Here is a 57,441-nt window from a genome sequence, read left to right on the forward strand (position 1 = left end):
GTGATTTGCAAATACATAATCGACTTCGCTTGCTTGTTGCTGAACCCAGCGCAATGACTGTTTTGCTTGCAGATCATCAACCGTAATCCCCGGTACGATCAATTCTTCCCACGACTGAGGACAATAGCCTGTATCATTCACGAGCAGCATCGATGCACGACTCGTTTTCAGTAAAACGCTGAACATGCCTCGGCTATGACCCGGCGTATGGATGAGTGTAACGCTGCCGTCACCAAACAGATCATAACTTCTACCGACAGGTCCTAGACCACTCTCTTCAAAATCAAACGTAATGAGCGATGCGCCTTTCCACATCGTTTTATTATAACGCATTCCTCGATTTGCAACCGTCCATTCCTCTGTGCTAACGAGAATAGATGATGCGTCTTGCACGTGACCTAGACCGCTGACATGGTCTGCATCAAGATGACTAAGTAGTACGTAGTCGAGGTCTTCCGCACGGTATCCTCGAGTTTGCAATAACTCTCGAATCGACTCACCTTCTGGCAAGACACCTTTAAACATAGAATGTGCTAACGTGCCTAAATGCTTTCGCTGATTCGTTCGGATCGCTTCATGCCACCCCGTATCAAGTAGTAGAAGGCCTTTTTGATGTTCAATTAAGTATGTAGAAACAGGTACCCATATTTTCTTAGAACTTCTCAACCAACCTGTATACGGTGCTGGATGCCATCCCTTTTCTTTGAGTGCTAACGCTCGATCAATCTGCACTTTCCCTGTATGCATGATATGTACGTTCAAATGATCTCACTCCCTTTTACATGACACGTCACTTAATCATACATGACGTGTCATGTATACACAAAGAAAAACAGCCTCTCGTACCAAAGAGGCTGTCTTCCTTTCACCCAAAGGCATGTGGGATTTTTATATAGATCTAAAGGGGTCTTCTTCACAGTACAAAAATTCCCCCATAGATACAATAGAATTAACGAACACTAAACAAAAAATTGAAACAATTTACATTCGCGCGGGGACTGTCCCCCTGCGCGGTGATGCTTTACTACACCGGGGGTCTGTCCCCCTGCGCGGCAACGCTTTACTCTACCAGGGGTCTGTCCCCCAGTGCGGTAACGCTTTACTCTACCGGGGGTCTGTCCCCCTGGTATGTTCTGGTTTCTTCGTAGTTTTCGTCTTCGCTCAATGCTTCGACTTCTTCTTCGATCTCTTCTTCAGTCGTCTCTACCGGTGGAGCGAAGAAAGTTCCGCCTGATACGTCTTTCACGTTGTGAACGACAACAAATGAATTCGGATCCACTTCTCGGATGAGGCGCTTTAACATGAGCAATCGGTAGCTCGGTACAACGACATACAAAATGTAATGTTCTTTTTCTGTAAACGTCCCTGAACCGTTGAAATACGTCGCACTAGAAGTCATATTGACGGTGACACGCTTTGCAATTTCTCGATACTCTGGTGAAACAATCGTGACGGCTTTCTTCGCGTCAAAACCACCAATCACATAGTCACTTGCGACTTTACCGATAAACAAAGCAATGATCGTATAGAGCGTATACAATGGGCCGATAATGAACACACCGGCAAACACTATGACTGCATCCATAATAAACGTCGTTAAAATTACATTCCACTCGTAACGTTGGGCGAGTAACCTGGCAATCGTTGACGTACCACCAATTGAGCTCCCAGCTTGAATGATAAATCCGAATCCGATCCCCATCGTAAGCCCGGCAAATATCGCAGCAACCAGAGGATCACCGAGTGGGGTTGTTACCATTCCCTCTGTTATAAAAATAAACAATGATAGCAGCGGAACATTAATCATCGTCTTCATGAACATGTTACGCGGTAAAAACTTAAAACTCACAAGCTGTAGCAAAATAAATGAAATAAACGTTATGACACCTGGAGACCATCCAAATGCGTAAAACAAAAGTAAAGCAATACCCAAAATCCCGCCATCTGCGATTTGGTTTGGCATGGCAAACACCGTGACAGAGAGCGCACAAAGCGCCGTCCCAAATAATACGAATATGGCTTGTTTCATATTGCACCTCCACCTAAAACAAGTGAAACTCTAGCGCCCTTTAAAGACGTTCGTTCGACCCGCTTGTTTTTCATAATATCGTTGTTCTTTTTGCTCCGTTCGAAACGTTTTCTGTGAAGGGTCATGCGCTTCATTAAAACTCCCCCCACTCACATCTTTAACCGTATGCACGACTGTAAACGCGTTCTCATCTACTTGTCGAACGATTTTCTTTAAGTAAAACAGACGTTGCTTAGGAATGGCAACATAGATTAAGTTTTCTTCTGAATTATCATGGTCGTTCGTCCCTTTCAAAATTGTCGTATGCGATCCGAGGCTTGTTCGAATCGCTTCCGCAACTTCCACCGTTTTCGGCGTGAAAATGTGAACAACCTTCTTTGACTCAAAGCCTTCAAGCACGTAATCTGTCACTTTTTTTCCGACGAACAATGCAAGTACCGTATACATCGTCATTAACGGTCCGATGATAAATACCCCTGAAAGTACAATGAGCGCATCTAATACGAAATTTGTCCCCGTTAGTTCCCAGCCGAACTTGTAATTGAGCATACGAGCAATCGTGGAGGTGCCTCCAGTCGTACTTCCAGATCGAAAGATAAATCCAAAACCGATTCCAGAAAAGAGACCTGTGAACAACGCCGCAAGCATAGGATCCGGAATGCTCTGACCTGTACCTTCAAATATGTAAATGAATAAAGAGAAAAGCGGGATTGTGACGAGCGATTTAATAATCATATCCCTTGGTAAATAGCGATAGCCAATTAATAGCGTGACTCCATTTGCAACGAGCGTTACGAGCGCTGGTGAGAGACCGAAACCATGGTAAAGCAAAAGCGCCAACCCTGGAACTCCCCCCTCAGCAAGGTTGTTCGGCATCGCAAACAAAGTGACAGATAAAGAGAAAAATAAAATTCCGGTAACGAGAAACACATAGTTTTTCAGCATAAAACAACCTACTTTCACAAAATCAACACAAGCACAGTTTATGATTCCCGTTTTTCCAGAGAAAAACACGTAAAAAACCGACAGGAACCTGATCCTGTCGGCTAAATTGGGGATGAATCGCTACGTACATAAGAAAGTATCATTTCTTTGAGCATTTCTTGTTGCTTGTGTGGGGCAATGTCTTCTTCTAAAAACGTAATCGGTGACTTTAATGTAATGTTGCTTCCGAACGTTCCATAACTGTTAACCGCGGTAATAATCGCCTCTTTTATCGGAATGTCACGGCGAAAAGAACCGTCTTCTGTCCCGTCGTCAACAAGATGCATAACGAGGTTGGCGATGCGTTTTTGCGTCTCTATATACTCCTCAATCGTGTCGAGAGGCTCGTCTGAGAACGAGGCATAGCTTTCAAATGCTTCACGAAACGTGGCACTCTGAGTGAGTGTATCATCTTCTCGAATCGTTAATAAATCAAAAATCTTTACGAGTCGCTCGAAAGCTGTCGTCTGTTGGTTCACCACGAACTCAAACGAGTGAATGTGCTTTTCAAGGTTGTAACTTGCAACAGTAACAATTAAGCGATCTTTCTTCGGAAAATAACGAAATAGCGTTGCAACCCCTATTTCTGCTTTATCGGCAACTTCTTGCATTTGCACCCGATCAAATCCTCGCTCAAGAAAAAGCTGCTCAGCCGCTTGAACGATGCTTTCATAACGTCTCGTTTTATTTTGCATGCGTTTTCCGTTAGTGGTCATAATAATCTCCTTTACTACAAACGATACCTTATTGTAGAGTACAAAATTATTGCCTGCAGGGAAAGCGAAGGGTATAATTAAAAATGATAGTTCATCTATCATAATTGTGAATAGGGAGGCTTTTTCAAATGAGACTTCAAAATAAAATTGCTTTGATTACAGGTGCCGGTAGCGGAATGGGTCAAGCAGAAGCCCTTCGTTTTGCTAAAGAAGGTGCAACAGTCATTGCCACAGACATTAATGAAGAAGCTGTACAACAAGTTGTAAAAACAATCACTTCAGCAGGTGGACAAGCTACTGCTTATAAACATAACGTCGCTTCAAATGAAGATTGGAAGCAGATCATGGCTGATGTTAAAGATCAATTTGGTCGCCTTGATATTCTCGTTAATAACGCTGGAATTTCATTACCTACACCTTTTGAGCAACAAACGGAAGAAGATTGGTCAAGAACGTACGGAATTAACATCAACGGCGTCATGTTTGGGATGCAACAAGCTATCCCACTCATGGAGGGAAATGGGGGTTCGATCGTGAACATCTCCTCCATCTCTGCATTAACAGGAATGGCTGGCGCCGGAGCGTACACAGCATCCAAAGGGGCTGTTCGCTCAATTACAAAGGCTGCAGCTGTTGATTATGGAAAGAAGAACATCCGCGTCAATTCCGTTCATCCAGGGTACATCATTACACCGATGAGCGCTCCTTCTATGGAACAATATAAAGATTATTTCTTAACGCAAGTCGCATTACCGCAACTTGGAAATGCTGAAGAAGTCGCAAATGCTGTCCTCTTCCTCGCTTCTGATGAAGCGAATCACATCACCGGTATTGAACTGCCCGTAGATGGCGGCGTAACGGCAAAGTAAGAACTCAAAAAGAACGTTGTCTCCTTTGACAACGTTCTTTTACTGTTAATCGAGCTCAAACAAGTAAGATCCCATCATAAAACATAACAATCACCACATAGCTGGTCTTATGGTAGAATTTCTCGCTTATGTTGACCAAAATTTATTGAAATCCCCTACATAAACCCCCTGGACTACTCTGTTTCTCAGACCAAGGAATTCCTCGCTCATCTAAGAACGTTCTCTTTTCAACGTGTACATGGTACGATACGCTTGACTGAACGATTGGATTAGGTGATTTTATGTCTAGACGAATTGTCGTTGCACTTTTAGCTGGAGTGAGTACACTACTCACATTTATAATTCTGCGTTATTTCTCAGTTGAGCTTACGACCCTTGAACATTGGCTACTTCTTGCCATCATTGTAGGGCTTGCTGTCTTGTTTGGCGCAAAACCTGCAAAGTAATTTTACATAGTAGAAAAGGATGACCACCGATGAATAACATCACAGCGTATTGGGACGAGCGGGCACTTGGCTACTCTAAATCGAGTGTTGAAGAACTATCCGATGAAACGAAACACAAATGGCAACAGTATTTACTACACTACATCCCTGCCGGCCAGCAATTGAAATGTCTCGATCTCGGTTGTGGACCTGGTTTTCTTGCCCTCTTGCTTCAAGAGATGGGCCATACGGTTTATGGTGTTGACACGTCTGAATCGATGATCGAACATGCCAACGCAAATGCGGCGACAAAAGGATTAACAATTGATTTCTCTGTTATGGACGCACAGTTGTTGCAATTTGTCTCGGACACGTTTGACTTCATTGTCACTAGAAACGTGACGTGGAACCTTTCTTCACCGGAACAAGCATACGATGAATGGTTACGTGTATTGAAACCTGGCGGTCGCTTGCTTAACTTTGATGGTAACCATTATTTGCACCTTTTCGATAATCGCTATGCGAATTTTCGTAAATCAAAGGCGTACGACGATCCTCATCAAACGGTACACCTTGAAGGAATTAATACGAATATCATTGAGGAAATTGCACGGCATCAGCCTCTAAGTTCAGTCGAGCGACCTGAATGGGATCTCGCTTTCTTTCAAGATCAATCGGTGAAAATAATCGATATACAAACAACACCAATAACATTCACGAATGATAGCTTAGAAACTGAGATGATCATTGAACGCTTCCACCTTTGTATAGAAAAGTCTTAGACCGGCATGTTCACTTTCGCATGATCCACAAAAGCACGGAATAACGCTTGGCTGGAAGGACTTTGCACATGGAATTCAGGATGCCATTGCACCGCTAGCACAAATTCGTAATCTCGATGACCAATCGCTTCAACAAGTCCATCGTCTGCGACCGCATAAGGCTCAAAGCCTTCTGCTAAGTTCTTAATGCCTTGATGATGATAACTATTAACCTTTAATGTGGTCGTTTGAACGATATCATATAGGGAAGAATTAGGATGAATAGACACTTGATGGATTGGACGGTCATACGGTGGCTCTTGCTTATGTAAAATGGGTTCATCTTGCGCAATTTCGGTTGGGAGGTCTTGATAAAGGCTCCCACCTAAAGCAACATTCATCAGCTGTAGACCACGACAAATACCGAAGGCAGGCTTATTCATGTTTAACACTTCATGGAATAGCGCATACTCTAATTCATCTTTCTCTTTACATACTTCACCACACAGATTGCTTTTCACTTCTCCATATAACGCCGGGTTCACATCGTGACCGCCGGTAAATAGAAAACCGTCATACATACTCGTTAATTGCTGGATCGAAGCCTGATCATTCATAAAAGGTAAGACGACAGGGATTCCACCTGCAAGTTCAATGGCTTCCATGTACCCTGGAAGCATCCAATAGCTATTCTTTTCATAATCATAAAGTGGCGTAACTCCAATTACTGGTTTCGTCATCACTAGTACTCCTTTTTAGCTACAAGCATTTCACATTATTAGATAATTCACAAGAGTTGATCTAAAGATCATGAAACGAGGTGCTTTTGTTTTGAGATCCTTAAAACAGCGACCCCTTAAACGATATACCGTTGGCAAATTTCTATTGCTTTTGCTTCCGTTTTACATTGTGTTTATGATTTATGGCATTTACAAACCTTTGCCAGACGAGTCATTAAGCTATGATAGTGGGTGGCACGATGTATCCTCTGCACAACTTTTGCTGGATGAAACGTATACGGATCACGGGGCGGCCGTTCATGACCATGTGATTTTTGAGAAAGTCGAAGATATGATTCATGAGGCAGAATCATTTATTCTCGTTGATATGTTTTTGTTTAATGACGAATACCCAGCTGACATGGACTTTCCTGAACTTTCGAGTTGGCTTAGTAGTCATTTAGCTTTAAAGAAAGAACAAAACCCCGATATGACCATTGTTGTTACGACAGATCGCATCAATAGCTTTTACGGCAGTCGTGTTCCAGAGCATATAGAGTTTATGAGAAGTGTCGGTATTCATGTTGTCTGGACGGACATGTCAAAAGCTCCTGACTCTAACCCGATTTACTCCGGAGCTTGGCGTGCGTTTATGCAATGGTTTGGGACACCGGCGGGTGGGTATTTGCCGAGTCCATTTAGCTCGGAAGCCGAACCCGTTACGTTACGAGGGTACCTTGATCTGTTTAATTCAAAAGCAAATCATCGTAAAGTCGTGCTCACTGAACAAAGTGGACTCGTCACATCCGCAAACGCACACGATGCAAGTGCTTATCATTCAAACGTCGCCTTTTATGTAGAAGGGGAGCTTGTTCACCATTTATTAGAAACAGAAAAAGCAGTCGCTCGTTTCTCTAGAGCAGAACACGTGTTAGAAACGTTAGAGGCCAACCCAACAAATCAGAGTTCAGACGAAACTATTCAAGGCAAAGTCGTCACAGAGTATGCCATTAAAACGGAAATTTTGCACACCCTTCAAGAAAGTGGAGAAGGAAGCGAAGTCTGGCTTGGCTTGTTCTATCTCTCCGATCGAGATGTGATTAATGAATTGAAGGATGCTGCAGAGCGAGGCGCCATCGTTCGATTAATTTTAGATGGGAATAGCGAAGCGTTTGGGCATGAGAAAAACGGGGTACCCAACCGTCCTGTTGCAGATGAGCTTGAGCGGGCCCATTCGAACATTCAAGTTCGCTGGTACAATACGGACGGTGAACAATACCATACAAAAATGATGTACATTAAAAATGGGAATCAAGCCGTCGTTACTGGTGGTTCAGCTAACTTTACGAGGCGAAACTTAGATGACTACAACTTAGAAACAAACGTGATGTTTGCAGGATCTACTGACCATGAGATGATGCAACAACTAGATGAGTACTTCGTTCGTTTATGGAATAACGAAGAAGACCGAGAATACACCTTGCCTTACGCGCATTACGGTGAACAACCCCAATGGAAATATTGGCTATATCGTGTTCAAGAAAGCACTGGTTTATCAGCGTTTTAACCAAAATAAACGCGTTGCCTTCAATAGAGGTGCAGACATAAATGAATGTCGTCTGCACCGTTTATTCGTCGACTGGTCTTACCAACCTTGCTCACTAAGGAGAATTTATGTTACTTATTGCTTCTTACCTCATCGTCTTATTGTTACTTAGTGTTGTATCCGGCGTGTTCCTCCTCGCCTTAGGGTTTGCAGGTTCGTTAACGCCATTTCAACTCGTCATCGCCTTAAGCGCTGCACTCATCATGTCCTTTTTGACGTTCAACTCTTATTTCCGTCGGCACATGCCAGAATCCGATGTGCTTGAAGAGCTGAGGACTCGCAACTTCCATGTTACGTTGCTCTTCATAAGCCTTTGGTTAGCAACATGTAGCACCTTGCTCTCATCGTTGTTCGTTACACCCTATCACGTATGGATCTTTTATCTAACCCCTTTTCTCCTAACGTTTGTCTGCCTTCTTCACGTCCGTCATGTTCTTCAGAAAAAGGTTCAGTACACACTTGCTTTTCCCACGATCGTCTTTGTTGTTACCGTTACGTATACGGTCCATCTGTTCATCATTTATTTCAGAGAGCTCATGTGATGATGAAAGAGAGCTAAGAAACGAATCGCAGCTCCGATGCAAAACGGATCACTAAAAATAAAATCGTAAGTCCGAGTACGATAAAAAACAACGTTATTGTGTATGGCGCAAAGATCGCCCCAATCATAAGGAGTCCGCTAATGACAAATGCAAAAGAAAATGGGCGAATACTGTTATTCCACACTTTGGCGGAAAGTGTCTCTTCATGAATTTTAAACCGATGCAATTGATTTCCCATCACGCAGAATACGAGTCCAACACTGAATGGACCGATAACTAGCGGATCAAGCCATAACCCAAGTACATACAAGTTCATTACGTGAAGAAGAACGAATAGTACGAAAACAACGCTCGCAATCACTATAGTTAAGCCTGAACGATAGCGATTGTACTGTTCTTGGTGTGCATTCAATCGATTTGTCAAGACATGCAACCCAACAACTCCGATCATAGTCACCGGATAAACAAATGCATCGACTCCGCCACCGTGCAAACTGTAATAAATCACGCTACTTACAACACCAGCAATCGTTAGCAAAACCATTACGAACATCTTAACTATTCCTCCTTATTAAATTTCATCAACCACCTAACGACTTCTTGGAACACGGACGTATTCAGTGAATACAACACATACTGCCCTTGCTTTTTGGCATACACTAACTCCGCTTGCTTTAAGATATTGAGATGTTGTGAAATGCCCGCTTTACTCATCGTAAATTGATCGGCAATCTCTCCTGCTGTATGATCTTTCTCATGAAGAATATCCAATATTCTCCTTCGATTCTCATCTGAAAGCGCCTTATACACATCGTTGTTTAGCATCGTTCTCTCCTACTAACGTTCATCTATTTAAGTATTTAAGTAATTACTTAAATATAAACATAACAATCCATATTTTTCAAGTCCAATAAAAAACCAGAATCGATGGTTTGTCGATTCTGGCTTTTTCACTTATGCCTCTGTGCTTTCTTCCTTGTTTGCTTCTTTGCTTGCTTTTCTCTTAATCACTTTTTTGGATACGTAAATTCCAACTTCGTACAAGATAATAAATGGAATGACAACAAGGAATGGTGTAAAGAAGTCAGGTGGTGTAATTAACGTTGAAATGACTAAAAGAAAGAAGTACGCATACTTTCTTGATTTTGCAAACGTCTCTGGTTCAACAATTCCAAGTGATGTTAAAGCCATAATAACGAGCGGCAGTTGGAAGACAAATCCAATCGGTATCGTCGTCATCATGAGGAAAGAGAAGTACTCAGACGCTGTAATCATCATGTTAAAATGCATTTCACCTAGCTCAATAAAGAACATAAATGCAATTGGATGGATGACAAAATAACCAAACGAGAGCCCTAAGACGAAACAGAGAAATACAGCAGGTATGTAGTTGAACATCAGTTTAGACTCACGTGCACTTAACGCAGGTTTAACAAATCGCCACGCTTCAAACACGATATACGGCAGTGATAAGCCGACACTAAGTATCCCAGACAAATAAAAATACAATTTAATGGCATCTAGCGGACCGAGCATAACGAGCTCAAAGTCACCGACTAAGATATCCATATAAAACCGTAACAATATAAACATGGTAATAAAAAGTAATGAAAAAATGATCAGTGTTCGAATGACAGCTCCTCGTAACACGGATATATGATCCAATGTTGGCTGTCGATTCATTTCCTCAGTTGTTGTTCCACTCATGGCAACAGACCTGTTACTAACAACACGCAAAACATCTCTTTAGTGATTCTAAAGAGACATTCCTCATTATAAAAAACTGTTACTAGTAACAGTTTCACCTCGCTTTCCTATGTTAATCATTACGAGCACTATTTTGATAGGTTCCACAAAGACGTTTCCCCTTAAGCACGAGCATCCATTTAGGTTCAAACCACGTCCAATTATTCTATCATGCTTCTGACCAATGCTTATCATTCACTCGTATCGTTTCTTATTGGAGAAAGTCAAAATCAAACTCTAGTGACCGACCCCTTAATTTAGTTGTATGTATTCGTTCAAATGAAGAAGTTTTACTAAGTTTACAAGCTATGAAACTATATTAAATCGAACATGAACCACAACTATTAAATATAGCGATACTCCAGCCATCTGTCTATACTTATATTCTTTAATTTCATGCTAAATACGAGAAAAGCTGAGAACAAGGTTCTCAGCAATTAATCTTTCTTTTGATCAACATTCGCAATCGTCGTAACTTGAGCTGCTTTCGGTACGTCCTGATCAGCCTTAGTGTCTTCATCATCCATTAACTTGTTGGTCGTCTTCTTAAATTCTGAGATCGTTTGTCCAAACGCTCCACCAATCTCTGGTAACTTCTTCGGTCCAAAGATTAACAATGCTAATAGTAGAATAAGAATCAAACTCGGGATTCCGATGTTTAATGGACTCATACTCGTTCCCTCCTTAGTTACCGTCTACTACTAATTGTCTAGGGTCATCGATATAATCAAGAATGCCTTCAGCTGCTCTGTAGGCAAGCGCTGCAACGGTTGGGGTCGGGTTGTTTCCTCCGTTATGTGAAAACGTAGACGCTCCTGCCACGAACAAATTCTCACAATCCCATACTTGAGAATAGTTGTTCACAACAGATGTTTCACTAGACGCTCCCATAATCGTACCCCCGGTATTATGAGTCGTCTGATACGGGACAATATCATAATCTCCTGTCGCATGGTTTACTTCTTCAACGATGTCCGCACCCATCTGCTCCATAATTTCCATCGCTCGTTCAGCTTGATATTTTGCTAGATTACGATCTTGATCTGTGAAATTGTACGTAACTCGAAGCAACGGATCACCGTTCTCATCCGTATATGTCGGATCTAAATCTAAATAATTGTATCGATATGGTAAGCTCGCACCTTGACTTTGTATGTGCAATTGTCGGTAAAAGTAGTGTGTTGATGCTTCTTTGAACTCTTTGCCCCAAGACTTCGTCCCTTCTGGAACCGGGTTCGTATCAATCGGACGATTCCCCGTTTGGTGCAACCCTAAGACCCCACCGTGGATAAAGTCTAGATCAGAATGATCAAAGTTGTCCGCATTATAGTCCTCTACTCCACCACCGAGAGCACCTGCTCCCGCATAAAGATTAAACTTCTTATCTTCGAAAAAACCATCTGCTCCTGAAATGATCTGATAACAATAATGCTTCCCTACCACGCCTTCTTCTGTTTCAGGGTCATACGGTTGACCAATTCCTGATTGCAACAGCAAGCGCGTATTGTTCATCACGTAAGTCGTAATAATAACGATATCCGCAGGTTGAAAATACTCTTGATCGTCGGTTCCATCAATATAATAAACACCTGTCGCAACACCATCTTCATGGCCGATCTCTCGTACGTTAGCATGGGTCTTAATCTCAAAGTTCCCTGTCTTTAAAGCCGTTGGGATTACCGTAATCAATGGATCAGACTTCGCTTGATAATCACAGCCGAACCGTTCACAAAATGAGCAATATTGACATTGATAAATCGTCTGTCCATCAGGGTTCGTATAATTCTCTGAAAGATTTGCTGATGGTCGTTGATGTGGATGCAAGCCAAGCTCACTAGATGCTTCTTTGAACAATCGAATGGCTGGGGATTCTTTCATTGGTGGCGTTGGGTACTCTTCTGACATTTCAGGAGTCATTTCGTTTTGTTCTCCGGAAATACCCGCCATCTTCTCCCACTTCGTATAGTAAGGTTCGATCTCCTCGTATGTAATGCCCCAATCTTGAATCGTAATGTCTTCGTCTACTTTTCCTTCACCGTATTGCTCTAACGTCATCGTCTGGATTTGGAAATCATATGGGAAGAACCGTGGTGCTTGTCCATTCCAGTGGATTCCAGCGCCTCCAACGTCTGTACCGAGCAAGTATGAACCGAGTTGTCTCATCGGTAATGCAGTCATGTCTGTTGTGTTACGAATCGTTTGCGTTTCTCTTGAGAGATCTTGCATTAATTCATGATCAAGTGCGTATCGCAGTTCGTCTTTTTGCATGATAAAATCATCAGGTGTACGTTCTCCACCGCGCTCAAGGCCAATGACTTCAATCCCAGCTTTCGTAAGCTCTGAAGCAATAATTCCTCCTGCCCAACCGACGCCAACAACAACCGCTTGTTTTTTAGGTAATTCTATCGCCATATGTCTCAGTCCTTTTTACGTATGATGGTCGTGTAAGCTTACTGGTTCAATATCATGGAATTCTTCGTCCTCAATGATGTCCATGTTATTCATCAACCCACCTGGGTACTGTTTCATTCTCCACCCGTCCATGTTTAAGTTTCCGCCATATACTGGGTCAGAATAAACACCACGAAGCGTTGCCTTTCTTAGAAGCTCAAAAAACTGAGAAGAACTCATGCCTCTCATTTCTACATCTCCAGATTCAAAGCTCTCAAGAATCTCATCTTGTTGCTCGTCCGTTAAATCGTAATAAGCTTCGCCTTCAAAGTTCGCTTTCGCTTGATTTTGAATGAGACGAACGCCTTTCAAAAATGCATCGCGACGATTAAGAGCCGACTGGTTTCCTTGCGTCTCTGCACCATCTTCAAACGGACCATCCATATATTCACGTGCATTGAATCCCCATGAGCCAGCTAGTTGCCGATCAATAAAATACGGAACTGCTAAAGATACAGCTCCTGGACCAATCTCATCTTCAGGGAAAATTCGCTCGACTGCTGCACTAAGTACTCGAAAATCTTCTTGTCGCTTAAAAAACATTCGGGCTCTCATATAATCGTCACTTGAACCGTGATCATGATCACCATTACCGTTCTCTGATGCTGTCTGTGTGCTTGACGATGGGTTTATGAGAAAACTTCCGAGCAACGTACCGCCAACTAATCCACCGACTGCGAAACTACCGTTTCGAATAAACTCTCGTCTCGTGAGCCCTTCTGACTTCTTTTCTTCTGACATCGTCATCCCCTCCTTTTATATCTATAGCCTTAATCTAGCCTTCGTTTTAAGGTGAGAGCGTATCCGTTTTCATATAAGAGTAGATCAATTGGTAGAATTAAGATTAAGACAATGACTATTTACCCTATTTATAGTGAAATTAAACTAAAAATGTTTAAAATGTAGCACTACATTTTTATCATGAAAGCTGCACTTTTTTACTAGCCACTCATATCAAAGATGCACATATTGAACAATTCGTGTTGCTACGTTTCTACGTTTAAGTTTCCCCAATTAATGGAATAAGGGTATTACGAACTATGAACAGCTTTGGATAATTCTTATTATTCAATATAAGGCGTCTCATTGGGGAGGTTAGCACATGCAAAGACGTTTTATTCTTTCAATCGTCGTCGTTGCACTACTGGCTGGCTGTTCTCAAATTTTAAAGAAAAGTGATGAAGGAGAGTTTTGGGAAGTGGCGTTTCATGCGGACCAAACGGTTGATGCCGAAGAGACTAGTACCATTACGTTAACGTATTTAGAGGACCCTGAAGACGTTGTGGAATTTAGCTTTGACTCAAGTACGGGTAGTGCGGTTCATGGCGCTTCCTTACATGGAAGCGGGACGTTCACATCCGGAAGCGAGTGCTCAGGGTGTATGCAAACCCCTGATCAACCGATTGAGGTCGATATTCGTTGGTTAACTGCTGAAGGTGATGAATTCGAAGAATCGTTTACCCTTGATTGATGGAATCTTCTCTATACATTTCGGAGGTGTACAGATGAGTAATTTTAAAAAAGGAATGAGGCATTCAAGATATCGTACAGTACTGTTAAGTATTACGGCAATGCCAGTGATTGCTGTACTAGGTTTCCTTGATGTCATACCAGTCTCCAATACGCTAGCTTGGTTTGCACTCGCTGCATTCATCGTTGGTTTAATCGTCTTCTTCGTTTCATTTAATGGTAAGCAATCTGCTGACTCTAAAGGCTGAACGCTATTACATTCACGAGATGGAGGTGGTATACATTAAGAAAAAATACATGCTTTACTTCGGACTCGCATTCATTGGGGCACTCATCGGTATTACCATTTCTCAAATGATTTTTACTTAACGCCAAAACTCAATTTGGCGTTTTTAATTTGTTATGAAAAAATCGTACAAATTATTCTTCTACATAAATTTTATTTTAGCGCTTCATTTTTCATAGTTACATTCTCCTAGAGGCTTATTTCATACGGGATCCAGGATTTCACTAACTCATTTACGAGGTAACAAACCATGACAACCTTTTAACAATAGTGAAAAAATTTAATTGACAATCGTTATCAGTCGCTATACACTGGCTGAGAATGATTATCATTTTCGAATTCATTGCTGTCATTCGCAATTACATACAAAAAGGGGTTTCGATTAATATGAAACGTTCTCATCTTTTATTCTCATCCGCTTTACTCTCACTAGCTTTGGTCGCTTGTTCAGATGAATCTAGCGATACAACTTCTGCAACAACACCTGAAGGTGATGGGGATGGGGAAGAAACCGCTACACCTGACGAAAGCGCAGACGAACAAATTGTGATCGAGCACGCCTTTGGAGAGACGGTTTTAGACGACATACCTGAACGAGTCGCTACCGTTCAATGGGGAAATCAAGACATTGCCCTTGCACTAGGAGTTGAGCCGGTTGGTTTCTCAGCCGCGAATTATGGTGTACAAGATGACAGTGGTCTTCTGCCATGGACGAAAGATCAGCTTGATGAACTCGGTGTTACAGATCCGAATATTTACCAAGATACGGATGGTTTAGACTTTGAGGCGATCTCTGACTCCAACCCTGATGTCATTCTTGCCAGTTATTCTGGAATTACACAAGAAGATTATGATTTACTAACACAAATTGCTCCAGTCGTTGCCTACCCTACGACGCCTTGGACGACACCTTGGCGAGAGCAAGTACTCATGAATGCTGAAGGGATGGGAATGAAAGCTGAAGGTGAACAATTGATTGAAGATACCGAAGCGACCATCGATGAAGCACTTGAAGATTATCCAGAAATTGAAGGGAAAAGCGTTGTCTGGGTAAACTTCTCTGCAGATGATATGTCGAACCTACACTTGTATACACCTGTTGATACGCGCGTTTCGTTCCTAAAAGAAGAATTAGGGTTAAGTACGCCTGAAGACGTTGAAGCAATGATTGAAAATAAAGATGAATTTTTCCTAAGTCTAAGTGCAGAAAATGCCGACGTACTAAATGATGCTGACATTATTATCGGATACGGTGATGAGGAATTGTACGAAGCTGTAAAAGCCGATTCTAGACTCGGTCAAATCCCTGCTATTGAGCGCGGATCTGTCGTAATGGTCGGCAATGCAACGCCACTCGCTGCCGCTGGTACTCCGAATCCACTTTCAATTGAATACACGATTGAAGAGTATGTAGAACTTATTGGAGACGCAGTCGCAAAACTAGATGAGTAATTCCCGCATTTCATCGCAAGAAAATCACGTATTTGTTCCAAAAACAGTAACAAAAACAATCGTGATTTCCGTTGTATTGCTTTTCATTGTCAGTGTTCTCTCCCTTGCTTTTGGTTCTCGATTCGTTACTTGGAATGAACTGATGACAGGGCTCTTTTATCCTGAACAAGATTCGTACGGGGCAAGCGTTGTTCGTGAGCGCATTCCCCGTACGGTTTTTGCTCTTTTTTGTGGTGCTGCACTGGGGGTGTCAGGTGCACTTATGCAAGCGATCACTCGCAATCCGATCGCTGACCCTAGTATTCTAGGCGTCAATACAGGTGCTGCACTATTTGTTGTTAGTGGTTTAGCTTTTTTTAATATTAGTACAGCCAGTGAATACATTTGGTTTGCTATTGCTGGAGCGATGCTAACTGCCATCTTTGTCTATGCAATAGGATCTCTTGGACGGACTGGAGCAACACCGTTAAAGCTCGTTTTGGCTGGTGCAGCCACGAGTGCGGCGCTGTCGTCGCTCGTAAGTGCCGTCTTAATTCCTCGAACCGATGTGATGGATCAATTTCGTTTCTGGCAAGTAGGAAGTTTAGGATCAGCAAGCTGGAATGCAATCTTGACGTTTTTGCCGTTTCTTATTGCTGGGGTGATACTGGCAATCTGTACTGCACCTGCGTTAAATGCACTTGCACTCGGTGATGATTTAGCTAAGAGTCAAGGTGTTCAGCTCACGACGTTGCGCATTTTCTCTGCCTTTGCTGGTGTTGTGTTATGTGCAGTCGCAACGGCCTTGGCCGGTCCAATTGGCTTTATTGGGTTACTTGCTACCCACCTTGTTCGATTATTGCTCGGACCCGATTTACGCATCGTCATCCCGATGGCCGCCATTGCTGGTGCGGTGGTTTTAACGTTTGCTGACGTTGTTGGTCGTGTAATTGGTAGTCCGGGCGAACTTGAAGTTGGCGTTGTTACTGCCTTAATTGGCGCCCCATTACTAATCTACTTAGCAATTAAATTGAAAGTGCGTTCACTATGACTACAAATTCTCTCATTACAATTAAACACGGTCGTCAAAAAAGACAACGTCGCTGGTTACTCGTTAACTTTCTATTAATCATTACCGCTATGGTCCTTTGTGTTGCCATGTTGCTACTTGGTAATACGTTTCATCACCCGGCTGATGTATTTCGAGCCCTCACTGGTGAAACTGTTGAAGGTGTCTCATTTGCTGTAAACAACATTCGCTTCCCACGAATGCTTGCTGGATTGCTTGCCGGAATTGCATTCGGCATTGCTGGTAACACGTTCCAAACGATGTTACGTAATCCGCTAGCAAACCCTGAAATCTTGGGAATTACAGCGGGATCAAGTGTCGCTGCACTGTTTTGCATTTTAATCCTACAAACGAGCCAAGCCGTTACATCGTTCAGTGCTGTTATCGCAGGGTTACTTACCGTTATCGTTATTTATTTTCTTTCACGAAGTGGTGCGTTTTCCATCGGTCGGCTCATTCTAGTCGGAATTGGGATTCAAGCGATGTTAAGTGCTGTTATCTCTTATTTACTTATGGTTGGGGGTCATCAAGATCTTCCCTCTGCTCTTCGCTGGCTAAGCGGAAGTCTTAACGGTGTACAGATGAATAGCCTTGCCCCATTAGTGCTTGTTGTTATGATCTTTTTACCGATCATTGTCTTCTTAGGACGACACCTTCAATTGTTAGAGCTTGGCGAACAAGCAGCCATTTCATTAGGGCTTCGAACGGATTTAACGCGAATACTATTGATTGTTAGTTCCGTATGCATGATTGCGTTTGCTACGTCTGTGACAGGACCGATTGCTTTCGTTGCTTTCTTGGCAGGTCCAATTGCGAAACGGATCGCAGGCGTTGGGTATTCCAATGTTCTACCTGCTGGACTTGTGGGTGCGAATTTAGTTCTTGCCGCTGACTTAATTGGCCAATTTGCGTTTGACGTACGCTTTCCAGTTGGGATTATCACGGGAATTCTTGGCGCGCATTCTTGCTTTATTTATTGATTCGCATGAACCGAAGGGGAAGTTTATGATAAAACCGAAGCATACTTTTCAAGCAGAAGAAGTTGTCGCAGGCTACGATCAGAAGACCATTTTGAACAACGTAAGTATTTCAATTCCAAGTCACAAGATTAACGTAATTATCGGTGCAAATGCGTGCGGAAAGTCGACACTATTAAAAACGATGGCCAGACTATTAAAACCGGACGCCGGAGCGGTTACGTTAGATGGGAAGTCCATTCACCAAATGCCATCTAAAAAACTCGCGAAACTGCTAGGCTTACTGCCGCAATCTCCGATTGTTCCTGAAGGGATTACGGTAACAGACCTTGTAGGCAGAGGCCGTTACCCTCATCAATCGTTTTTTAAAGGCTGGTCAAAAGAAGATTATACCGCAGTCGCTGAAGCGATGGATATGATGCAAATTACAGAACTTGCAAATCGGAATATCGATGAGTTGTCTGGCGGGCAACGCCAACGGGTCTGGATTGCGATGGCACTTACGCAACAAACGGACATCCTCTTTCTCGATGAACCAACAACGTATCTGGACATTACGTATCAATCGAGATTCTTGATCTACTGACTGATCTAAATAAAAAGTACGGAACAACGATCGTGATGGTGTTACATGACATTAACCTAACGGCACGTTATGCGGATTATATTTTCGCATTACGCTCCGGCCAGCTAATTGCAGAAGGAACACCAACTGATGTAATCACGAGTAAACGCGTGGAAGAAATCTTTGATATGAAAAGCGAAGTGATTCTAGATCCAGTATCAAAGACCCCACTCGTTGTTCCGATCGGAAGACATCATCGTCATACGTAATGATATGAACACTGAAGAAGCAGGTACTTTGAGAATACCTGCTTTTTCAATGTTTTTGACGTGGTTACTAAAAAGTGTTTTTCTGTTAAGTCAAACCTAACGCTTCTTAATAAAATTGAGAGTCTATTTTGTTTCAATTTTTTATCACACTTTTATACAAAGTAGTTATTCGTTCAATTTCAAAATGGACTAATAAGAGTATAGACAAACGATAATGCCTTCATCGCGCCCTTTAGTTGAATAGGTGCTTATTTAAATAAGTTGAACAAAACATTATCCCATGATTTCCTACTACAGGCGGATGATTGCACCCTTGGCACAAGAGCAACATCGGCTCCTGTTTCGCAGTCACCGTGTTTTCTATGCCGCGGAGGAACTGCCGAGCTCCTTCTTCCGCAGGCGTCACCGCCTTACGTTCCAATCATTGATATTCGTTTTAAGAACTCAATTATTCATGCAGATCGTAATTGTATATGCTCTGAATCAACAAATTCATTTTTCATTCTATATAGAGAAGTTGAAGATATAATTCAAGTGAAATCATTTTTTGAGTGCTTCTTTGATTGACGAATCAACTATAACAACACTAAAAATGACATCACCCTTAACGAGCAATGCCATTCATCATGAACCTTACTTACTTCATCAAAAATCAAACTCAGCTTCTTTTTGTTCACGAAGCTGCTTTAACGTTTCTGACAAAAGCAACGTATCGTCCACTAAATCTTGAAGTCTAAAGTGGATATCATCATTGATGATTTGTTTATTTAGAAAATCTTTTTCTTCAATGAACACGAAGCTTTGCGTAATATGAGCTTTCATATAATTTAAGATCGGCTTTAACTGTTGGTCGACGATCAGGTAATGTTTCGCGGATCCTGCTGTCATCACAATGCTAACGGTTTTATGCTCAAATGCACGTTCTGGAAGCAAGTCAAAAACGTTTTTTAATGTTCCTGGAATAGATGCTTGAAACACCGGAGTACCAATAACTAGAACGTCCGCATCCATAATCGTTTGAGTCATATACTTTGTATCTCCATCGTAATCGAGGTAATGACGTCCATCACTCCATTGCAGCGTGTAATCCGCTAGATCAAGTAACGTTGCATCGACCGTATGCTTATCAAGCTTGTCCATCACTTGGTTCATCGCCGTACGTGTCTTTGAACCGACGGTTGAACCTGACAGAACAACAACATTCATTTTCTTCACGATCCTTTAGACGTATATTTTCGAATGGCGGGTAAGATCTCTGTCCCGATCAACTCGATGTTATTACGAAGTTGCGCCATCGTAACCCCCCCGAAATCCATCTGACCAATATAGCGCTGGTGTCCGAAGAGCTCATGTTGATAGAGAATCTTCTCAATGATTTGTTGTGGACTTCCTACATTGACGACACTGCGAATATCCGCACTTTGTGCAAACTGTTGTTTCGGAAATCCACGACCGTTGGTTAGCTTCATGCCTTCATTAATGTGCGGATAATACTCTCGCTGAGCTTGTTGAGTCGTTTCTGCAGTATAGAAGAACCCAGCCGTTGCAATCGGTAATGAGTCTGGGTCATGTCCATTCGCTTTAGCTGTTTCGCGATATGCATCAATCGTTCCTTTAAAGTGACTAGCCGCACCGCCAAGGTGAGCAAGGAACATCGGGACGCCAGCGTGGCCTGCTTTCATCGCACTGGCAGGTGTACCGCCAACTGCTCTCCAGATCGGCAATTTGCTTCTACTGGTCTCGGAATGACTCTGGCATCTTTTAGCGACTTGCGGAATTTACCACTCCAATTGACGACTTCTTCTTCGTTTATTTTACGAAGAAGATTGAACTTCTCCTCATACAACTCCTCATAATCATGCAAGTCATACCCTAACAGATCATAAAGACCTACTCTTGATGCTCTTCCTGCAATAATTTCTGTTCGTCCTTCAGAAATTAAATCAATCGTAGAAAAATCCTCATACACGCGTACAGGATCTAACGTACTGATAATGGTCGATGAGCTTCCAATCTTAATTTTTTCTGTCGCTTGAGCAATTGCACCTAAAACGACGGTATGAGCTTGTGTTGCGAAATAGTCTTGATGGCTCTCCCCAACGCTTATAAAATCAATGCCTGCTTGTTCGGCAAGCTTTGCGACTTCTATAATTTCTTGAATTCTTTGCTTTGCTGAGATTCGATCTCCCGTTTCTGGATGTGCAGATGATCCCCTAACGTATACAATCCGAATTCTAATCCTTGTCCTGATTTAAAACGACCTTTGTCCATTTTATTTCAACACCCTTTCGGAATCTTGTCTTTTCTGTGAGTGTAACTAATGATAGTATGAACGAAACAGATTATTTTAGGAAGTACGCACTTTTAGGAACCATAGTATACTAAATGATACTTAGGAGGGATCTCGATGAAGTATGAACCCGACTTTTGTAAAATAGATGACGCATTAACAATTATTGTCGGCAAGTGGAAACCAATTATTCTCCTTCACCTGCTTAATCACGGAACTCAACGCTTCTCTGAGTTACGAAGTCAAATGCCTGGTATTACCCAGAAAATGCTCACGAAGCAGTTGCGTGAACTTGAAGAAGAAGACATCGTTTCACGAAAAGTCTATCCTCAAGTTCCACCGAAAGTCGAGTATTCCATCACAGATTATGGACGTACGCTTCAACCGATCCTTGAAGCAATGCATGAGTGGGGAACGAAACACCACGCACACCGCCTTAAGAAAGAAAATACGACTTCACACGAATCCTAATGGAAATGGACAATATAGCCCTGTCTCATGTAGGATAGTGGAGGGGAACTCTTGATACCATCAGTAAAGGAGACATACTCATGACAGAACATAAACAAACCGCTCACATTAATCCAGAAGGTAAAGAAATCGCGGAAACGGTTCTTCTACCAGGAGATCCATTACGTGCGAAATTTATTGCAGATAACTATTTAGAAGACGTTGTTCAATTTAATAGCGTTCGCAACATGTTTGGCTATACAGGAACGTATAACGGAAAGAAAATCTCAGTAATGGGGACAGGCATGGGTGTACCGAGTATCGGCATTTACTCATGGGAACTCATTAACATTTTCGGAGTGAAAAATTTAATTCGCGTCGGTTCATGTGGAGCGCTTCAAGACGACTTGAACCTTTACGACATTATTTTCGCTATGGGTGCTTCTACGAACTCGAACTATGTTAGCCAGTACAACTTACCAGGCCACTATGCGCCGGTTGCATCGTACGAGCTTCTTGAGAAAGCGAAGAACATCGCTGACGAGCAAGGTCAGACGGTTCACGTAGGAAACGTCCTAACAAGTGACACGTTCTACAATGCCGACGAAACTGCCGCTAAAAAGTGGAGTGACATGGGCATTCTCGGTATTGAAATGGAAGCTGCTGCTCTTTACATGAACGCAGCTGCCGCTGGCGTAAATGCACTGACAATCCTTACTGTAAGTGACCACGTATTCAAGCAAGAAGAAACAACTGCTGATGAACGCCAAAATTCATTTACGAAAATGATGGATATCGCACTTAACCTTGCGTAACCATTGATTAACTCCTTGCAAAGCAAAGGCTTTGCAAGGAGTTTTTTTGTTGTTCGACGTTATGCTCTACTTCAAATCATGTGAGTAGAACTTGACCATCATTGCGATTTTTATCGCTTCTGCCCACAAACAATCACCTTTGTGAGCTGAACCGGTCGAACTCCCCTCAAAACCGAAGCCTGGAACTACAAAGTTTGATACTATAATAGTAGTTCACTTTTATTCTGAAAGTTCTTTCTACTACTTCTTTAAAAGGATGGATCTACGTTGAGAATTGTAAATGAGAAGCAATTAACATCACTTATGGACATGAAAGAAATTATTCAGCGAGTGGAAGTTGCTTTAGAAGAGTATTCTTCGGGGAGGACCAACACTCCAATTCGCACAGCTCTTCCTTACGATGACGAACAAAACACTGCCTTGTTTATGCCATCTGTAGCTGACGGTCTCCAAAAGATCGGCGTGAAAGTCGTCACCGTTGCTCCGAACAACAAAGATCTTGGCAAGAAACTCATTAATGGGTTTGTCGCTCTTTCCGATTACAAAACGGGCGAACCCGTTGCCATATTAGAAGGTTCCTACTTAACGATGATTAGAACGGGGGCTATCTCAGGAGTTGCAACGAAATATTTAGCAAAGCAGAACGCAACGACACTCGCCATCATTGGAACTGGTGAACAAGCCTTCGGCCTCGCCGCTGCCGTGTTTGCTACGAGAGACATTACAGACGTTCACCTTTACAATCGCTCCAAAGAAAAAGCTGAGGCTTTTGCTCATAAACTACAGCATGATTTAAGTCAGCCCGCGAACGTCCACTTCCATGATCAGGCCGATGATGCTGTTACACATGCCGAAATTATCGTAACCGCAACAAATTCATCAACACCCGTGTACAACGCTTCACTACAACCTGGCACTCACGTCAATGCAGTCGGATCGTTTCGACCTACGATGCAAGAACTACCGACACATACCGTGACAGATGCACATAAAGTTGTTGTTGAAGCTGTCGATGCTGCACTTGAAGAGACAGGGGACCTTATTACTCCGATTGAGAATGGCGATTATCAAGTGAATCAAATCCACGGGGAACTCGGAAAAATTGTTTCTGGTGAACTTAGCTGCCGTGAACATGATGAAGAAATTACCGTCTTCAAATCCGTTGGCCTTGCCATCGTTGATATTGTCGTTGCGAATTATTTTTACGAAAAGGCCATAGATACAAACACAGGGACCGATGTTGACTTTTAACAGGTAGATTGATGACTAAACAACAAAGGACGGATTACATGACAACCATTAAACGCGTACGCCTCGAAACAGGATACTTAGAAGAAAATGAATTCATCTATGGAAGTGCGACATCGCTCGTAGATATTCAAATTAAAAATGGGAATGTCTCAAACATTACTCCCGCCTCAGAGGAACCAACCGACACTGATGCGTTTGATGGAAAGGAATTGTTGCTCCTTCCAGCCATTCGCGAAATGCATTGTCACTTAGATAAGAGTAAGTTAGGAGTGCCATGGCGACCGGTTACACCAGCAAGTAACCTTGTCGAACGATTCACGAAAGAAATCGATGAACTTGATGCCCTCGACCTCCCTCTTAAAGAGCGGGCAAGAAACTTAATTGAACTTGAACGCTCACATGGAGTGACCTTCTTTCGATCGCACATTGATGTTCACCCTAAAGTTGGTCAACGTTACTTAGAAGAAACCATTGAATTACTTCACGAATATAAGGGAACCTTTGAATATGAGCTTGTTGCGTTCCCTCAACACGGGTTACTTCGCTCAAACGCATACAACGATGTATTAACCGCACTCCAATCGGGCGCTACCCTCGTTGGTGGTGTTGACCCCTCCTCACTCGATGGTGATTTAGAGCGGTCGTTACATCAAACGTTTGAACTGGCTACACAATTTAATGCACCGATTGACATCCACGTTCATGATCGTGACGATCACGGAAGAAATACCGTACGTGAGTTATTACGCTTAACGAAAGAAGCCAAGTGGCAAAACAAGGTTGCCATTAGTCATGCATTTGGCTTAAACGACTTTATTGGCGAGGAGCGAAAAGAAGTATTTAAAGAACTCGCCGACACTGGCGTTCACATTATTTCTAGCCTACCTTTAAACGGGGTATTCCCACCTCTTGAAGAATTACATAAAGCGGGGGTACACGTATCACTTGGTTGCGATAATGTGTACGATTCCTGGTCACCTCTTGGCACTGGGAATGTAATTGAAAAGCTTAACCGCTATTTAGAAGTCTATCGAATGAGAAGCCAAGAAGACTTAACAGATGCATTGAGTCTCATTACTGACAAACCTTTTTCTTTAGCTAAAGGACAGCCTTGGTTGGTCGAGGGGATGGAGGCAGATTTCATTCTCGTTGATAGTTCATCAGCTGCAGAGTTTGTTGCAAGACAAAACCCTGTGCTGTACAGCTTTCACCGCGGAAAACTTGTTTATCAAAAAGAAGCTTAACGGAGGCACCTTATCGTGAACATATTGATTGTTTATGCTCATCCTGAACCGAAATCATTTAACGGTGCTTTAAAGGATGCGGCTGTCGAAGAATTAGAATCACAAGGTCACACGGTACGTGTGTCGGATTTGTATCAGGCAAACTTCAAAGCGATAGCGGACCGTGGTGATTTTGAACAACAAAGCAATCCAGATTTTTTTAAATACCAAGCTGAACAAGCACTTGCTTCTGAGGAGCATGGATTCCATCCTGAAATTCAGGCTGAACTTGATCGCTTGTTTTGGGCGGACTTTGTGATTTTTCAATTCCCATTGTGGTGGTACAGTGTGCCTGCAATTCTAAAAGGGTGGTTCGATCGGGTGTTTGCTGCTGGAACCATTTATGGTGGAGGGCTAGGCAGGTATAGTGAAGGAGCTTTACGTGGTCGTAAAGCGATGCTATCAGTTACGGTTGGGTCTGCTGAAAAAGGCTTTAGCCCGACTGGAATTGATGGAGACATGACGACCATTCTTTATCACATTAACCACGGGATGCTTTACTTTAGCGGCATGCAGCCTGTTGAACCTTATATTACCTACCAGCCTGCTCGCGCGAGCGTCGATGAACGTAAAGCCATGTTGGCTAGCTTTAGACAACATGTAAAAGCCATCGATGAACGATCATTGATTCATTATCACCCGAATGATCACTTTGATGAGAACCATCAATTAAAGCCAGAACACCGTAAATAAAATGATAAAAGCGACCTTGTTCTTTTGTTAGAGAACAAGGTCGCTTTTATTGATTACAAACCATTTTTAAAGAAAGAGGCAAACATCCTTGGCACGTACAACAAAACGTCTCCAAAGGCTCCAACCCAAGATGAGAGTAGTGGATCTCTGTTACGTGGTTGATTCCGTTCAACTTTCGCCAACATATTGACCTCCCCAAGAGTTTACTAACTTTAATATACCATGACTGAAAATTAATTCTACTCAACGTCTTCATCAAGAACTTGCTTCGTGAACGCTTCCGCATCTTCAACCGTTACTTCATCACCTAAATAATAGATCGAATAGAAATAATCACCGTGAGGAAAATGGTGGGAGACGTTCTCAATGTCCTCTCCAAATTGAGTGGCTTCGACATAATGTCCACCAATGGATACTTCTTCTGAATGGGTCGGAGTCGTTGGCGACACATGAATTTCAAGGTTTATTTCTGGTTCGCCATCATAACCCCCATAGACATATTCAAAATCCGCAAGTTCTGCAATCTCTAAATTCGGTTCAGAAGATTCTCGGTGACCGTAATTTACGATAAGCGAATCTAAGGACATTGACTCGTTTTGCCAAATCGATAAAATCTCATAACTCGTATGTTCAGGAATGTTCACATTATACGACGTCTCATCCACTTGTAGTTGTGCCTCAGAAACAGCACCATTGGAACAAGCGACCATAAAAATCACAAACAAAGAAATAACTATACTACGCATTGACTTCCCCCTTTGTAATTCTTTACCCATTTTCAATATACTGGAAACCAATCTACATTTTTCCGTTTACTTATTAAACCTCCTGTATTAAAGTTATTAAAGATATGTTATATCTGTAATACGAAAAGGATGATACGATGACTAACGAAAAGCACGTAAAGAAAATCCAAGCATTAGAAAATGAGCATCGCCACACTCATTTTCCAGCAAGTACGTTACTTGACTTACTCCCATTATCAACTGAAAGTACCATTCTGGATTTAGGTGCTGGGACGGGCTATGTAACACTGCCTGCTGCAAAACAAACCTCAGGTGATGTGTACGCACTTGACCGGGATTTGAACATATTAAACTATCTAGAGCAATCTGCGAGTGAGCAACAATTAACGAACATCACAACGCTTGAAGCAGACTTTACATCCATTCCACTTCAAGATCAGCATGTTGATCTTGTGGTCGCATCCATTGCGCTTCATGAAATTAAACCACTTTCAAGCGCGTTAGCTGAAGCCTTCCGCGTAGTAAAACCAGGTGGAATGATTCAAGTCGTTGAACTTGAAGCCACAGAAAAGTCACGGGGTCCAAGAGTTTCTTCTAAAGATATGTCGGCAGCACTTGAAGAAGCGGGCTTTGTGATGAGTCAAACTTTATTTCCAGATTTAACGATTGCAAACGAGCCTGTCTATATTCACCTAGCTACACGTCCATAAATTTTACAAGGGAACTTGGTTTTGTTGTTTCAGTTTCTCATGCTTTTCAAACATGAGAAACAAAAATAGACTTAGAACCATCAAGATCGTTGAACCATTTACCATGTAATGAACGGCTGGCAACAATGAAACTCCCATTAATTGAACAAGTGAGACAATGAAGATAAACAAACCTAAAACTAAGACGAATAAACGCATGACTTGTTTGAGTACGACCGTAGCTTTTAAGCTCATCTTCAAGCCTCCCGAAAGTATAAGTTTGTAGAGTCGTTCGTTGGCGCGCCGATTTCTTCACCTAAGGCGCTCCACGATGGTTCGATACAATTGATAACATCCACGAAAAAGGTTGTCATAAAACGTACCTAAGGTTCGATCCACAACAATCCGCACTCCTGCAAAAAACAGTGCAATCACAGCGATTATAAGCATAAGTGCAACGCCCGCTTGAATGCCAGACAACACAACCACCCAATCTAATCAGAGTAAACGTAATGTAACACGAACAAGCGGAATTTTCAAATCAGTCAGATAAAAACTTTAGTCGAGACGAGCTTTACAGTGAAGTGATGTTTCTTAACATTAATAAGACAGCACCCTAGTCAAGGTACTGTCTCCCAAAATTTGCGCTTTATGCATTAACAACTACCGATGGCTTCGGTTTCTCTAGACCGAGGTGGTCACGAAGCGTTGTTCCTTCGTATCCTTCTCTAAAGATCCCTCGTTTTTGGAGCTCTGGCACGACGAGTTCTACAAAGCTTGACAATCCGTCTGGATAATTACCTGGACAAAGGTTGAATCCGTCACAGCCCCTTCCTTGAACCATCGTTCAAGGTCGTCAGCAACTTGTTCAGGATTCCCAATCAAGATTCGGTGTCCTCTTGAACCAGCGACGTGCTTATAAAGCTGGCGAACACTCATATTTTCACGCTTAGCGAGATCAAGAATGAGTTGGCGACGACTCTGGTTGCCGTTGTATTCAGGTAACGATTCAGGCAATGGAGAATCTAAATCATAATCTGTGAAATCAAAGCCACCCATATACTCAGATAACAACTCCAAGCCCACTTCTGGGACGATCAGTTCTTGTAATTCATCATACTTCGCTTGCGCTTCTTCTTCTGTTTCCGCTACGTAGATGGACACACCAGGTAAGACTTTCACTTCATTAGGATTGCGTCCGTTTTCTTTTGCAAGCTTCTTCACTTCATCGTAGAAACGCTTTCCTTCTTCTAACGTCAATTGGGCAGTAAAAATAACTTCAGCATGCTTGGCTGCGAATGCCTTCCCTTGCGGTGAAGACCCTGCTTGAATAATTACGGGTTCACCTTGTGGAGAGCTTGAAGCATTTACGGGACCTTTGACGTTAAAATAATGACCGTCATGGTTTGTTTCATGTAGGCGCTCTGAATCGAAGTAGGTGCCTGCTTCCTTATCACGAACGAGCGAGCCTTCTTCCCAACTTCCCCAAAGCTTCTTCACAACATCAAGAAATTCATCGGCGCGCGTGTAACGCTCATCATGTTCCATATGAATGTTCTGACTGAAGTTCGCTGCTTCACCTGTATAATACGACGTCACAACGTTCCACCCTGTACGTCCACGATTTAGATGATCAAGCGAGAGAAACTTTCTCGCGATATGAAAGGGCTCGTTATACGTCGTTGTTGCGGTAGCTGCCAAACCAATCTTAGTCGTCATGGCGCTTAGCGCACCGAGCAACGTGAACGGTTCAAAGCGCACTAACTCTGACGGATGTGACAAGTGATTGAATGATAATCCGTCTGATACGAAGAGCATATCAAGTTTCCCCTGCTCAGCAATTTGAGCAACATCGCGGTAAAAATCAAGGTTTTCAGGACTGTCTGCTGGTGTGTTCGGTTGCCTCCATGAAGCGATATGATGACCAAATCCCATCAAAAAAACACCGATGTTCATTTTACGATCCATAGTACAAGTTCCTACCTTTCAGAAGTTAAGAGTTTCGTAAATTTTGATAGGTTGGGTGCCAATTAAGAAGTCGTTTTTCCAATAGCTTCGCCAAAGTGTCGGCAATTTTTCCTAATACCGAATAAAGTAAAATCGCAAGAATGATGACATCAATCTGCATGAACTCTCTTGCATTCATTGACATGTAACCGATGCCCGATGTTGCAGCAATCGTTTCTGCCACAATTAAAGTGACCCACATTACGCCTAATGCATAACGAACACCAACGAGAATGGAAGGCATCGCACCTGGTAAAATGACTTTCGTAAATAAGTGCCACTTCGAAATGCCATAAATACGGCTCATTTCAAGTAAGCCACGATCAACAGAGCGAATGCCATGGAACGTATTAATATAGACTGGGAACATAACCCCTGCCGTTACGAGAAAAATCTTCGCCGTCTCTCCGACACCAAACCAAATAATTACAAGTGGGATCATTGCAAGAATCGGGATGTTACGGAACATTTGAATGGTCGTGTCAGTATAGCGCTGCGAAGAGTTGGACATTCCATTTAGCACTCCAAGAATGAAACCAAGTCCCCCGCCAATCAAGAACCCGACAGCTGCCCGGAAGAAACTTACACCGATGTGTTCAAAAATCTCTCCACTTAGGGTATACGTAATTGCTGTTGTCAGAACTTCATATGGACTAGCAATTAACTGCATCGCTCCAGTAGAAACAGAAACTTGCCAAACAACGAGCAAGATTACTGGTAGAACCCAAGGAGCAATGGAGTTTTGATATACATTCTTAAGACCGTGATGACGTATTGCTTTATTCGTCATTTGACAGCTCCTTCCCTTCTACAATGTAAGATTCCATTTCTAAAGGATCATCAATAAATCCTAATTCTACTAAGTCATCCGCTTGTTGTTGCAGATCTTCCTCCACACCCGGTCCATTGTAATCAGCCATGTTAATGCCCCGTTCTAAGATTCGGTGCCACGTCTCTTCAGACAGCCCCGTTTCCTCAAACAATAGCGGCGTTGCAATGGAAGGATCGTTTTCAACTTCTTCACCGATCCGAATAACGGCATCCACATACACTTCTAACGCTTCAGGATGATCCGTCAGAAAGGCTTCATTCGTAAAATAAAACGACCGATAAGCAACGACATCTTCGGATGTTGAAATGACTTCATGCCCCCGCTCTTCACCAGCTGCCAAATAAGGGTCCCAGACGACCCACGCATCAATCTCCCCGCGTTCCATCGCTAAAATAGCATCAGGAGGATCCAGGTACACAGGTCTCACATCATCTAAATCGAGACCTTCTTGTTCAAGCGTCTTCAGTGTTAAATAATGAGCTATCGATGCACGATTAAAGGCAATCCGTTTTCCTTCAAGGTCACTAATCTCATCTATCCCAGTATCCCTTTGCACTAAAATCCCTTGACTATGTGGTGCAGATTCTGTTGACGCGATATATCGGATCGGATGATTGTTCGCAATAGAGTAAAGTGAAGGAATGTCGCCAGCATTTGCAATGTCCACGCTTTCTGTTCCGAGCGCCTCAAGTGTAGAACTCCCTGTATTAAACTCTGCCCAATCTACAGAGTAGCCTAACGCCTCCATGTCTGTGTGGAATTGTTCATCTTCACGAAGCATGAGTGTAATCGCGTTTTTTTGATATCCAATCGTGACTTCGTTCATTTCTTGCGAGTGCGTCGTGGCTTCATGACTACATGCAAAAAGCACACCTACTGACGTAATCATTCCAAGTAAAGCAACTGTTGCTTTTCGCATCTTCTCATCCTCTCCGACCTTCGCTTCGTCTCTATACAGGTTTCTTTAGTTGTTCTCGTACAAGGGGCAGAACTTCGTTTCCGATTTGTTCAATTACTTCTAAATGAGGGAAACCCCGTAGCAACACTTTATCGAAGCCAAGCTCAACATACTCCACAATTCTTGCTGCCACTTGTTCTGGTGTGCCGACAAGAGCAACGGAATTGCCTGATAACACTTGTGTTAACCCCGCCCAAAGGTTTGGAGCGAGTAAGAAGTTGCTTTCTCGACTATTCTCCATTAGATCGTGAAGACGACGTACCCCTTCAGAATCACCTTTCTTGCGATCCGTTTGCTTTTGCTCCAACGCTTCTGGCGATAAATCTTTAATCAATTGCTCGGCATTTTCAAACGCCTGCTCTTCGGTTTCGCCTAGAATCACTTGGAATGAAACACTATACGAAAGCTCTCGGTTTTCCTTTGATGCTCTTGCTTTCACATCTGTGATCGTTTCCCTTGTGTTATCGAGCGTCTCACCCCACGTCATGTACACGTCCGCTTGTTTGGCAGCGACATTTCTTCCTGTTTCAGATGCACCACCAAAGTAAATCTCTGGCGCTTTAGACTGGCCGAGTTCTGGAAAAAGAGTCGCATTGTTCAACTCATAAAATTCTCCGCTATGCGTGACATTTTCTTCTGTGAAAAGGCGTTTTAACACATGAATGTATTCTTCGGTACGACGATAGCGAACGTCGTGCGGTTGGAAATCACCGTAAGCAGCTAGCTCTGTTGGAGAGCCCCCAGTCACAATGTTCACGAGCGCACGACCACCAGACCAGTGATCGACCGTTGCAAATTGCTTCGCAAACGTAAACGGCGACATCACACCTGGCCTTGCTGCGAAAAGAAATTTCAACGACTCCGTTTGAGTACTCAAGCTTGCGGCAACCGCAAGGGAATCTAAGCAACCTGCACCAGTAGGCAAGAGTAGTGAAGAAAAACCACCACGTTCAGCTGCTAATGCAATAGCTCGAATGTATTCAAAGGTCGGTTCACGTTCGGTCTTACCTTTGCCATCCGTCCAGCCGGCATTCCCTGTTGCAATGACTCGCCCATCACCGGAAGTAGGCGCCATTGTTATAAATTCAACCATTCTAGTTCCTCCTTCGTTGCCACTTACGACTACATAGCAAACGTCTGTTGTTTATGGCTTTCTTCTAATAGTTCTGCATAAAGTTCACGTTCAATTTCTTTAAACACTGGATGACTCCGCTCCCGCGGTCTTGATAATGGTACGTCTCGATCATAAGAAATCATACCTTCTGAAATGACGATAATCCGATCAGCAAGCATGATGGCTTCACTCACATCATGTGTCACAAGTAACGCTGTGAATTGATTACGTTTCCAGATCTCTTCAATGAGACCTTGCATCTCAATACGCGTTAACGCATCTAACGCTCCGAGTGGTTCATCAAGCAACAATAATCTCGGGTTGGCTGCAAGTGCTCTCGCCAATGCCACACGTTGCTTTTGACCACCAGATAAAAGAGAAGGCCATTTAGAAGCATGGTTTTCGAGACCCACCTCTTGAAGCAATTGTTTTGCCCCTTTTTGCCAATCATTTTGGAGTTGAAGACCAAACCCAACGTTTGTGAGAACATCTTGCCACGGAAGTAGACGATCTTCTTGGAACATGACACGAGCATCATTATTTTGTTTAGATAAAATTGTGTCATTTTGATAGATGGTGCCTTCTGTTTTCTCATCAAGCCCTGCAATTAGGCGAAGTAATGTGCTTTTTCCACAACCACTTTTCCCAACAATTGCGACAAACTCACCAGCGTCAATTTGCAAGTCAATCCCCTTAATCACTTCTGTTTTACCAAAGTTCTTTTTCATATTTTCAATACGTAATTGCACGCCATTTTGTTGGTTGGTCATCTTCATTCTCCTTTCTTAGCTAGGGACGATCTCTTTTTGCGGAAGCTCCGTGCTAAATTGATACGATGACTCTAAAAATTGCTGAAACAACGTGCCCGGCTTTAATTGAACAAACTGAATGTCTTGTTCTTTCGCTTTATCATAAGAACGTTCACAAAACGTATTAGGTGGCGCTAAAAAGACAGTCACTGCGAAGTTATTAACAAACTTTAATACTTCTCCACGTCGTCCTTCTTCTACAGATAATGCAGGGTTACGGTGATCTTCAAACCCATTTGTTTCCGTGTTATAAATTCGAACCCAATCGCCTTCAACAATTGGAACAATTTCTTCTCCCTTAAGTGCTGCAGCAAGAATCGTCAATCTAAGTCCACCTTTCATATAATTCTTATTAATTTGATCTGTTTTATTGAATATACGTTAATAGTGCTGTACAATCAATTTCAAATAAGTAAACTCGGAATTCAGTTTTACTGAACGGCTCATTCGAATACGCTTACAACAAGGAATACAGTGAGGTGATATCATTTGGACCTTCGCAATATTATTACATTTCAATCCATCGTGAAGTTAGGGAGCTTCCATGCCGCTGCCGAAACGTTGAATTACGCACCGTCCACGGTTACGATGCACATTAAGAATTTAGAAGAAGAACTCGGTGTCACGTTATTGGAACGCCTCCCAAAACTAAAGCTTACGAGTTCCGGAAAACTGTTGTACGAACAAAGTGATGTGCTACTTCGAGACTTTGATATGTTGAAAGAGATGATGACGAGTTTACAAAGTGGGAAAAGCGGATTTATTACGATCGGGGTAATGGAACCGACTGCCAGCTTTCGATTACCGCAGCTTCTCGCTACGTTTCAAAAAGAGCATCCTCTAATGAAGCTTTCTATTCAAGTGCATAACGCCAATGCACTTGAACAACTCGTACAGTCTGGAGAGCTTGACTTAGCAATTGGAACCACACCAACGGTATATCATGATGACGTTTCATTTTCGTGGTTATTTAATGAAGAGTTTGGGCTATTAGCACCTACTTTTCATACCCTCACAACGAAAGATACGGTGTCACTGCATGATCTACACGGACATTCATTGTTGCAAACGACCCCGTCGTGCCCGTTTCGAGCGACACTCGACCAAGCCCTACTAGAAAACAATATTAAAGTAAGCAAAAACATTGAAATTAGTAATCTCTTAGCTTTAAAACCATACGTAGAATCCGGTATTGGCATTGCAGTCATTCCAGAAATCATTGCAAAGCCACCTTTTACTAGAACACAATACTTACCTATAACAGACTTCAATGGACAGCTCCCTATTGGAATAATGACAAAAACGACTAATTTAAATCCGAGTCCCGCGCTATCTCAATTCATCGCTCACATTCTTCGATCTACCACCCCCACTACACTAATTGATTAGACACAAAGAAACCCGATTTGAGACTGATCAAATCGGATTTCTTTACGCGTCATTCATAGAATCTTTACAAAAGCCACATCGCAAATACAGATGCCCCAGTTAAACTGAATATATCACTATTTAGAGGAGATGTTCACTATGCATGCTAAATCGTCAACACTCTTCCCAAAGAAAAGAAAAACCGAAGTAGCCATCGGCTTAAACGTTCGCCTATCTTCTGTATTCACAAAAACGAGCCCTAAACGTCAACAATTAGTTAAACCCATCAATTAAATACTGTTTGTCTTCCTTGTATTCTAGCAAGAAAGGCTGAATAAATAGATGGATCAACACGGCATATAGTACAATAAAAATAAGACTGCTTATAAAAGAAATATCTAGCCATGGATGAAGAACCGTCTGCAAAATAAGTATGATGAAATACGGTGTTCCTATGTTCCATTGTGCTTTAGACGAAATATAGTTTCTTGTTCCACACACCGAGCAATCAATCCGGTGATACAACCCGATGCACTGGCGCCAACTCATTGCCGCTTCACACTTCCAACATGTTGGCATACTCATTTCCCTATGAAGAGCGTAGCTTTTGAGTACAAGGTAACGTAGCCACTAATTTTAACTCTGTCTCCTTCTGATTTGCAGTAGAGCGTGCCTCCGCGTGCTGACAATTGACGAGCGACAAGTTCTGACTTACCGAGTTTCTGTTCCCAATAGGGAATGAAATTGCAATGTGCGGAGCCACATACAGGGTCTTCATTCACTTGTAATTTCGGGAAAAAACACCGTGAAACAAAATCGTATGTTGTGCTTGATGCTGTAATCGTTAACCCGATTCCGTCTTGCAATTGCTTGATTTTCTCAAAGTTTGGACTGAACTGTTCAACAAGTTCTTCATTAGGAGCGACAACCATTACGTCCCTTCCTAAGTACACTTCAAGTGGCGTAAATCCAAGAACGTCTTCCAACTCAGCAGTTGATGAGATGATCTCTGGAATGCGACTCGGAAAATCCATCTCATAAAGGTCTCCCTTTCGCTTCACAAGCAGTTCCCCACTCATCGTATGAAACGTGAGATCTGTTGTTTCTAGCTCATAGTAATTACAGACCACATAAGCAGTTCCAAGCGTTGCATGTCCACAAAGATCAATCTCCCCACCTGGTGTGAACCACCGCAGATGATAAACGTCTCCTGCTTTTACTGTAAAAGCCGTTTCAGAAAGATTATTCTCAACCGCAATCTTTTGCATCGTCTCATCGTCTAACCAACGGTCCATCACACAAACGCCCGCTGGATTTCCTTCAAACACCTTCTCTGCAAACGCATCGACAACGTAATAGTCCATCGTTTTCCCCATCCTTTACAACGTTTCTTTTCTATTATCGTACGCCAAGAAATTAAAATTGCATATAAAAAAAAGGTTCATTAACCTTCTGAGAGTGTTGAACAAGCAAGTATCTGAAGGTCTAATAAATAAAAATCACTTTGAAATTCTTCCACAAACAACCGTACCACATTACGCATCACCTTTAATGCTGGATGATTATAGGTACCGTCAAGGATGCTTTGATCAATCTGTTGTAAATAGGCAATCTGCTCACCCTTCGTTAACGACTCGTATTCTAAACGTATCGTTCCAATGCATAACCGCTTCAGTGGGACTTAATGTGACTTAGGCATGAGAGTCATCCAATACCTCTTGAATATAATTACAATAAAAACCTAAAGAAATAAGTAATTTCTACAGTTTTTGTATAAGGAAGAGATGATTGATCGTGACATTACCACGAAAATGATTAAAGTGGCCAAACCGAAAGACCAACTCGTCGATCGTGATTTACATGAAGACGAGGCGAAGCAACTCCTGCAGCATTTTAAAGGGCATGACTTTTTCACGTACGCTCTTCTTTCAATTCTCCTATCAACCGGGATGCGAATTGCGGAGTTAGCCAATGCCGATATGGAGCGTTTGGTATGGCGCTCGTAAGAACAAGCGAATTTTCTAGATGTCGAAGGTAAAGGCAAGAAGCAACGACCCATTGTGATCTATGAAGATGTGTTGTCCATGATAAAAGAACTCCGCAGACAACAAGGGATTTCAGAGGATAGCAAAGCAGGCCTTTTTACTAAAACCAATGGCAAACGGTATTCACCTACTTATTTGAGTAGCGACTTTAAACACTTGCTCTATGAATCGCCTTTCGGTTTTGTTCGAACACGTAAAGACCCTATTACGGCACACACTTGTCGTCACTACACAGCACAGTATTTGATTGAGCAAAACGCTGATCTTCAGTTCGATGAACCTTACATACTTTGTGGTTTATCTTTGGGTAGTATTCTAGTATTACATCAGGCTATTCGTAATAAAGAAAACTAAAAGAGATTGTGCTCATTGCATCAGTATTTGAAGCCCCGAATAAGTACCTTGTAACATTTGTCTATATTAAGAACACTGGGGAAATTAAGGATATTGATAGCTTTGGATAACCCCGTTAGTATAAAAGAATCAAAAACTAATTCCACTCGATAAAGCTTGCCCCATTAGCCTAGAGTTTTTTCTGAGATATACTTAAATTCATTTATACATAAAATATATTTACACATTATAAGATTGATCTCTAACCACAACAGTCTCAGGTACAAAACGTATAAAAACATTATGAGAATTTTGAGTTTTGAACCTCAAATCCCAATTCTTATCGTTTGATCCTAGGTATTTTGTGAATAGCTTATGTGCTAATTTAAAGTTAAATAGTTCTACACTGGCTTTTCCCCTAAAGCCTGCATGGTAGACTTTCCCGGAATCGGGCTCAAAATCAACAATACCAATTGCACAAGATGGGGTGTTCTGTATTCTAGATGGAAAAGTATCTTCTGGTGTTCCTATAATCCAAAGGCAACTATCTTCCCAAATAAACCATACTGGTGAATCTCTAGGACCTTCTGGGGATGCCGTTGATAAATGGGCAAATAACGGTTTCATTAACATTTTATCTAAATCAAAACTTCTCTTTCCTTCTATAATCTTCAAATATTTCATCTCCTTTTTGGACGTTCCTCATCGATAAAATTTAATTAGTGAAATAACTATTGATCAATAAGCTAAGCTAACCTACGTCGCTATAGTAAAAAAGCGTCCCTTCTAACAGGAACACCCTCGTTTATTTAAGTAAATGTTTGTTTTTAATACCTTTACCAGCCTTTACGATTACACAAAGATGTAATATGTGCAAGATGATGTTTTCCATGCCAAGCATAGATTCCTATATTCTTACCTAATGATATTTCACCTGAATCCGGAGGAATAAAAGTTCTTTCCATATCTGCAGGAGTTAAACTACGTAAAAGGATAGTCCAGCGTTTGTGCAATGTTTCAAGGAGTGAAAGTGAAGTATCAATTGGTAAATTATAATCTGCTAGTTCTGCCCACTTTGTTTCGTTATATGGTTTAATTACTGGATTTTCTTCTGTTAGTGCCACTTTAAAACGAGTGTAGGCGTTTATATGACTATCTGCAACATGATGTATGACCTGACGAATAGTCCAGCCACCCTTTCGATAAGCTGTATCAAGTTGTTCATCATCTAACCTTTTTACAGTATCCCGCAATATTGTTGGTAATTCCTCAATTTCACATATCCACTTACTAGTAATGTTATTAGTAATTTCTTCATCAAATTCAAAGGTGCCAATTGGATATCTCAAATCCATCTAGTTCAATCCCCTAAAATTTTATTTATGTAGTTAATGAAATAAGTAATTATAAATAATTCTACCTGAATTCTCCAATAATACCAATGCCATAACTCTATACATATTAATTTATTGACCTGCCCCGTTCGTACCATAAGAAAAAAGCATTCTTGATTAAGAACACCCAATATATCTTAATATACTATTATTTATAGTTACACTCATACTCATTCCTACTTGAAGAAGTACCATTAACTTTGCAAAAAAATAAGTTAAAGCATAGTTCCAACCAATATGTCGATTCCCTTTACGATAAAGACTCGTCTTTTTTAATTCTTTTCAACTATCGCGCTCTTTGACAAAAACTGTCCTAATATTTCCTCTTTACATTGACATCGTGTCATACTTTATATTGTTGGAAAGGAGGGTTTTATAATGAAGATCAGTGAACTTTCTAATCAAACAGGTGTTAGCATTCGTTCAATTCGTTATTATGAGCAAAAAAAAGTTAATCCAACCTTCTCGGGAAGAAAATGGTTATAGGGTTTATGAAGAGCAAGACATTGAACGTGTAAAAGCCATTCAATTATTTCTAGATATCGGGCTTAAAACGGATGAAATCCGGCCTGTTATAGCTTGTGGTTCTATCGAACCCATGGATGGCAATTGGGATTGTGCAGATTCAGCAATAACCTTATACGAAGAGCAATTGCTCAAAACTAGGCAACAAATTGAGCAATTAGAAAATTCTAAAAGACATTTGCAAGAATTAATTGAATTCTGGCATACGGTTAAAGAGCGCCAGAACAGGATTAATGAACAATGAATTATCGCCTCTTCATATTAGTGTTAGGAACTTTTATTATTGGGACAGATGATTTTGTTATTGCTGGTTTATTACCGAGAATTGCTAATGATATGGGAGTCACCATTGCAGCAGCTGGACAATTAGTAACAGCCTTTGCCGTTGCCTATGCAATTGGAGCCCCTGTTTTAGGTACATTACTGTTTAATATGCCAGTTAAAGCGCTATTAATATTATCTATGTTTGTGTTTACCATTGCCAATGGCCTTTCTGCAGTTGTTACATCATTTGAATTATTGTTTATCACAAGAATAATTGCTGCGTTAGCCGCAGCCGTGTTTACCCCTTTGGCAATGGCTGCATCAACAAGTTTAGTTGCCGATACAATGCGTGGAAAAGCTTTGTCCTTTGTAATAGCTGGCATAACCATTGGGTTAATTCTTGGTGCCCCTATTGGTACATGGATTGGAAATGCCATGACCTGGCGTTATTCTTTTGTTTTCGTAGCTTTGGTATCTTTAGTAACTGTAATTGGGGTTTTACTATTCTTACCAAAAATTGAACGAGAAGCTTCTGTGAGTATCAAAGAGAGACTCAAAGGTTTCAACAAAATCATCTTCTTAACATTATGTGTCAGCATTATCGGTACAACAGGCGGGTTTATGACGTATACCTACATCGCTCCAATTATTACTGGGATCACAACGATCGAGAATATAGGTGTTTTCCTGCTAATACTTGGTATTGGATCTTTATTAGGCAACCTAGTTGGTGGGTACTTAACGGACCGTATTGGTGCTCCAACAACACTTACATTATCACTTTTTGGTTTCGCTATTTTATTAACTGCTTTTTCTTTGCTTTCCATATTAAATCCTTCTACATTAGCAACTATTCTTGTGGGTTTGGTTTGCCTATTATGGGGGATTCCTGGTTTTGGAATGAACCCAGCACTGAATGCATACCTGCTTTCGTTAAACCCTAAACAAGCATCAATGATACTATCTTTTAGTGCATCTGCACTTTATATGGGGATCGGTTTAGGAGCTTTTTTAGGCGGTGGAGTCATAAGTTTAAGTTCAATAAACTATGTGGGAATTAGCAGTGGGGTTCTCGTATTTGTTGCTTTAATGATCTTCATCTCAGTTAATAAGATTGCAAAGAAATCACTGAAAACAAGTGTTAACTAAAAATAAAGGTGCCATCGTATTCACCTACGGCACCTTTATTTATTCGAATGAATTCTTGTATCAGAGATAACTCATCTAAATGATTTCAGTATAAAAAGTTCTTAATAGTACTATCCTTTACTTTATAAAATATCAGGAACTATTTAAACCTCAGCTCTCAATCCACAAGCCTTATGCCACTATCCTACTCCTTTAATAAATATAAAGTTTAATATTACTTACGCCCTTATACTTTAATCCTTCTATAATTTTTCACATAAACTTGGGCGGTATTCTGCGTACCATTTTGATACCTTGGGCGGATGGCGCATCGACCTTTTTTTCTACTCTGTTCGAAACGATTTGTAAAAACCAAGGCGCAAAATGTCTTAACCGGTATGCATTTAACGTATGCATCATCTGCTCTGCTTCTTGTTTCGTTTCATACTGTTTTTGGTCTGTTCGATTGGCGTGCGTCAATACTTCGATTTTCCCTTTGTGTTCACGACAAATGATATACACACGACACCCCTCATCCAGCGATGTAACTTGTTTACCAAACTTGAGGAAGTTATTTTATTCGTGGATTTCTACTCATTTTAAGAAGGCCATAGACCCCCAAAATGACTAGACCGACAATCACTATTATTAGCAGTATGGAAGACTATCCAACATGAATCATTTTTCTCACCACCAGAAAAAGGCTGAACGGGCAGTGTAACATAGATCGCTCATAAATAAATCGTAAATTATAAATTGTTTAACAATAAGTGCGTGTTGGATGACCACAATTTTAGGGACTTTCCTATCTAGTTGTATACCCACCGTAACGAACCTCAACTCTGTATGCTTATGCTTCCTTTGTTATTGTAGACCACTTTATTAAGTTGCTAAAACCTCTTTCGGTTCTCTTCGCAACCGAAAACACCTGCTTTACAACATTGATCTCTTTTCATACCGCTATGTACACGTCTTATGACGACCTTATCGATTAGTCTGACAACGTCCCTCATACTAACCGTGTACTTATGTTCTTAATCTCAATAAAACTTTACTAATAAGGAGCGGTCTTTCAAATGAAAAATGCATGGTTTTACGTTTTAACAGGGTGGGCAACCGTAACGGTTGGACTGTTTTTAGCTTCTTTTTTCGGATCGATTGCATCAGAGCAATTCGGGATTACAGGTAACGGACGACAAGTAATCCATGCAGTGGTTATGAGTGGAGTTGTCGTACCAACGATTCTTATCTTATACAAAAAAATGAACAAAACCTTACCTACTCCAAGACCGACAGCGTATTCAATGAAACGAGCCCATCACTTTTTTAGTGGATTTATACTAGCAACAGGGTTAGCAATTATCGGTTTGTTTCTTGCGAGTGCGTTAAACCTTATTGAAATTCATCAATGGAATGTACCAAGTGCGTGGTTGGGAGCATTACTCGTAAATTTATTGATTGCTTTTTTCTATGAAGCATTGCCAGAAGAATTGGCGTTAAGGGGGTTGGTTTTTGACGCTTTCAACCATCACTATGCCATCTATCTAGCCGTTCTTTTGCAGACTTTTGCATTTATGGGTATGGCACTTGCTGTGAATTTCTTGCAGGTACTTGTGGGAATGTCTTCGTTTGAGCTGTTTTTCATGCAACTGCCACAACTGATCCTTCTTTTTGTTTTCGGTATTGCCTTAGCGCTTATTCGAATTTTTACCGGAAGCCTTTGGGCAGCGATTGGCTTTCATTTAGGCTATTTACTGATGGCACGATTCTTAATTATGCCTATAGAATACGGCGCACCGCCGATTGTTTCTTATGAAAGCGCCTATGAACTGAATTTCGGTGCCAATGTGATGATTGATACGATGATTTATGGTTGTATCGCAATTATGATTGTGTTATTGCTCGTAAGAAAGTTACGTAAATCAAAATCAAAGACGTTCACTGTGTAAAGAAATACTGAAACGCTCACACGGCTTTACGTGTTCAAAGTCATTAGACTAACTAAATTTCAAATATTTGTATATCGTTTTCAAGATTTTTATAAAGCTGGAATTATTTATTAAGAATCCTCAATAAATACTTTAGTTTCTAAATTAGTTGTGGTGGTGTTACGGTCATTTTTGTTATACCTTTATAGAGATATTACTTATTATTTTGAGAGTTTTCCTTTTCAGATTGCTAAGAACAGCGTTTTGAAAATCTATCGGAGGACTCTTTTAAGTCCCCTTCCCTATATGCCCATTCTTTAGTGTAAGTTTTCAAAAAAAAGTACGTGACATGATGTAAAAACAGTGCTACAATTCTGTTAATCATTTGTTCCATTATATAATGTTTAATTCCATTCAATGGAACAATTAGTGTTATATGTAAGCGCTTTTATATACGAAGGGGGCATATAAATGAAGAAGTTAGGTCTGTTAACGGGGGTAGTCGTAGTCGGTATACTTGGTGCGTGTGAATCCTCTGAGACTTCAGGTGAAAGTAACTACCCATCTCGAGACATTAATGGGATTATTCAGTGGGGTGAAGGTGGAGCAACGGATAATGTTGCACGTAGTCTCGCTATTCAAGCCGAGGATGCTTTGGATGCATCGTTTGTAATGCAAAATCGCGAAGGTGCAACGGGTGCAATTGCAACACAGTATGTGTATGATCAGCCTGCAGACGGATACAGTGTGTTGTTCGGAGCAGAAAATCCACTCATTTATAATGTTCTGGGTATATCTGAAAGGGATTACATTGAAGACTTCTATCCCGTCAATATTATTGGACAAGGTCTTGCAGGAATTGTAGTGAAAGATGATTCAGAATTTGAAACATTAGAAGATCTCGTTGAGTATGCCCAAGAAAATCCTGGTGATTTAACGTTAGGAACGAGTGGGGAAGGCGGCTTGCCACACGTTGTTGCTTCCATGCTTTCCGCAGAGCTCGGTACTGAATTCAATCAAGTCCCTTACGACGGTGATGGTCCGCTGTTTACAGCAATGCTAGGAAATCAAATTGATGCGACGGTTGTTGGTGTTGCAGGTGCGCAAGAATATGTTGAAGCTGGCGATATCCGGATGCTTTCTATTGTTCATAATGAAGAGGTGGACGCTTGGGATGCTCCAGCATTAAGTGATATTTACCCTGAATTTGACAAATACCTACCGTGGGGGCCGTTCTACGGAGCATTTGTTCACCCTGACACACCAGATGATATTAAATCAACACTCGTAGATGCATTTAATGAAGCGGTAGACGAGGAATCATTTCAGGAACTTCTCTCTTCTCTAGGCGCTGAGCCTATTAACATTAGTGGTGATGAAGCTGTTGAGTGGATGAAACAGACACAAGCAGTCTCTGCTTGGCTACTCTATGATGCAGGTGCTACTGAAAGTTCACCTGAAGAATTTGGCATTCCTAGAGTTGAGGATCTTGATTAAGTTTTAAAAGATGAGGGTGCACTGTGCGCCCTCTCTTTCAATTAACTTCTAAATCATTAACAAAGTGAGGACGCGAGAACACATGCTTACATTACGACGAACCCTACCTGGCATGGTGATGATTATCGTCAGTTTGGTCATCTTATACCAGTCTCTTTTAATTCAGGGGACGGAACAGCTCAACCCAGCAGGTGGTGGTTTCCTACCTGGAATTATTGCCATAGTGCTTATCATCTGTGGGATCGTCACGTTAATCAACGACTTGAAAAAACAAGTAGTCGAAAAGACTGACGAACAAAAAGAACAAGCCTTTTCTAAAAGTGATTACTTCCTGATCTTCTCTTACTTTATCTTTATTGTTTTTTATGTGTTGTCACTATCCTTTTTGCCATTCCTCATTAGCACAACCTTGTTCTTAATCATTAGCATCTTTTTGCTTAAAGGAATTAAGTGGTACACGAATGTTATTGTTTCAATTGTTACTGTAACAATCATTTATTTCTTATTTTCACAACTATTTAACATTGTTTTTCCTTAAGGAGCCAGCATAATGGAATTTTTACAACAAATTTTAATTCCTTTTTTTGATTGGGAACTGCTCATACTTGTAGCTGCAGGTACATTAGCAGGAATTTTTATCGGCGCAATTCCCGGACTATCTGTCACCATGGCCGTCGCTTTGTTACTTTCTCTTACCTATTCTTGGGACATGCTTCCAGCTCTCGCACTCATGCTCGGTGTCTATTATGGAGGCGTGTACGGAGGTTCAAGAGCAGCTATTCTCGTTAACATCCCTGGTTCCCCTGCTTCTGTTGCTACCTCACTGGACGGGTTTCCGATGTCACAGAAAGGTGAAGCTGGGCTTGCGCTCTTTCTAACGACAATCTTTTCATTTGTTGGAGGACTTGTTGGTGTACTCGTACTCGCGAGTGCAGCTCCTGTTGTTGCTTCATTTGCCGTGCAGTTTGCAAATCGAGATTATTTCTTACTCGCAATGCTCGGACTGCTACTAGTCGGTAATTTAAGTAATGGAACCGTTGCAAAAGGGCTGTTCTCAGCTGGGGCAGGAATCGTCATAGGACTAATTGGAATGGACCCAATTGGTGGGGGTTCACGCTTTACGTTTGGGTCATTGCAATTAATGAACGGTGTTGACTTTATTATTGCACTACTCGGTCTTTTCGGAATGTCAGAGATCCTCTATCAGATGCGAGAACTAAAACGTCAGGGCAAGCCGGTCGAGTTCAAAAAAATGATTATTCCGCCTTTGCGCTTTATCTTAAAATTTTTACCTCTCTCCATGCGAGTTTCAATCTTGGGGGTACTTACTGGGGCGTTGCCTGGTGCAGGGGGCGAGATTGCCGCACTATTGTCTTACGATCATGCAAAGCGATCGACAAAGAATCCAAATCGCCCGTTTGGAGAAGGTGCGCATGCAGGGGTAATCGCTCCAGAAGCAGGAAACAGTGCAGCCATTGGAGGCGCTATGATTCCAATGCTTACGCTTGGAATTCCAGGGGATGCTGTTACTGCAATCTTTATCGGCGCACTATTTATACACGGACTACAGCCTGGACCAATGTTGATGGCTCAAAGCGGGGATCTATTTTGGGTCATGGTCGGATCCTCTATACTTGCAAACATATTCTTGCTCATTTTCGGATTAATGGTCGTCTCCATATTTATACGAATTGTCACGGTTCCAAAACAAATCTTACTGCCAATTATTGCTGTCATTACGGTCATTGGCTCGTATGCAATGAATTATAGTCTAACTGACGTTTATTGGATGCTTGGGTTCGGACTCATCGGCTTTTTTATGAAGGTGCATAACTTTTCTGTAGCACCACTCGTATTGGGGATAATACTCGGCCCATTAATCGACACGTCATTTAGGCGAGCGTATATGTCCGCCAACGGTTCCATGCCTGACTTCCTGACAGGATTTGTGACGAACCCGATCAGCCTCATACTCACCATCGTAATCGCTTTTACAATCTTTTCTCAAACACCAATCTACAAAAAGGTTAAGCAAAAGATCTTACCTAAAAAGCAACAAACTTAAAATCTTTTTAGCCCTTTGAATAACACTGACCGATTATGGAGTTACATGATCGGTCAGTGTTATTTTTAACTAAGAGATAATAACCTTCCACCTGAATCCTACAATTCGTTAACATCGCAACGACTCAATTTCTCATTTCAAGTTATACCCCAATATCAATTCCGTTACACTTTATCTTAATCAAAAATAAATACCTTTTGTGTTGCTAAACTAGCCTCTGAAAAAGATAGACGAGTATTCGTTGTAGATTAACACCTTAATCTTCTTGGCTTTACGTATTCAGTTTCTCTTTTTCGAATGAGTTATTGGACAGCTGAGTGCTAACATGATGAATCTGAAGCGTTTTCTATTAAATCGATCGTCGGTGAAATTTATAAATTTAAAATGAACGAACTCACTATCCTATATAAATTAAAAAGAAGTCAGCCCATTGAAAAGGCTGACTTTGGTAATTCTTTTTTGTTGTCATCGATGATGAGATGTTCGTTAACTTGCTAATCGCTCCCAGATCCATCAGGATGGTTCATTACAATACATTCGTATCAGACGTGGTCATTGTGCCTCACTATACTTTAAATCGTGCTTAAATCACTTGTTTTGTTCTTAACTGCACAATTTCATCTGCGGTTAATCCTATACCTGAAAGAATTTCTTCATTATTTTCACCAAGATCAGGCGCGATGCTGCGAATGCTGCCCGGTGTCTTCTCAAATTTAGGAACAATCCCTGGTACTTTTATAGCTCCAAGTCGAGGATGGTGAACTTGAACGATATTCTCTCTCGCCTTGTAGTGCTCATCATTAAATATGTCTTCAATACTCATAACAGGACTGACTGGAACACCGTATTGATCTAATTGTTCAAGGAGACCTTTACGTTCTTTTGTTGCAATCCACTCCTCTACTATTCGATTCGTCTCATCGTTATTCTCAAGTCGCTTAGAATTTGTATAATAGCGCGGGTCTTCCAACATATCTTTTCTGTCCATTGCATCTGCTAAACGATTAAACGTCGTATCAGTGCTTGTTACGAGTACTACCCAATGCCCGTCTTTCGTCTTAAACGTCCCCGATGGCGAGGAATGGCCATGAAGACCAGGGGCACGTTCGCGTATCTTCTGTAGCTGATCATACTCTGCGACAAGAAATTCCATCATTCGGAATACCGATTCGTATAAGGCAATATCGACCATTTGACCGCTACCTTCTTCAGATGTATCACGATTGTACAACGCAGTAACCGCGGCAAACGCAACATAAATGCCACAAATGTAATCCGTTAATGAAAAAGGTGGACTCACCGGATGACGATCCGTAAATCCTTGAAGATATGTGTACCCGCTAAATGCCGTCGCTGGGGTGCCAAACCCAGCTTTTTCTTTGTATGGTCCTGTCTGTCCATAACCAGAAACACGAATCATGATTAAATCTGGGTTTTCTTCCTTAAGTACGTCATAACCGACACCCCACTTTTCGAGCGTTCCTGGGCGAAATTTTCAACGAGAATATCTGCCTTTTTTGCGAGTTTCTTTAAGATCTCTATCCCTTCTGATTGATGAAGGTCCAGTGTTAATGAGCGTTTGTTTCTTGAAAGCCCTGGCCATCGAAGCGGTTCCCCGTCTTCCGAAAATGGCCCTACACTGCGTGAGGTGTCTCCCCTTCCTGGAATTTCAACCTTAATTACATCCGCTCCAAAATCGCCAAGGAGCGCCGTACCATAAGGCGCTGCAATCATTGTAGAAACATCGAGAATAGTAACTCCTTCTAATGGTGTCTTAGCCATGAACTTATTAGCCCCTTTCTATAAAACGAACAATTACGGAATGCTAACGTGTGATTTCGTGCTGTTTGGAGAATAGATATCATTAATATTCCATTGACCATCTGTTGGAACAGGCTCGTTTCGCATGGCAACATCAATGACGACTGGCTCATTTGACTTAATCGCTTCATCAACAGCATCTTTGAACTCTTCTGCACTCTTTACTTTAACTCCTCTAACTCCAAACCCTTGAGCAATCGCTGCAAAATCAGGCGTATACGATTCGCCGTCTTTCTTGAATAATGTTCCGTACGTCGTATCATAATGAGCCATTTCTAAGCCGGCAATCGTACCATATGCACTATTATTCATGACGACCCATACGACTGGGATGTTCTCTTCAACTGCCGTAGCCAAAACAGCAGGGTTCTGACCGAAGCCACCGTCGCCAATGAGAGAGACAACAACACGATCTGGCAGGCTAGTTTCGCTCCGAGTGCTGCACTTGAGCCAAATCCCATCGTGGCAAACCCACCTGGTGTAAGAATAGAGCCTGGTGTGTAAATCGGAAACTGTTGACCTACGCCATTCTTGTTCCAACCGACGTCCGTTGTAATCATCGCATCACGAGGCAATACTTCCCGTACATCAGCTAAAATTCTCTCAGGTTTCATCGGGAATGCATCGCTGTTTACGTTGTCGCTAATCCGTTCACGCAAGTCTTTGCGATACGTTTGAATATCTTCTTTCAACTGTTCGTTTCGTATGATGCCTTCTGGGTAGAGACGTTTGGCAACTCGATTTAACGCCGTTAACGCTCTCTTCAAGTCTGCAATGGCTCCGATTTCCACCGGATAATTGCGTCCAATTTCATTCGAATCGATATCAATTTGAATAAGTTTTGTTTTTGGAATCTCAAACGTCACGCCTGGATACCATGAACTGCTGTCTGCTTCTTTAAAGCTAGTTCCTAACCCAAAAAGAAAGTCTGCATTCTTCGTCTGATCATTGATAAATTTCGTACCCCAAAAACCTGTCATTCCAAGAGTAAGTGGGTGATCATCTGGTAAAACACCTTTCCCCATCAAAGAATGGGCAACGGGAATGTTCATATGATCAACGAACTCACGAAGTTCATTCGTTGCATCTGCTAAAACGACACCGCCACCCGCATAAATAACAGGACGATTCGCCTCCGCCAAAGTCTTAACAATTTGCTCCGCAGTTTCTTCATCGAGCGATGGCTTTTCAATAACACGTATATGATGCTGAAGTTTTTCGAAAAGACTGGTATCTACCTCTTTAGAGAAGATATCCATCGGAACGGATACGAGAACAGGCCCGGGACGGCCACTCTCTGCAACTTGGAACGCCTTCTGGAGAATTTCTGGAAATAAATCTGGACGATCGACACGCCAAGCACGTTTAACAAATGGACGATAAATTTCGTATTGAGCACCATCTGCATGTAGGTTTACTTCTTGATGAGGATGCTTCCCGTAATAATGACTCGGCACATCACCTGCAATCACAACCATCGGAATTGAATCGAGTGCTGCATTCGCAACTCCAGTAGCGGCATTAGTCAAGCCAGGTCCTAAGTGACTTAATACAACTGCAGTTTCTTTTTTGGCGCGGGCGTATCCATCTGCAGCGTGCGACGCAATTTGTTCGTGGCGTACATTAATGAATTTGATGGAGCTTTTATCGAGCTCAGATAACACAGCAATGTTCGTGTGTCCGCATAACCCAAATAGATGCTCAACATTCCGATCTTCTAAGTATTTGACCAACTGAGTCGAGATGAGTTTCTTCATGATTGTTCCTCCTTGTTTTGAAAATCAATGAGAATTTTTGCAAAGTTACCAGAAAGTGCAAGTTCGTACGCCTTTTCATAGTCTTGTAACGGTAGAATTTTTGATATAAACACGGTTGGATCAAATCGTTTATCTGAGAGGTATTCAATACTTTCTGCAAAATCTTTAGGAAAGCGGTAGATGATACTTCCATAGATTGTCTGTTCTTTTCGTACAATTTGGCCTACTGGCAGTTCGGATGCGTTTGTGATACCAATTAAAAGCACAGATCCCCCTGCTTTAGCCAACGAAAACATGATTGTACTGACTGAGGAGTTCCCGCCGCTTCAACAACGTAATCAAACGTGTCAGGATCAATGGCATCCGGATGAGTTGCTTGAATGTGCGGAAAAGATTCTAGCATTTTCAGTTTTTCTTCATTAATATCGACCGCTGTGACGTCAGCCCCTAAATAATCGGCAAGTGCGACTGTTAACAGCCCTTCAGTACCACAACCGATAACGAGTACTGAATCCCCTTTTCTTAGATTGAGCTTTTTGAGACCGTGAACGATGACCGCTAGAGGTTCAATTAATACGGCTTTTTCATCAGAAACCTCATCTGGAATCGGAATAACATAGCGAGCATCAATACTAAATTCATGAGAAAATCCACCATCTGCATTAATGCCAATTGACTTTTTGTGCGGACATATATTTTCTTGTTCCCGCAAACAATACTCACATTCCCCGCAAAATGTATTCGGTGTAACAACAACCCGCGTTCCTTCAGGAATGTTCGCTACACTCCCTGATTCTTCAACAACACCGACGAGCTCATGACCAGGCCTTACAGGATATGTCGCATGCTGAATTTTCCCTCGATACACGGAAAGATCAGAGCCACAAATTCCACCATAAGTCACGCGGATTTTCACTTCATTCGCTCTTAAGCTCTCTAATGGTGCAGAATCTCTAAGAACGAGAGAATTCGGTTCAGCTATAAATAATTCACTCACAATGTCATTCCCCCATTACATCCTCAATCACTCGTAACACCACGTCCAGCTGCTCAATGGGCATTTGCCCTGGTGCCGAACTTGCACTACCAACAGCAAAGGTCATGGCTGACCCACAAGCTCCACCCATCATGCGAGATAGTGCACCTAGGCGTCCCATTGACATCGTGACAACTGGAATGGATAGGTGTTCAGATGCTTTTGCAGTTGCTTTCATAAGAACCAAAACGTCATCAATTGTTTGTGGCATAACGGCAACTTTTCCAACATCTGCACCTTGTTCTTCAGCTTCTTTTAATTTATTGTAGATTTCTTCTTCGTGAGGTGTCTCAGAAAAGTTATGATACGACATTAGTACTTGCACTTGATGATCTTCCGCCAATCTCTTTACTCTGTTAATATCCGCTTGATCTGCACTTAGCTCAACATCGATGAAGTCTACAGCCTTGCTTTTAATCACCGTCTCATACAGATCAAACACTTGCTTTTCGCTAATTGAAATCTGTTCCCCACCTTCTCTAGTCGATCTGCGAGTAAATAAGATAGGGATATGAGCCGATCGCTTGTGGATTTCTTCAGCTACTGATTTAACAGCTTGCAAGTCATCAAGCTTTAAGAAGAAATCGACTCGCCATTCAATGATGTCCGGATTCTTTTTTACGATATCTTCAAGTTGCGTCATTAATGAATTGCGATCGACTCCTGTTAGTGGTGTGCAAATGAGCGGACGATTCTGTTTATTTTCATGACGTAACGTTAAGTTTACTTGTTTCTTCATGCTTTACGACTCCCTTTACATTAAGTCTTGTAGAACGATCATTTTCATTTCTGTCATTTCTTCGACAGCAAAGCGTGCACCCTCACGCCCCAGGCCACTATTTTTGATTCCTCCGTACGGCCAATGATCAAGACGGTAGTTCGACGTTCCGTTTACGACAACACCGCCCATATCCAATTCGATTGCAGCTTTTCTAATCACATCCATTGAATTGGAGAAAACACCGGCCTGTAGGCCAAATTCCGAATCATTTACTTCTTCAATGACATCGTCCAAGTCATGATACGGCAGTATGCTGATGAGTGGCCCAAACACTTCATTACAAACGACCTTACTCGTCGGTTTGGGCCGGTAAAGAACAGATGGCTGAACAGAAGCAGCATCGACGCCTCCTCCTGCAATTAATTCTGCACCTTCAGAGACAGCTTCTTCGATCCAAGATGCAATTCTTTTGCCTGTATTCGCGTCAACGACACATCCTACATCTGTTGTCTCATCAAGAGGGTCTCCTTGTTTAAGTTGGCTTACTTTTTCTTTTACTTTTTGAAGAAAATGATCCACGACTTCCTCATGCACATAAATGCGTTGAACCGAAATGCAGCTTTGACCAGAATTGCTAAATCCGGTTTTCACGCTTAATGTCGCCGCTCGCTCGAGATCTGCATCAGCGTGCACAATCGTTGCCGAATTGCCCCCAAGTTCAAGTAGCACTTTCTTCATTCCTGAAATTTTAGAAATTTGTCGACCTGCGGGGACACCACCCGTAAATGAAATAATATTCGTACGATCATCTGCAACAATTTGCTCTCCGACTTCTCTGCCCCCAAGAACCATGTGAAGCGCTTCTTTTGGCATCCCTGCTTCCATCATTAATTCTACAAAAGCAGTCGCAATGAGTGTCGTCTGCGGTGCCGGTTTCAATATCGTGACGTTTCCAGCAGCAAAAGCTGGTCCGACCTTATGACATACTAGATTTAGTGGGGCATTAAATGGAGTTATAGCGGCAATTACGCCTGCAGGTACTCGAAACGTCAGGGCCATAGAATGCTTCCCACGCTCAGACGCACTTCCCGGAATCGTTTCACCAATTAAACGTTTAGCCTCTTCTGCTGATTGTTCAAGCGTTTCAATGGAACGTGAAACTTCATCGCGTGTATTCTTTAAGGCTTTTCCTACTTCTAAAGAAATAAGTTTGGCAAAAGTCTCCTTCTGCTCTTCTAATAGTTGCGCAGACTTTTTTAATATAGCTGCTCGTTCAGCAGCCGAGAGTCCAGCGACTAATTTCTTACCTTTATGGGCTAAAATTAATGCTTGCTCAACATCTTCTTGCTCCGCTTCCCACTGTTTTCCAATCACTTCACCGTTATAGGGGTTGGTTATCTCTAATCCTTCGGTTTTTTTTTCGATCCATTGTCCTTGAATAAACGATCGTGCTTTTCTCATGATTCTTCTCCCCCAGTCTGTTTTTGGACACCTGTGTAGCGAACAAGATGCTCTTCATTCGGGCATGGCCCTTTGATTCGAACTCCACTCATTAACTCTTCATACGCGTGAGCAACAATACCCATCCCTCTTGAGAGAGCAAAAATTCCTTTCGCAGCTTCAGCAGGAATTTCAAGTTCACATTGGATAGCAGCTGAAATACCGTCCACATTAATCGTCATGTTGCGGCCCTTTCTTTCTGAAAGACGATCTCGATAGCTTGCTAGAATTTCTAAGTAAGTGCCACTAATTTCCCCACTAGCAATCAATTCTTCCGACAATTCATAAAGCCGACTGACACGTGGATCGTCATCGTGCAGCTGATGCCCAAATCCAGGTAGCTTTCCTTTTCTATTAAAGATTTCCGTGAGTTTATCATCGACAGCATTTTCATGGTTTGCGAGATTTTCTTTCGTTTTGTAGAGGATGCTCATCGCTTCCTCAACCGCTCCTCCATGGACATCACCGAGCATATTTACGCCGGTTGCAACTGCAGAATTAAAGGAGACCCCACATGTCGCTGCCATGCGGGCTGCTGCAATCGATGGCGCTCGAGGTCCATGATCAGAACCAGCGACGAGAACGCTTTCAAACAACTTGGCTTGCGCCTCTGTCAAATGCTTTCCGCAAAGTAAGAAAAATAGCATTTGTGTATAGGAAACATTACCAATTAAATCTTCAACACGCTCTCCTCGTATAATAATTTCGTTTTTCTTAATATGACTAATTTCCGTTTCCCACCATGCACCGCCAGTTGAATAAGCTTCCAATGCACTTCGACTCATAAACATCCCCACTTTCTAGCTTAATAGCTGATGCACAAGTTCTTTTAGACTTACTAAGTAGTTATTAACATTCTCTTCCGTGAATCTTTGCGTTAGCCCGCTAATGGAGATGCAATAATTGACCTCTCCCGCTTGATTAAAGATCGGGGCTGAAATTGCTGACAATCCTTGCTCTCGATCTTCATGCGTTATCGCATAACCTTGCTCTTTAATTTGTAACAAGTCCGCTTTTAGGACTTCTAATCGTTCTGGGTTATTCATCTGTTTAAAAATGCGTTCCTGAAATTCAGGACTTTGATAGGCTAATAACACCTTCCCTCCAGCGCCGGCAAACAATGGCAATGGTTGTCCTAACGATACAAGGTGGCGCAGAGGTCGCAACCCTTCAAATTGCTCGATACAAATTCTGCGATCATTGGCAATCGTATACAAGTTCACAGTTTCAGAAGTTAGTTCACGCAATTTGGACATGACAGGCTTGGCTACTTCTTTTATATCAAATGATTTTCCAGCGATTGAACCCATATAGTATAATTTATGTCCAAGTTTGTACTTCATCGTACTCTCATTTTTCATAATCATGCCGTTTGCTTCCAATGTCGCGAGCATTCTTGTCGTGGTAGATTTGGCTAATTCAATCATGTTTGATATTTCTGTTAACGTTAACTCTTGTCGTTCCATTGAAAAACAATCCAGAATGTCTAACGCTCGTTGTACAGTTCGTAAAGAATCTTTCTTTTCCAATCATAACCCGCCCTTTTGTTGTTCCATTAAATAGAACACGATTTCGTTAAATGGTACTACCATTGTAAAACGGGACGGATAACGTGTCAATTTGAAAACGCTTTAATTTTTGTGAGCTTCTGTTTTTATGGATGCGATAAACGCTTTTGCCGATTGCAAACATCGCCGTACAAACTCTTCATTTCCAAGTTCTTTTGAACGTGCTTTATGAGGCATTTCAAGTGACAAAGGAACTTCTGGAATTCGCTTTAGAATTTCGCCCACATTAGTGCCACCTTCCCCGATATATAACCGCTCTTCACGTACAATCCGAGTCATTTCTTCACGGTCTTCTGGAATTTGTCCAATAGCATCGCACAAATGGAAGTAACGAAACCATTCTTTAGGGATTGAATCTAAGTCCTCAACACGATCTCTTGAACGATGGAAGTGGTGTGCATCGATCATTAATCCAGCATTTGAGCGATTTGCCGATTTAAGTACTTCAACAGCTCCTTGTAACGTAGAGACGGAGGCGATTGGCACAAATTCTAATTCCACCGTTAAACCATAAGGTTTTGCTAAATCACAAAGCTCTGCAAAACACTCTTTTGCGAACACGAAATCATCCGTCCATATACTACTTAGCACATGCTTTCCACCAAGCTCTGCCGCTACGTGAAAAGCAGGCTCATAGTCTGATGGGTTCGTACCATCACTAATTTTTGCAAGTTCTATGTCCAATAGCTCGATCTCTGTCTCCTGCAAAGCTTTACGTGTAGCTCTAAACATCTCTTTCTTGTTTGCAAGGTCATAATTCGGCTCGTTAGGCAGCCCCATATAAATCGGGCGAATACTTACGTAGTCATACCCTGCTTTTGCAGCAGTATAGGTCAATTCAGGTGGTGCTAAATCTAGTGCGGTTAAATGTGCGAGTGAATACGTGTAGCTCATTTGAGCCACTCCTTTCTTATTGCTGATGTAATGTCGCCTCAATCACTGATCTTAGCTTTCTCTGCTCACGTAACGATGTGTGTTTCTCACAGTAAATTCAGTGTTCATGTCTTCTTCTACTCTTTAATGTTTTCTCTTCAGAATTCAGTGCATTACATTTCTCCACGATCGAAATGAATAAGAATTTAAGGTAAAGTCGTCATTTTCTGAATATCGCAAGGAAACGATCGCGATACTTCCCTAGAAAATAAGCATTCGTTTTAAACCCTCCCCCAACGAGATACTAGTATACAAGTTAAGCTAAGCAAAAGACAGTAAACCATATTTGCTTACTGCCTTGATGAAAAATATTCCGGATATCGCTCAAAAATGTAGTCATAAAACGACCAGACATTATGAAGATGTTCCGTTAACTTCTTGTCTAATGCTGCCGCATCGTTACACTCAATCAATTTAAGCATCTGTTCATGGTCTTCAATAATACGATCCGTCTCTTGAGTTTCATAGAATTCGAGATACCTCATACGATTCACATGTCCGCGCACTTGTCTCACATACGCGCTTAATGTTTCATTGCCACACATTCCGAGTATTTTATCGTGAAACACTTCATCATAGTGATAAAATTGTTCCAAATCACCGTCATTGGCGGCTTCTTTCTGTTGTTTAATGACATCGAGTACAGCAGTTTTATGATGGATTGCTTCTTCGGCTTCGTGATTCCATGACTCAGCCACTTGCCGAAACGCCGTCCGTTCCAAGCTCTCGCGTACTTGAAACGCTTCTTTTACTTTGTTTAATGAGATGTATTCAACTTGAATTCCCTTTTGTGGAATGACTCGCAAAAAACCTTCCGATGACAACAAACGAATCGCCTCTCGAATTGGCGTTCTGCTCACTCCAAGTTGCTGTGCAAGTTCATTCTCTGAAATCATTTGTCCTGGCTTGTACTTCAATGTAATTACTTCGTTATACAAATAACGATAGATCTCAGTGCCTAACGTCTTTCGTGGAAATGTTAAGTGCGTCATAGCTCACCTGCTCGTATTCTGAATTAAGATAATTCTAAAAGCATACTAGTATACATGTCAACTGATCTTTGACATCTTTCCAAGAAAAGATCGTTAATTACGTCATGTAAGTCGAGATCGTATAGGGTACGTCCCCTATTCAATAGTAAGTAAACAACAGCCCCTTTGACAGAAGTCAAAAAGGCTGTTGTTTACGGCATTATCATGCTCTCTTCATTTCTTTTCGTACTTTTATGAGATATACACACAATAAGATCATCAGATGATAATAAACGAGAGCAGAAGCTAAGACAGGAATCCAAGTCCCCGTTCCAAGACCAATGACAATAGCCATGAGCATAATGCCAGAATTCATCACAATAATGTTAAAGAACCTACGTTTTTCGTTAGGTGTGATGGTTGATTCTGCAACATGAATGACTTGGGAAGGTCCAAATATAACTAGAGGACCAATGAGGACAACTAAGAAGAATACACTTAACATCGTGTCCATAATCAGTGATCACCCTCTCTCTTCTAAAAACAATCCCAGAAGATCCGTAAGTGCTTTACTTAATTATTTATGATTGTATGCAATGGTTCGTGACAGTTGCTTCTCCATGAGCGTATGAAAAACACCTTTAATCATTAAAGGTGTTTTCCATACCTCTATAAACTTTCCTCTAAAAACGTAAGCGTCTCTTCCCAAGAGTTGATCGTCGCTTCTGCATTTGCTTCTCTCGTTCCTCCGAATAACATCGTCATCGCACCATTTGTATCGCCAAGTGTCTGCGGAAGATGCGGTAAATGACTTGGAAATGCAGAGAAGTGCCCCGCACCTTCTTGTATGACCACACGGACTTTCGATTTATTATGATGTTGAAGTTTCTTTTCCATTAACTCTGAGAAAAATACTGCAGGTTGAACTTGATCACCCGTACCCGCTACGAGCATCACTGATGCATCAATTTTCTCTACAGGAATGAGATGTTCTTCGTACTGCTTTTTATCCGCTAAGTTTCTTTCTATCGCTTCTAAGCCTGAAAATGGCTTTCTCTTAATCATATGACCGAAGAACGATAACATATCTGAGAATGTTTGCTTCGCTGCAAAATAAGAAAGCGGATCACCATTGTATGTCCACGCAGGCTTTGCTACGGGTTGGAAGTTCTGAATTCCAGAAAATTGCACTGCGCTCGGTGCAACACCAACCACTGCTTTTAAGCTCGAATGAGAGGATGCATACAATAACGCAAGTTCAGAACCTCGTGAATGTCCGATTATTGCAAGTCTTTCGTTGTCCACGATCGTCTTTTCTTTCAAATATGTAAACGCATGGTCAACATACTCTAGCGGAATGTTCACAATTCCTTTCGGCAATCCTGCCTTACCAAAGTAGGCGAGCGCCATCACCACGTATCCTTTTGAGGCGAGTAAAGCTGCGGCGGACTCATGGTGTGCTCCATCTGATCCTCCAACGACCACAATTGCAGGCAATGGATCGTAGGTATGAGGATAATACACTGTACCGACAAGTCCTTTGTCTTCAATGACTTCTTTTTGGATATCATCTTTTAAAAATGTTCTCGTCACCGTTGCTTTAGCTATCACTTTATCGTCATCCATTAGTTCCAGTTCAAACATTACCGGTGCATCTGAGTGCTTCACGAACATTCTTTCTTTTCCATCTTTACTTTTCATGGACTCAATAAGCCTCATCAAATCGTTTTGCATC

At 41.8% G+C, this 57,441-nt stretch carries 58 protein-coding genes and 7 pseudogenes (2 of these 65 cut by a window edge); 26 read left to right on the top strand and 39 right to left on the bottom strand.

Annotated elements, in window-relative coordinates:
* The 4 genes from JCM19038_RS09555 to JCM19038_RS09570 form a co-directional block, all read right to left on the bottom strand.
* On the bottom strand, window positions 1-762 hold the 5' portion of the coding sequence (locus JCM19038_RS09555; RefSeq protein ID WP_052361375.1) for an N-acyl homoserine lactonase family protein. The gene continues 36 nt to the left of window position 1, outside the view; 762 of the gene's 798 nt are visible here — the first part of the coding sequence; its start codon is at window positions 760-762; its stop codon lies off the left edge, out of view.
* A 337-nt stretch (window positions 763-1,099) separates the two neighbouring features.
* A complete protein-coding gene (locus JCM19038_RS09560) occupies window positions 1,100-2,029 on the bottom strand; it encodes a YitT family protein (RefSeq protein WP_042417208.1) in 930 nt (309 codons plus the stop codon).
* Between the two features lie 30 nt (window positions 2,030-2,059).
* Window positions 2,060-2,974 carry a YitT family protein gene (locus JCM19038_RS09565; protein ID WP_238554363.1) on the bottom strand — a complete coding sequence of 305 codons (915 nt, stop codon included), beginning with the start codon at window positions 2,972-2,974 and terminating at the stop codon, window positions 2,060-2,062.
* A gap of 101 nt (window positions 2,975-3,075) precedes the next feature.
* Window positions 3,076-3,729 carry a TetR/AcrR family transcriptional regulator gene (locus JCM19038_RS09570; RefSeq protein ID WP_042417210.1) on the bottom strand — a complete coding sequence of 218 codons (654 nt, stop codon included), beginning with the start codon at window positions 3,727-3,729 and terminating at the stop codon, window positions 3,076-3,078.
* 128 nt (window positions 3,730-3,857) lie between these two features.
* On the opposite strand from JCM19038_RS09570, the gene JCM19038_RS09575 reads away from it, so the two are divergent.
* The 3 genes from JCM19038_RS09575 (at window position 3,858) to JCM19038_RS09580 (ending at window position 5,805) form a co-directional block, all read left to right on the top strand.
* Window positions 3,858-4,598 (top strand): SDR family NAD(P)-dependent oxidoreductase, encoded by a 741-nt coding sequence (locus JCM19038_RS09575; RefSeq protein ID WP_042417213.1) that lies wholly within the window; start codon window positions 3,858-3,860, stop codon window positions 4,596-4,598.
* A 281-nt stretch (window positions 4,599-4,879) separates the two neighbouring features.
* Window positions 4,880-5,044, top strand: coding sequence for a hypothetical protein (locus tag JCM19038_RS22815; RefSeq protein WP_193745099.1), 165 nt, complete (start codon window positions 4,880-4,882; stop codon window positions 5,042-5,044).
* Window positions 5,045-5,073: 29 nt separating this feature from the next.
* The gene (locus JCM19038_RS09580) at window positions 5,074-5,805 is read left to right on the top strand and encodes a class I SAM-dependent methyltransferase (protein ID WP_052361376.1); all 732 of its coding nucleotides are present in this window, start codon (window positions 5,074-5,076) and stop codon (window positions 5,803-5,805) included.
* Here JCM19038_RS09580 and JCM19038_RS09585 read toward each other — a convergent pair.
* Entirely contained in the window at window positions 5,802-6,524 is a 723-nt protein-coding gene (locus tag JCM19038_RS09585) for a gamma-glutamyl-gamma-aminobutyrate hydrolase family protein (protein ID WP_042417216.1), read from the bottom strand. The genes JCM19038_RS09580 and JCM19038_RS09585 overlap by 4 nt on opposite strands.
* Before the next feature lie 91 nt (window positions 6,525-6,615).
* Between JCM19038_RS09585 and JCM19038_RS09590 the strand changes: the two genes are divergently transcribed.
* Window positions 6,616-8,070, top strand: a complete 1,455-nt coding sequence (locus JCM19038_RS09590) for a phospholipase D family protein (RefSeq protein WP_052361377.1) — start codon at window positions 6,616-6,618, stop codon at window positions 8,068-8,070.
* Window positions 8,071-8,177: 107 nt separating this feature from the next.
* Complete coding sequence (locus tag JCM19038_RS09595) at window positions 8,178-8,651, top strand: hypothetical protein (RefSeq protein WP_042417220.1); 474 nt, start codon at window positions 8,178-8,180, stop codon at window positions 8,649-8,651.
* Window positions 8,652-8,664: 13 nt separating this feature from the next.
* Here the strand turns inward: JCM19038_RS09595 and JCM19038_RS09600 are convergent, their stop codons facing one another.
* From JCM19038_RS09600 to JCM19038_RS09625, 6 genes are all read right to left on the bottom strand, one after another.
* Window positions 8,665-9,204 (bottom strand): hypothetical protein, encoded by a 540-nt coding sequence (locus JCM19038_RS09600; RefSeq protein ID WP_042417223.1) that lies wholly within the window; start codon window positions 9,202-9,204, stop codon window positions 8,665-8,667.
* 5 nt (window positions 9,205-9,209) lie between these two features.
* Window positions 9,210-9,476, bottom strand: a complete 267-nt coding sequence (locus JCM19038_RS09605) for an autorepressor SdpR family transcription factor (RefSeq protein WP_042417225.1) — start codon at window positions 9,474-9,476, stop codon at window positions 9,210-9,212.
* A gap of 129 nt (window positions 9,477-9,605) precedes the next feature.
* The gene (gene tatC / locus JCM19038_RS09610; RefSeq protein ID WP_042417450.1) at window positions 9,606-10,358 is read right to left on the bottom strand and encodes a twin-arginine translocase subunit TatC; all 753 of its coding nucleotides are present in this window, start codon (window positions 10,356-10,358) and stop codon (window positions 9,606-9,608) included.
* Window positions 10,359-10,834: 476 nt separating this feature from the next.
* Window positions 10,835-11,068 (bottom strand): twin-arginine translocase TatA/TatE family subunit, encoded by a 234-nt coding sequence (tatA, locus tag JCM19038_RS09615; RefSeq protein ID WP_042417227.1) that lies wholly within the window; start codon window positions 11,066-11,068, stop codon window positions 10,835-10,837.
* Between the two features lie 13 nt (window positions 11,069-11,081).
* On the bottom strand, window positions 11,082-12,809 hold the full coding sequence (locus JCM19038_RS09620; RefSeq protein WP_042417230.1) for a GMC family oxidoreductase: 1,728 nt from the start codon (window positions 12,807-12,809) through the stop codon (window positions 11,082-11,084).
* Between the two features lie 15 nt (window positions 12,810-12,824).
* The gene (locus tag JCM19038_RS09625; protein WP_042417232.1) at window positions 12,825-13,589 is read right to left on the bottom strand and encodes a gluconate 2-dehydrogenase subunit 3 family protein; all 765 of its coding nucleotides are present in this window, start codon (window positions 13,587-13,589) and stop codon (window positions 12,825-12,827) included.
* Window positions 13,590-13,950: 361 nt separating this feature from the next.
* Here JCM19038_RS09625 and JCM19038_RS09630 point away from each other — a divergent pair, with 361 nt between their 5' ends.
* The 6 genes and pseudogenes from JCM19038_RS09630 (at window position 13,951) to JCM19038_RS09655 (ending at window position 18,915) form a co-directional block, all read left to right on the top strand.
* Entirely contained in the window at window positions 13,951-14,319 is a 369-nt protein-coding gene (locus JCM19038_RS09630; RefSeq protein ID WP_042417236.1) for a hypothetical protein, read from the top strand.
* 34 nt (window positions 14,320-14,353) lie between these two features.
* Window positions 14,354-14,566 (top strand): hypothetical protein, encoded by a 213-nt coding sequence (locus tag JCM19038_RS09635; RefSeq protein WP_042417239.1) that lies wholly within the window; start codon window positions 14,354-14,356, stop codon window positions 14,564-14,566.
* Between the two features lie 425 nt (window positions 14,567-14,991).
* On the top strand, window positions 14,992-16,056 hold the full coding sequence (locus JCM19038_RS09640) for an iron-siderophore ABC transporter substrate-binding protein (RefSeq protein WP_042417242.1): 1,065 nt from the start codon (window positions 14,992-14,994) through the stop codon (window positions 16,054-16,056).
* On the top strand, window positions 16,049-17,086 hold the full coding sequence (locus tag JCM19038_RS09645) for an iron ABC transporter permease (protein ID WP_042417245.1): 1,038 nt from the start codon (window positions 16,049-16,051) through the stop codon (window positions 17,084-17,086). Before JCM19038_RS09640 ends, JCM19038_RS09645 begins: the two co-directional genes overlap by 8 nt.
* Window positions 17,083-18,113 (top strand): annotated as a pseudogene (locus JCM19038_RS09650) (FecCD family ABC transporter permease). Before JCM19038_RS09645 ends, JCM19038_RS09650 begins: the two are co-directional and overlap by 4 nt.
* A pseudogene (locus tag JCM19038_RS09655) lies at window positions 18,113-18,915 on the top strand (ABC transporter ATP-binding protein). Before JCM19038_RS09650 ends, JCM19038_RS09655 begins: the two co-directional pseudogenes overlap by 1 nt.
* A 645-nt stretch (window positions 18,916-19,560) precedes the next feature.
* Here JCM19038_RS09655 and JCM19038_RS09660 read toward each other — a convergent pair.
* Together JCM19038_RS09660 and JCM19038_RS09665 are read right to left on the bottom strand one after the other, a co-directional pair.
* Window positions 19,561-20,121 carry an NADPH-dependent FMN reductase gene (locus JCM19038_RS09660; RefSeq protein WP_042417248.1) on the bottom strand — a complete coding sequence of 187 codons (561 nt, stop codon included), beginning with the start codon at window positions 20,119-20,121 and terminating at the stop codon, window positions 19,561-19,563.
* A gap of 5 nt (window positions 20,122-20,126) precedes the next feature.
* A pseudogene (locus tag JCM19038_RS09665) lies at window positions 20,127-21,186 on the bottom strand (LLM class flavin-dependent oxidoreductase).
* A 136-nt stretch (window positions 21,187-21,322) separates the two neighbouring features.
* Here JCM19038_RS09665 and JCM19038_RS09670 point away from each other — a divergent pair.
* From JCM19038_RS09670 to JCM19038_RS09690, 5 genes are all read left to right on the top strand, one after another.
* Window positions 21,323-21,676: a helix-turn-helix domain-containing protein gene (locus JCM19038_RS09670; RefSeq protein WP_042358495.1), complete on the top strand. Its 354-nt coding sequence runs from the start codon at window positions 21,323-21,325 to the stop codon at window positions 21,674-21,676.
* Window positions 21,677-21,756: 80 nt separating this feature from the next.
* Window positions 21,757-22,470, top strand: coding sequence for a purine-nucleoside phosphorylase (gene deoD, locus JCM19038_RS09675; RefSeq protein WP_042358494.1), 714 nt, complete (start codon window positions 21,757-21,759; stop codon window positions 22,468-22,470).
* 267 nt (window positions 22,471-22,737) lie between these two features.
* Window positions 22,738-23,721 (top strand): ornithine cyclodeaminase family protein, encoded by a 984-nt coding sequence (locus JCM19038_RS09680; protein ID WP_042417252.1) that lies wholly within the window; start codon window positions 22,738-22,740, stop codon window positions 23,719-23,721.
* A gap of 38 nt (window positions 23,722-23,759) precedes the next feature.
* On the top strand, window positions 23,760-24,965 hold the full coding sequence (locus JCM19038_RS09685; protein WP_042417255.1) for an amidohydrolase: 1,206 nt from the start codon (window positions 23,760-23,762) through the stop codon (window positions 24,963-24,965).
* Window positions 24,966-24,980: 15 nt separating this feature from the next.
* On the top strand, window positions 24,981-25,697 hold the full coding sequence (locus JCM19038_RS09690) for an NAD(P)H-dependent oxidoreductase (RefSeq protein ID WP_042417259.1): 717 nt from the start codon (window positions 24,981-24,983) through the stop codon (window positions 25,695-25,697).
* A gap of 239 nt (window positions 25,698-25,936) precedes the next feature.
* Here the strand turns inward: JCM19038_RS09690 and JCM19038_RS09695 are convergent, their stop codons facing one another.
* Window positions 25,937-26,443, bottom strand: a complete 507-nt coding sequence (locus tag JCM19038_RS09695) for a hypothetical protein (protein ID WP_042417262.1) — start codon at window positions 26,441-26,443, stop codon at window positions 25,937-25,939.
* A 137-nt stretch (window positions 26,444-26,580) separates the two neighbouring features.
* Between JCM19038_RS09695 and JCM19038_RS09700 the strand changes: the two genes are divergently transcribed.
* Window positions 26,581-27,153 (top strand): class I SAM-dependent methyltransferase, encoded by a 573-nt coding sequence (locus JCM19038_RS09700; protein WP_042417265.1) that lies wholly within the window; start codon window positions 26,581-26,583, stop codon window positions 27,151-27,153.
* 3 nt (window positions 27,154-27,156) lie between these two features.
* On the opposite strand, the gene JCM19038_RS09705 is transcribed toward JCM19038_RS09700, so the two are convergent.
* The 8 genes and pseudogenes from JCM19038_RS09705 to JCM19038_RS09735 form a co-directional block, all read right to left on the bottom strand.
* Window positions 27,157-27,387 carry a hypothetical protein gene (locus JCM19038_RS09705; RefSeq protein ID WP_042417270.1) on the bottom strand — a complete coding sequence of 77 codons (231 nt, stop codon included), beginning with the start codon at window positions 27,385-27,387 and terminating at the stop codon, window positions 27,157-27,159.
* 57 nt (window positions 27,388-27,444) lie between these two features.
* Window positions 27,445-27,612 carry a hypothetical protein gene (locus JCM19038_RS22820; RefSeq protein ID WP_193745100.1) on the bottom strand — a complete coding sequence of 56 codons (168 nt, stop codon included), beginning with the start codon at window positions 27,610-27,612 and terminating at the stop codon, window positions 27,445-27,447.
* Between the two features lie 169 nt (window positions 27,613-27,781).
* Window positions 27,782-29,100: pseudogene (locus JCM19038_RS09710) on the bottom strand (LLM class flavin-dependent oxidoreductase).
* Between the two features lie 25 nt (window positions 29,101-29,125).
* Window positions 29,126-29,929 (bottom strand): ABC transporter permease subunit, encoded by an 804-nt coding sequence (locus tag JCM19038_RS09715; protein ID WP_042417273.1) that lies wholly within the window; start codon window positions 29,927-29,929, stop codon window positions 29,126-29,128.
* The gene (locus tag JCM19038_RS09720; protein WP_052361381.1) at window positions 29,919-30,890 is read right to left on the bottom strand and encodes an aliphatic sulfonate ABC transporter substrate-binding protein; all 972 of its coding nucleotides are present in this window, start codon (window positions 30,888-30,890) and stop codon (window positions 29,919-29,921) included. The genes JCM19038_RS09715 and JCM19038_RS09720 overlap by 11 nt, the downstream gene beginning before the upstream one ends.
* A 31-nt stretch (window positions 30,891-30,921) precedes the next feature.
* A complete protein-coding gene (locus JCM19038_RS09725; RefSeq protein WP_042417275.1) occupies window positions 30,922-32,022 on the bottom strand; it encodes an LLM class flavin-dependent oxidoreductase in 1,101 nt (366 codons plus the stop codon).
* Window positions 32,023-32,051: 29 nt separating this feature from the next.
* Entirely contained in the window at window positions 32,052-32,813 is a 762-nt protein-coding gene (locus tag JCM19038_RS09730; RefSeq protein WP_042417278.1) for an ATP-binding cassette domain-containing protein, read from the bottom strand.
* A 15-nt stretch (window positions 32,814-32,828) separates the two neighbouring features.
* Entirely contained in the window at window positions 32,829-33,176 is a 348-nt protein-coding gene (locus JCM19038_RS09735) for a hypothetical protein (protein ID WP_152549393.1), read from the bottom strand.
* Window positions 33,177-33,341: 165 nt separating this feature from the next.
* Here JCM19038_RS09735 and JCM19038_RS09740 point away from each other — a divergent pair, with 165 nt between their 5' ends.
* Entirely contained in the window at window positions 33,342-34,241 is a 900-nt protein-coding gene (locus JCM19038_RS09740) for a LysR family transcriptional regulator (RefSeq protein ID WP_042417285.1), read from the top strand.
* Window positions 34,242-34,493: 252 nt separating this feature from the next.
* Here the strand turns inward: JCM19038_RS09740 and JCM19038_RS21805 are convergent, their stop codons facing one another.
* Together JCM19038_RS21805 and JCM19038_RS09745 are read right to left on the bottom strand one after the other, a co-directional pair.
* Window positions 34,494-34,799, bottom strand: coding sequence for a TIGR04104 family putative zinc finger protein (locus JCM19038_RS21805; protein ID WP_193745101.1), 306 nt, complete (start codon window positions 34,797-34,799; stop codon window positions 34,494-34,496).
* A gap of 2 nt (window positions 34,800-34,801) precedes the next feature.
* The gene (locus tag JCM19038_RS09745; protein ID WP_042417287.1) at window positions 34,802-35,584 is read right to left on the bottom strand and encodes a PhzF family phenazine biosynthesis protein; all 783 of its coding nucleotides are present in this window, start codon (window positions 35,582-35,584) and stop codon (window positions 34,802-34,804) included.
* 447 nt (window positions 35,585-36,031) lie between these two features.
* Here JCM19038_RS09745 and JCM19038_RS23580 point away from each other — a divergent pair.
* Window positions 36,032-36,619: pseudogene (locus JCM19038_RS23580) on the top strand (tyrosine-type recombinase/integrase).
* Between the two features lie 219 nt (window positions 36,620-36,838).
* On the opposite strand, the gene JCM19038_RS09760 reads toward JCM19038_RS23580, so the two are convergent.
* Both JCM19038_RS09760 and JCM19038_RS09765 read right to left on the bottom strand, forming a co-directional pair.
* Complete coding sequence (locus tag JCM19038_RS09760) at window positions 36,839-37,282, bottom strand: pyridoxamine 5'-phosphate oxidase family protein (RefSeq protein WP_081831729.1); 444 nt, start codon at window positions 37,280-37,282, stop codon at window positions 36,839-36,841.
* Between the two features lie 152 nt (window positions 37,283-37,434).
* Window positions 37,435-37,953, bottom strand: coding sequence for a YfiT family bacillithiol transferase (locus JCM19038_RS09765; protein ID WP_042417299.1), 519 nt, complete (start codon window positions 37,951-37,953; stop codon window positions 37,435-37,437).
* A 417-nt stretch (window positions 37,954-38,370) separates the two neighbouring features.
* On the opposite strand from JCM19038_RS09765, the gene JCM19038_RS25465 reads away from it, so the two are divergent.
* The 3 genes from JCM19038_RS25465 to JCM19038_RS09775 are packed head-to-tail and all read left to right on the top strand — an operon-like array spanning window position 38,371 to window position 39,930.
* Window positions 38,371-38,478 (top strand): MerR family DNA-binding transcriptional regulator, encoded by a 108-nt coding sequence (locus JCM19038_RS25465; RefSeq protein ID WP_081831730.1) that lies wholly within the window; start codon window positions 38,371-38,373, stop codon window positions 38,476-38,478.
* Window positions 38,429-38,761 (top strand): MerR family transcriptional regulator, encoded by a 333-nt coding sequence (locus JCM19038_RS09770; protein ID WP_081831731.1) that lies wholly within the window; start codon window positions 38,429-38,431, stop codon window positions 38,759-38,761. Before JCM19038_RS25465 ends, JCM19038_RS09770 begins: the two co-directional genes overlap by 50 nt.
* A complete protein-coding gene (locus tag JCM19038_RS09775) occupies window positions 38,758-39,930 on the top strand; it encodes an MFS transporter (RefSeq protein ID WP_042417302.1) in 1,173 nt (390 codons plus the stop codon). The genes JCM19038_RS09770 and JCM19038_RS09775 overlap by 4 nt, the downstream gene beginning before the upstream one ends.
* 252 nt (window positions 39,931-40,182) lie before the next feature.
* Here the strand turns inward: JCM19038_RS09775 and JCM19038_RS09780 are convergent, their stop codons facing one another.
* Entirely contained in the window at window positions 40,183-40,431 is a 249-nt protein-coding gene (locus tag JCM19038_RS09780; RefSeq protein ID WP_042417305.1) for a hypothetical protein, read from the bottom strand.
* Window positions 40,432-40,985: 554 nt separating this feature from the next.
* Here JCM19038_RS09780 and JCM19038_RS09785 point away from each other — a divergent pair.
* From JCM19038_RS09785 to JCM19038_RS09800, 4 genes are all read left to right on the top strand, one after another.
* Window positions 40,986-41,858, top strand: a complete 873-nt coding sequence (locus tag JCM19038_RS09785; protein ID WP_042417308.1) for a CPBP family intramembrane glutamic endopeptidase — start codon at window positions 40,986-40,988, stop codon at window positions 41,856-41,858.
* Between the two features lie 450 nt (window positions 41,859-42,308).
* Window positions 42,309-43,334, top strand: a complete 1,026-nt coding sequence (locus JCM19038_RS09790; RefSeq protein ID WP_052361385.1) for a tripartite tricarboxylate transporter substrate binding protein — start codon at window positions 42,309-42,311, stop codon at window positions 43,332-43,334.
* Between the two features lie 82 nt (window positions 43,335-43,416).
* The gene (locus JCM19038_RS09795) at window positions 43,417-43,872 is read left to right on the top strand and encodes a tripartite tricarboxylate transporter TctB family protein (protein WP_042417311.1); all 456 of its coding nucleotides are present in this window, start codon (window positions 43,417-43,419) and stop codon (window positions 43,870-43,872) included.
* Between the two features lie 12 nt (window positions 43,873-43,884).
* Window positions 43,885-45,399 (top strand): tripartite tricarboxylate transporter permease, encoded by a 1,515-nt coding sequence (locus tag JCM19038_RS09800; RefSeq protein ID WP_042417314.1) that lies wholly within the window; start codon window positions 43,885-43,887, stop codon window positions 45,397-45,399.
* A 583-nt stretch (window positions 45,400-45,982) separates the two neighbouring features.
* Here JCM19038_RS09800 and JCM19038_RS09805 read toward each other — a convergent pair.
* The 12 genes and pseudogenes from JCM19038_RS09805 to JCM19038_RS09855 all read right to left on the bottom strand — a co-directional run.
* Window positions 45,983-47,181, bottom strand: a pseudogene (locus JCM19038_RS09805) (CaiB/BaiF CoA transferase family protein).
* A 33-nt stretch (window positions 47,182-47,214) separates the two neighbouring features.
* Window positions 47,215-48,977 (bottom strand): annotated as a pseudogene (locus JCM19038_RS09810) (thiamine pyrophosphate-binding protein).
* The gene (locus tag JCM19038_RS23585; protein ID WP_238554364.1) at window positions 48,974-49,243 is read right to left on the bottom strand and encodes a hypothetical protein; all 270 of its coding nucleotides are present in this window, start codon (window positions 49,241-49,243) and stop codon (window positions 48,974-48,976) included. Before JCM19038_RS23585 ends, JCM19038_RS09810 begins: the two are co-directional and overlap by 4 nt.
* Window positions 49,234-49,974 carry a zinc-binding dehydrogenase gene (locus JCM19038_RS09815; protein WP_238554365.1) on the bottom strand — a complete coding sequence of 247 codons (741 nt, stop codon included), beginning with the start codon at window positions 49,972-49,974 and terminating at the stop codon, window positions 49,234-49,236. The genes JCM19038_RS23585 and JCM19038_RS09815 overlap by 10 nt, the downstream gene beginning before the upstream one ends.
* Window positions 49,975-49,978: 4 nt before the next feature.
* On the bottom strand, window positions 49,979-50,752 hold the full coding sequence (gene aroD, locus JCM19038_RS09820) for a type I 3-dehydroquinate dehydratase (protein ID WP_042417317.1): 774 nt from the start codon (window positions 50,750-50,752) through the stop codon (window positions 49,979-49,981).
* Window positions 50,753-50,767: 15 nt separating this feature from the next.
* Window positions 50,768-52,195, bottom strand: a complete 1,428-nt coding sequence (locus JCM19038_RS09825) for an aldehyde dehydrogenase family protein (protein ID WP_042417320.1) — start codon at window positions 52,193-52,195, stop codon at window positions 50,768-50,770.
* A complete protein-coding gene (locus JCM19038_RS09830; protein WP_042417323.1) occupies window positions 52,192-53,019 on the bottom strand; it encodes a citryl-CoA lyase in 828 nt (275 codons plus the stop codon). Before JCM19038_RS09830 ends, JCM19038_RS09825 begins: the two co-directional genes overlap by 4 nt.
* Window positions 53,020-53,034: 15 nt before the next feature.
* The gene (locus tag JCM19038_RS09835; protein ID WP_042417326.1) at window positions 53,035-53,763 is read right to left on the bottom strand and encodes an IclR family transcriptional regulator; all 729 of its coding nucleotides are present in this window, start codon (window positions 53,761-53,763) and stop codon (window positions 53,035-53,037) included.
* A gap of 102 nt (window positions 53,764-53,865) precedes the next feature.
* Window positions 53,866-54,696: a sugar phosphate isomerase/epimerase gene (locus JCM19038_RS09840; RefSeq protein WP_042417329.1), complete on the bottom strand. Its 831-nt coding sequence runs from the start codon at window positions 54,694-54,696 to the stop codon at window positions 53,866-53,868.
* Between the two features lie 329 nt (window positions 54,697-55,025).
* On the bottom strand, window positions 55,026-55,727 hold the full coding sequence (locus tag JCM19038_RS09845; protein WP_052361386.1) for a GntR family transcriptional regulator: 702 nt from the start codon (window positions 55,725-55,727) through the stop codon (window positions 55,026-55,028).
* Window positions 55,728-55,929: 202 nt separating this feature from the next.
* Entirely contained in the window at window positions 55,930-56,220 is a 291-nt protein-coding gene (locus JCM19038_RS09850) for a hypothetical protein (RefSeq protein WP_042417330.1), read from the bottom strand.
* Between the two features lie 155 nt (window positions 56,221-56,375).
* On the bottom strand, window positions 56,376-57,441 hold the 3' portion of the coding sequence (locus JCM19038_RS09855; protein WP_042417333.1) for an alpha/beta hydrolase. It continues 188 nt past the right edge of the window; the window shows 1,066 of its 1,254 coding nt (coding positions 189-1,254); its start codon lies beyond the right edge, outside the window — the gene reads right to left on this strand; the stop codon is at window positions 56,376-56,378.

The organism is Geomicrobium sp. JCM 19038 (assembly GCF_000698125.1).
Lineage (GTDB): Bacteria > Bacillota > Bacilli > Bacillales > Marinococcaceae > Geomicrobium_A.

What these genes read in the sequence shown, in the direction of transcription:
- JCM19038_RS09560 (WP_042417208.1), bottom strand. Translation starts at nt 2,029, where the DNA reads ATGAAACAAGCCATATTCGTATTATTTGGGACGGCGCTTTGTGCGCTC.
- JCM19038_RS09565 (WP_238554363.1), bottom strand. Translation starts at nt 2,974, where the DNA reads ATGCTGAAAAACTATGTGTTTCTCGTTACCGGAATTTTATTTTTCTCT.
- JCM19038_RS09570 (WP_042417210.1), bottom strand. Translation starts at nt 3,729, where the DNA reads ATGACCACTAACGGAAAACGCATGCAAAATAAAACGAGACGTTATGAA.
- JCM19038_RS09575 (WP_042417213.1), top strand. Translation starts at nt 3,858, where the DNA reads ATGAGACTTCAAAATAAAATTGCTTTGATTACAGGTGCCGGTAGCGGA.
- JCM19038_RS22815 (WP_193745099.1), top strand. Translation starts at nt 4,880, where the DNA reads ATGTCTAGACGAATTGTCGTTGCACTTTTAGCTGGAGTGAGTACACTA.
- JCM19038_RS09580 (WP_052361376.1), top strand. Translation starts at nt 5,074, where the DNA reads ATGAATAACATCACAGCGTATTGGGACGAGCGGGCACTTGGCTACTCT.
- JCM19038_RS09585 (WP_042417216.1), bottom strand. Translation starts at nt 6,524, where the DNA reads ATGACGAAACCAGTAATTGGAGTTACGCCACTTTATGATTATGAAAAG.
- JCM19038_RS09595 (WP_042417220.1), top strand. Translation starts at nt 8,178, where the DNA reads ATGTTACTTATTGCTTCTTACCTCATCGTCTTATTGTTACTTAGTGTT.
- JCM19038_RS09600 (WP_042417223.1), bottom strand. Translation starts at nt 9,204, where the DNA reads ATGTTCGTAATGGTTTTGCTAACGATTGCTGGTGTTGTAAGTAGCGTG.
- JCM19038_RS09605 (WP_042417225.1), bottom strand. Translation starts at nt 9,476, where the DNA reads ATGCTAAACAACGATGTGTATAAGGCGCTTTCAGATGAGAATCGAAGG.
- tatC (WP_042417450.1), bottom strand. Translation starts at nt 10,358, where the DNA reads ATGAGTGGAACAACAACTGAGGAAATGAATCGACAGCCAACATTGGAT.
- tatA (WP_042417227.1), bottom strand. Translation starts at nt 11,068, where the DNA reads ATGAGTCCATTAAACATCGGAATCCCGAGTTTGATTCTTATTCTACTA.
- JCM19038_RS09620 (WP_042417230.1), bottom strand. Translation starts at nt 12,809, where the DNA reads ATGGCGATAGAATTACCTAAAAAACAAGCGGTTGTTGTTGGCGTCGGT.
- JCM19038_RS09625 (WP_042417232.1), bottom strand. Translation starts at nt 13,589, where the DNA reads ATGTCAGAAGAAAAGAAGTCAGAAGGGCTCACGAGACGAGAGTTTATT.
- JCM19038_RS09630 (WP_042417236.1), top strand. Translation starts at nt 13,951, where the DNA reads ATGCAAAGACGTTTTATTCTTTCAATCGTCGTCGTTGCACTACTGGCT.
- JCM19038_RS09635 (WP_042417239.1), top strand. Translation starts at nt 14,354, where the DNA reads ATGAGTAATTTTAAAAAAGGAATGAGGCATTCAAGATATCGTACAGTA.
- JCM19038_RS09640 (WP_042417242.1), top strand. Translation starts at nt 14,992, where the DNA reads ATGAAACGTTCTCATCTTTTATTCTCATCCGCTTTACTCTCACTAGCT.
- JCM19038_RS09645 (WP_042417245.1), top strand. Translation starts at nt 16,049, where the DNA reads ATGAGTAATTCCCGCATTTCATCGCAAGAAAATCACGTATTTGTTCCA.
- JCM19038_RS09660 (WP_042417248.1), bottom strand. Translation starts at nt 20,121, where the DNA reads ATGAATGTTGTTGTTCTGTCAGGTTCAACCGTCGGTTCAAAGACACGT.
- JCM19038_RS09670 (WP_042358495.1), top strand. Translation starts at nt 21,323, where the DNA reads ATGAAGTATGAACCCGACTTTTGTAAAATAGATGACGCATTAACAATT.
- deoD (WP_042358494.1), top strand. Translation starts at nt 21,757, where the DNA reads ATGACAGAACATAAACAAACCGCTCACATTAATCCAGAAGGTAAAGAA.
- JCM19038_RS09685 (WP_042417255.1), top strand. Translation starts at nt 23,760, where the DNA reads ATGACAACCATTAAACGCGTACGCCTCGAAACAGGATACTTAGAAGAA.
- JCM19038_RS09695 (WP_042417262.1), bottom strand. Translation starts at nt 26,443, where the DNA reads ATGCGTAGTATAGTTATTTCTTTGTTTGTGATTTTTATGGTCGCTTGT.
- JCM19038_RS09700 (WP_042417265.1), top strand. Translation starts at nt 26,581, where the DNA reads ATGACTAACGAAAAGCACGTAAAGAAAATCCAAGCATTAGAAAATGAG.
- JCM19038_RS09705 (WP_042417270.1), bottom strand. Translation starts at nt 27,387, where the DNA reads ATGAGCTTAAAAGCTACGGTCGTACTCAAACAAGTCATGCGTTTATTC.
- JCM19038_RS09715 (WP_042417273.1), bottom strand. Translation starts at nt 29,929, where the DNA reads ATGACGAATAAAGCAATACGTCATCACGGTCTTAAGAATGTATATCAA.
- JCM19038_RS09720 (WP_052361381.1), bottom strand. Translation starts at nt 30,890, where the DNA reads ATGCGAAAAGCAACAGTTGCTTTACTTGGAATGATTACGTCAGTAGGT.
- JCM19038_RS09725 (WP_042417275.1), bottom strand. Translation starts at nt 32,022, where the DNA reads ATGGTTGAATTTATAACAATGGCGCCTACTTCCGGTGATGGGCGAGTC.
- JCM19038_RS09730 (WP_042417278.1), bottom strand. Translation starts at nt 32,813, where the DNA reads ATGACCAACCAACAAAATGGCGTGCAATTACGTATTGAAAATATGAAA.
- JCM19038_RS21805 (WP_193745101.1), bottom strand. Translation starts at nt 34,799, where the DNA reads ATGCCAACATGTTGGAAGTGTGAAGCGGCAATGAGTTGGCGCCAGTGC.
- JCM19038_RS09745 (WP_042417287.1), bottom strand. Translation starts at nt 35,584, where the DNA reads ATGGACTATTACGTTGTCGATGCGTTTGCAGAGAAGGTGTTTGAAGGA.
- JCM19038_RS09760 (WP_081831729.1), bottom strand. Translation starts at nt 37,282, where the DNA reads ATGAAATATTTGAAGATTATAGAAGGAAAGAGAAGTTTTGATTTAGAT.
- JCM19038_RS09765 (WP_042417299.1), bottom strand. Translation starts at nt 37,953, where the DNA reads ATGGATTTGAGATATCCAATTGGCACCTTTGAATTTGATGAAGAAATT.
- JCM19038_RS25465 (WP_081831730.1), top strand. Translation starts at nt 38,371, where the DNA reads ATGAAGATCAGTGAACTTTCTAATCAAACAGGTGTTAGCATTCGTTCA.
- JCM19038_RS09770 (WP_081831731.1), top strand. Translation starts at nt 38,429, where the DNA reads ATGAGCAAAAAAAAGTTAATCCAACCTTCTCGGGAAGAAAATGGTTAT.
- JCM19038_RS09775 (WP_042417302.1), top strand. Translation starts at nt 38,758, where the DNA reads ATGAATTATCGCCTCTTCATATTAGTGTTAGGAACTTTTATTATTGGG.
- JCM19038_RS09785 (WP_042417308.1), top strand. Translation starts at nt 40,986, where the DNA reads ATGAAAAATGCATGGTTTTACGTTTTAACAGGGTGGGCAACCGTAACG.
- JCM19038_RS09790 (WP_052361385.1), top strand. Translation starts at nt 42,309, where the DNA reads ATGAAGAAGTTAGGTCTGTTAACGGGGGTAGTCGTAGTCGGTATACTT.
- JCM19038_RS09795 (WP_042417311.1), top strand. Translation starts at nt 43,417, where the DNA reads ATGCTTACATTACGACGAACCCTACCTGGCATGGTGATGATTATCGTC.
- JCM19038_RS09800 (WP_042417314.1), top strand. Translation starts at nt 43,885, where the DNA reads ATGGAATTTTTACAACAAATTTTAATTCCTTTTTTTGATTGGGAACTG.
- aroD (WP_042417317.1), bottom strand. Translation starts at nt 50,752, where the DNA reads ATGAAGAAACAAGTAAACTTAACGTTACGTCATGAAAATAAACAGAAT.
- JCM19038_RS09825 (WP_042417320.1), bottom strand. Translation starts at nt 52,195, where the DNA reads ATGAGAAAAGCACGATCGTTTATTCAAGGACAATGGATCGAAAAAAAA.
- JCM19038_RS09830 (WP_042417323.1), bottom strand. Translation starts at nt 53,019, where the DNA reads ATGAGTCGAAGTGCATTGGAAGCTTATTCAACTGGCGGTGCATGGTGG.
- JCM19038_RS09840 (WP_042417329.1), bottom strand. Translation starts at nt 54,696, where the DNA reads ATGAGCTACACGTATTCACTCGCACATTTAACCGCACTAGATTTAGCA.
- JCM19038_RS09845 (WP_052361386.1), bottom strand. Translation starts at nt 55,727, where the DNA reads ATGACGCACTTAACATTTCCACGAAAGACGTTAGGCACTGAGATCTAT.
- JCM19038_RS09850 (WP_042417330.1), bottom strand. Translation starts at nt 56,220, where the DNA reads ATGGACACGATGTTAAGTGTATTCTTCTTAGTTGTCCTCATTGGTCCT.